This is a genomic window from Thioalkalivibrio sp. ALJ21 (genome assembly GCF_000378605.1).
In the GTDB taxonomy this organism is placed as follows: domain Bacteria; phylum Pseudomonadota; class Gammaproteobacteria; order Ectothiorhodospirales; family Ectothiorhodospiraceae; genus Thioalkalivibrio.
In genome coordinates this window covers 1,194,631-1,249,580 of the sequence record NZ_KB905155.1, presented here as the reverse complement: position 1 = coordinate 1,249,580, position 54,950 = coordinate 1,194,631, and the positions used below count along the sequence as shown (strand labels likewise).

The following is a 54,950-nucleotide window of genomic DNA, read 5'->3' as shown; positions in this document are numbered from 1 at the left end:
GTCGCGGTAATCCTGCAGGCGCAGTTCGACACGGTCGGAGAGACCGGCCCGTTCGATCCGCTCGCGGGCGTAGTCGAGCTGCTCTTGCGACAGGGTAATGGCCGTGACCTGATGGCCGCGTCGCGCAGCGAGTTCGGCAAAGCCGCCCCAGCCGCACCCGATCTCGAGGATGTGGGACCCGGGGGCGGCGTCGAGTTGATCCAGCAGGCGCTCGTACTTGCGCTGCTGGGCACTCTCCAGGGCCTCGTCTCCGCGGCTGAACAGGGCTGCGGAGTAGCTCATGCTCGGATCAAGCCACAGGCGATAAAAGTCGTTGCCTAGATCGTAGTGGAAGCGGATGTTGGCACGACTGCCGCGGCGGCTGTTGCGGTGCCACCAGTGGCGCAGGGCGTCGAATTGGCGCTGGACCACGGGGCGGGCCGCGAGATCGGCCAGCGCCGCCTCGTTGTCCGTGGCGAGGTGCAGCAGGCCCTTCAGGTCCGGCGTATTCCAGTCCCCCGCGATATAGCCCTCGGCAAAACCGAGATCGCCGTGGCGCAGGATGCGCAGCAGCGTCCGCCAGGGCCGCTTCAGGTGCCAGATGGCCTCGCGGCCAGACTGTGCACCCCGTACGACCTCCCGTTCCCCGCGTGGGCCGACCAGCGTCAACTGTCCATGTTCAAGACCGCTTAGGGTCCGGGCGATCAGTCGCAGGGCCCAGTGCCGGCGGGTCGCGAACTCGGCGGTCGCGCTTCCTTGTTCGACGGACATCAGTGCATCTCCTTTTGCGGTGGCGCGGGGCGCGGGTGGTAGCGTCCGCCGCGCAGCCAGATCTTGAGTGCCTGCCAGTGAATCAGTGGCAGGACCTTGAGGGTCATCCAGGGCTGGTGGAACAGCGCGGCCCGCAGGGTCTGGTCGCTGAAGTCCCTCAGGCGGCCGTGCTGGGTCGCGATCAGGAACGGCGAACCCGCCTGGGTCTCGCGGATTGCGAGGCGCACGGTGGCACCGCGTTCCATGCGTGCGGGCGATATGGCGAAGGCGTAGCGCGCATCCATGTCGATGAACGGGGATACGTGAAAGGCCTTGTCCTTCTCCTGGCGTACCGGTGTGGTCATAGCGCGGCCGCCTTCGTGCAGCAGGTAGTGGTGGTGCTCGCCGAAGGTGTTGCGGACTTCCAGCAACACACCACGCAACCCGCCATCCGCGTGATAGGCGAACCAGGCGCTGAGTGGGTTGAACGCGTGACCGAATACGCGCGGCATCGCGAGCAGGTGGATTGCGCCGCCCGCGAGCTCAATGCCGTGCTCCGCGAGACGGGACTCGATCCAGGGCCGCCAGGGGCGACCATCGCGCGGGCCGTGGTCGCGGGTATGCAGGCTGAACAGGTTAAAACGGTCCAGCGAGAACAGCCGGCAACGTTCCGCGGTGGCCTCCAGGTGATCGATGTCAAACAGCGCGGCGATTACCGGATAGCGAAAGCGGTACGCCGGCGCGGCAATGCGCTGGTGCACTACCGATGTGTAGACCAGGGCCGCGTCCATGCCAGCGCCTCAGACGTCCTCGGGGCGCGCAGCCGGTGCCGCCGACGGCGTCGCGCCGCCGCCGTTGACCGGCTTCGGATCCACGGCCACCGGCGCGGGTGAGGCACTCGGCGTGGAGTTCCACGGGGGTACGATGCCCATTCCCTCGCCGATTGCCACGGCGGAGCGCAGCCCGTCCTCGTGGAAGCCGTCGCCCATCCAGGCCCCGGCGAAGTAGAGCCCATCCTCGCCCTGGCGATCCTTCAGCCGCTGGCGTGCGCGCTCGGCGAGGGCATCCATTACCGGGTGTTCCCAAAGATGCTCGCCGAGCACCGTCGTCGGGTGGGGTTCGCGCCAGGGGTTCAGGCTGATCACGTAGTCACGACGTCGTTTCAGGTTATGCAGGCGGTTCATCCAGTAGGAGACCGAGACCCGCTCACCCGGCTGCGTGGTACGCCCGCTCAGGTAGTTCCAGGAGGACCAGACGCGACGCGAGCGGGGCATCAGGGTGGGGTCGGTATGCACGATCGCGCGATTTTCCTGGAAGCGGCAGTCCGCGAGAAGGCCGTCGAGTACAGGCACGGCCCGCCCCAGGAGACGGCGCGCGTCGTTCGCATGACAGGCAAACACGACCTGATCAAACCCCTCGGAACGCTCCGCGGTCAGCACGCGCCATTGGCCGTCTTCCGGGATCACGGCGCGCACGGCCTCGTGGATTACGCTGCGTGGCTCGAGCCGCGCGGCGAGGCGCTGCACGTATTCGCGGCTGCCACCGCGCACGGTTCGCCACTGCGGGCGGTCGCGCAGGTCCAGCAGCCCGTGGTTGCGAAAGAATCGCAGGAAACTTGCAGACGGGAACTCGCGGATGGACTCCGGCGGGGCGGACCAGATCGCGGCGGCCATTGGCAACAGGTAGTCCTCGATGAATCCACGGCCAAAGCGGTGCCGTGAGAAAAAATCGTCCAGGGTGCCCTGAGGGGTCTCGCCCCTTTCGAACAGTCGATGCCCCAGACGGTTGAAGCGCAGGATGTCGGTACTCATGCGCAAAAAGCGCGGGCTGAGCAGGTTGCGCCGTTGCGCGAACAGGGTGTTCAGGTTGCTGCCGGCGTATTCCACCCCGTGGGGATGCCGGGAACAGGAGAACGACATTTCAGTCGGCTGGGTCGGCACGCTCAGGTCGCGAAACAGGCGCGTCAGCAGCGGGTAGTTGCGCTCGTTGTACACCACGAAACCGGTATCGAGGTGAGTGGGGCCCTCCGGGTCGGATACCTCGATGGTGTGGGCGTGACCGCCCAGTTCGGGCGCCGCCTCGAACAGGCGCACCTGGTGGCGCGACTGCAGGATCCAGCCGCTGGCCAGCCCGGCGATGCCGCTGCCGATGACGGCGATGCGAGAGGTGCTCATGATGACGGTTTCGATTCCATCTAAGGGGTGATGTACATCTTATACAGGACCTGTACAATGCCTGTAAATGGCCGCCGTCCAGAATACGGCGCAGAGTGGGCCCGGCATGGCCAGGGGCACGGAGGTTGCAGCGATGGGTAAGGGTGTTCGGTTCCTTGTGGTGGTATGGCTGTTGTGGGCAGGCTCGGGGTCTAGCGTGCTGGCCGGCGAGGCGGGGGCAATGTGCCCCGCGAGTCTCGACTTCGAGATGCGTCCGCTGACCGCATCCGAACCCGTGCGACTGTGTGATCGCCATGCCGGTCAAGTGCTGCTGGTGGTCAATACGGCAAGCCAGTGCGGTTTCACCCCGCAATACGAGGGCCTGGAGGCGTTGAACGCGGAACTTCAAGAGCAAGGGTTCAGTGTGCTGGGGTTCCCCTCGGGCGACTTCGCCGGGCAGGAATACGAGGACGAGGCGGATATCGCCGAGTTCTGCCGGTCCAATTACGGCATCCAGTTCCCGATGTACGAAAAGGTGCACGCCTCGCGGCTCCACGCGACCCCCGGGACGCTTTACCACTACCTGGGGACCGCGGCGGGCGAGTTTCCGTCCTGGAATTTCCACAAGTATCTAATCGGGCGCGACGGCGAAGTGCTGGCCTCGTTCGGCACGCGGCTGACTCCCGAGGACCGGCGCCTGCGCGCCGCGATCGAGGCCGCGTTATGAACGACACCGCCCAGACCATGACCGCCTGGCCTGCCGAGGTGCGCGAGGCACTGGTCGAGCACGAGGTCGTCGCGATCACCTCCGGGCTGTCCGATGTGCGAGATGCCGTAGCCTTGCTGGATGCGATGCTGCCCGGTCGCTGGGTGTGTCTGGAGTGGGGTATGGGGTCTGCTCACAACCGCGAGCAGTTTCATGCCCTGCAGCATGCGACCGGAGCCGATGTGTTGCCCTATTTCGTTGCGCGGGACGGTGCAATCGGGGGGCTCCCCGAGTTGCGGGAATACCTCGGCGCTCGAGCTGTCGCGGCCGGGTCCAGCCGAGGTCCGCGTGATGCCGCGGAACGGGCAGGGCAAACGCAACAGTCCCAGGAAGCTTCGGCACCGATGCTGCAGGTGCTGGGATACGGAGGGCTGATCCCCTTTGTGGCCCTGGGCTTCGGCGCCTGGATGGCCCAGCCGGAATGGCAGGTTTTCGCACTGGAGGCACTGGCGTTTTATGGTGCCGTCATCCTGTCGTTTCTCGGGGCGATCCACTGGGGGCTTTACCTGGCGGATCGCGAACACCGGGTGGGCCCGCTGTCGGCGCCTGTGTGGGCGGTGGTCCCGGCGATCCTCGCCTGGCTTGCGTTGCTGCAACCGTTGCCCGAGGCACTGATGACCCTGGCCGCGCTGTTTCTGGGGGCGCTGTGGGTGGACCGCCTGAGCCTGCGTGGGCGGCCGTTGCCGCGTGGGTACCTGGGTATGCGCCTGGTGCTGACCGCGGGGGCCATCGTATCGCTGGCCTCCGGTCTGGCCGTTATCATGGGGCGCTGACGCGCCCGCACGCCCCAAGGAATGCCGAAGATGGCACAGAACAAGGACCTATCGATGCAAGCAGATGCCCGTACCGCGGACGAACCCGTGACCAGCGCCGCCGATGGGCGGCCGCTGCCGGCCCCCGAGGCGCTGGCCCGTCATTACCGCGAGATCCTCGCCGGCCTGAATGAAGACCCGAACCGCGAGGGTTTGCTGGATACGCCGATGCGGGCGGCCAAGGCGATGCAGTACCTGACCCGCGGCTATCACCAGGATCTCGACACGATCGTCAACGGGGCGTTGTTCAGCTCTGATAACGACGAGATGGTGCTACTGCGCGATATCGAGCTGTACTCGCTGTGCGAGCACCACCTGTTGCCGATCATCGGCAAGGTGCATGTCGCCTACCTGCCGAATGGCAAGGTAATCGGCCTCTCCAAGATCGCGCGGATTGTCGATATGTTCGCCGCGCGCCTGCAGATCCAGGAAAACATGACCCGGCAGATCGCCGAGGCCTTGATGCAGGTGACCGATGCCAAGGGCGTGGGTGTGGTCGTGGACGCCAAGCACATGTGCATGACCATGCGCGGGGTGGAGAAGCAGCACTCCTCGATGGCGACGTCGGTGATGCTGGGCGCCTTCCGCAAGGATGCGCGCACCCGTCGCGAGTTCCTGAACCTGATCCACGGCTCCCGCGACTGATCCCCGAAACGCCGGCGCGCAGCGCGGCTCAGCGCAGCGGGATACTGAAAGAGATGTAGTTGACCCCGGCCATGCGCATGTGGCGAACGTCCTGCGCGAGGCTGTTCAGCAGGTACAGACCCAGCTCGCGCAATGACTGCTCGTCGCTTGCCGTCCACTGTTGCGCCTGGCGCAACGCGGCCTCGTCGACCTCGGCCGCCGCGGTCCGGTCGATCATCTCCACTGCCAGTGTCTCGCCCTCGCGTTCCAGGCGCACGTCCACCGGACGATTGCGCCCGGGTTCGCGTGCGGCCTGTTCGGACAGGTGCATGAAGACCTCTTCCAGTGCGATCTGCAGCTTGACCGACTGTTTTTCCGGCAGGCTCAGGCTTTCGCCGAACTCCCGCGCCATTGCATGAACCTGCGGCAGGGAGTCGCTCTCGGGCGCGAAGGTGGCCCGGCGGCGCGGACGTGGGCGCAGATTGAAGATCATGCTGAGCGCGACCGCGACCGTGCCGCCGGTGGAGACGCCATTGTTGAGGAAGGGGCCGAGCGCCTCGGGAATCAGATGGTGGAAAAACAGCTGGTTCTGGAAGATGAAACCGGTGGAGAAGGCCACGCCGATAATCAGCCCGCTTTGGTAGTTCAGCCCATCCTGCGCGCACAGTCGGATGCCGGCGACGAACAGCAGTGCCAGCAGAATCAGCAGAAACGCCCCAAAGACCGGCCCGGGAAGCGAGATCATCAGCATGTTCAGCTTGGGGATCAGTGCGATCAGGGCAAGGAAGCCGGCAAAGTAGTAGCCCACTCGGCGTGCCGCCATTCCAGTCAGTTCAATCGACGAGACACCGATACCGTAGGTCGTGTTGGGCAGGGTGCCCAGGCTGCCGGCGATCATGTTGCCCAGCCCGTCCGCATACAGGCCGCCGCGTACGCGGTCGTAGTCGGTCTTGCGAGGGGTCCGATAGGAATTGCGCTGTGCCACCATGGTGTCGCCAATCGACTCTACGGCGCCGACCAGGGTCACGATCGCGAAGGTCAAAAGCAGCGTGAACCAGGTGGGCGAGAATTCGAAGTGAAAGCCCGGCCATTCCAGCGGCGGCAGGCCGAACCAGCGGGCGTCCGCTACATCGGAAAAATCGGTGATGCCGAACAGGATGGCTACCACGATCCCGGTGCCCAGGCCGATGATCGGGGCCCACAGCCGCAGCAGGCGTCCGCCGAAGACTGCCACAATAATCGTGAGCCCGAGCGTGAACAGTGCAACCACCAGCGCCTGCCAGGTGCCCTCGTAGTCTCCCTCGCCCTGCATCATGTCCGCCGTGGAGGGGATCACCCCGAGCACCACCAGCATGATCACGACGCCACTTACGGTGGGCGTGATGATGCGTCGGAACAGCCCGAGATAACGCGCAAACAGAAACTGGGCCGGCGCGGACAGCACCGCTAGGGTGGCGACCAGCGCCATGCCGCCGACCATGGCGGCTTCGATCCCCACGGCCAGATAGGCGGTCGAGGTGCCCATGAAGATCAGATAACCGGAGCCGATCGGGCCGACACGGCGGACCTGGATCAGGGTGGCAAGGGCGCTGCCGATCAGTGCGGCAAACACCGTCCACTGGGTCGCGGCCAGGTCCAGTCCGGTCGCGCGGGCGAGGATGAGGGGGGCGACGATGATCGTCGGCGCGATCAGAAGCAGACTTTGCAGTGCGCTGATGGTGCATTTGACCGGAGGCGGATGATCATCCACCTCGTAGAGAATCTTCGATTGGGAAGGTTGGCTCACGGTGCCTCTGCGCCCTGATCGCAAAAGCGAACGATCGTAACAGCCGAGCAGTGATGGGGCTCATGTAGCGTTAGCTCGGCGTTTTCTGGTGTTGCGGTGATGCCCGGGCAAAAAAATGGCCCGGTGGGAGTCCGGGCCGAACGTTCAGACAACCGTGTGATGGAGTCTTCGAGTCTGAACGGCGGAACTGCGGCAGCCGTTGCCAGGCGCCGATTTATCCGCTCTTGCCTCGGTGGACAGGGGTGTTGCCCACAGGTTCCTTTCGGATCCGGGTATCACGCCAACGCGTTCACATTTTGCGGCGCGTACAATGGTTTCCATGCGCGGAGTGGAACAGATTCCCTGGCTTTATGACGCCCTGATGGGGCTGGCGGACGCGCTTGGTTTCCGTGGCTGGCGCCGCCGTCTGGTTATGGGGGCACGGGGCCGAGTCCTCGAACTGGGCTGTGGCACGGGCCGCAATCTTCCCCTGTATTCCTCGCCGACGCAGGTCGTCGCGCTCGATCCAGACCTGGCGGCCCTGCGTCGGGCGCGCGATCGCGCACCCGGGACGCTTTTTGTGGTCGCCCGGGCCGAGGCATTGCCATTTGCCGATGCACGGTTCGACACGGTTGTGTCGGGACTGGTGTTCTGTTCGGTTCAGGATCCGGAGCGGGGGCTGGCGGAGATCCGCCGTGTCCTGGGCGCCGAGGGTCAGTTGCGCATGCTCGAGCATGTGCGGCACCCGCGCCCGAGCCTGGCCTGGTTGCAGGATCGCGTGCAGCCGACCTGGACCTGTGTGACCGGGGGTTGCCACCCGAACCGTGATACCGAGGCGGCGGTAGAGCGCGCCGGGTTCGCAATCGAGGCCGAGGATCGCGAGTCGCGCGGGGTTATGCGGCGCTTCGCCGCCCAGCCGAAAAAAATCGAGGCGAACTCTCAAGTCTGAGCATTCGTGGTCGTCACCCCGGGAGAGCCAGGTCCGAATTGACGCAGAATGCGCCCGGCGGGCTGGTTCTACATTCGAATCAGGAGTGAACGATGGATGCCAGTGCGATTGCCAGCCAGGCCACGCAGATGAGCCAGCAGAACATTGCCATGCAAAAGGATGTGGCAGTGCAGAAGAAGGCCATGGAATCGGAAGAGATGGCGGCACAGGGCTTGTTGCAGGCCATGCCGAACATCAGCGAGATGCAGGCGACCTCCCAGGGCCTGCCCGACCATGTGGGCAATAACGTCGACACGACCGCCTGATTGCCCATACGGTCACCCCGACGCCCCGCCGGAGCGCCCCGGTGGGGCGTTTTTCGTTATGGGTGCTGCGTGCTACGCGGGGTCAGGTGGTTTCGGAGGCCTCGGCGCGGGATTCGTCGGCAGCGGGTTCCGGCTCGGTCGCCGTGTGCTGGTCGATCCAGTTCTTGGCGGCAATCAGCAGCCCCATGGCCATGAACGCGCCCGGCGGCAGCAGGGCCAGCAGGAACCCGTGTTCGGACGGATAGATCTGGATGGTCATCGCGTGCCCCCACTCGCCGAACAGCAGGTGGGCGTTGTCCATCAGCGTGCCCTGGCCGAGGACCTCGCGCAGCGCGCCCAGCGCAATCAGTACCCCGGTAAAGCCCAGCCCCATCATCAGCCCGTCCAGCGCGGCGCGCGGGACGGAGTTGCGCGAGGCAAAGGCCTCCGCGCGACCGATGATCGCGCAGTTGGTCACGATCAGCGGGATGAAAATGCCGAGAATCAGGAACAGGCCGTGGAACCAGGCGTTCATCGCCAGCTCGATCGCGGTCACGATCGAGGCGATGATCAGCACGTACACCGGGATACGGATCTCCGGGCGGGCGTGGCGGCGGATCAACGAGACCAGGACGTTCGACAGCAGCAGCGTCAGGGTGGTCGCGATGCCCAGGCCGATGGCGTTGACCATCGTCCCGGAGATCGCCAGCAGCGGGCACAGACCCAGCAGCTGGACCAGGCCCGGGTTGTTGTTCCACAAGCCGTCGCGAATGATGTCGGTCAGGGTCGGGTTCATCGGTCGTCCTGTTCCGAGTACATGGATCAGTCGTTCCCTATCGGTTCGACCACCGCGCCTTCCTCTTCCTCCGGCGAGGTCGAGAGCAGGTCGTCGCGGTAGTCGTCGAAGTATTCCAGTGTGCGGCGGACGGCGCGAACCACCGCACGCGGGGTAATGGTGGCTCCGGTGAACTGGTCGAACACGCCGCCATCGCGGCGCACCGCCCAGTCGCCGGGCGAGGGGTCGCCCAGGGAACGGCCCTCGAAGCCGTGGATCCAGTCGGAGCGTTCGGCCTCGATCGCATCGCCCAGCCCCGGCGTCTCGCGGTGGCTGGAGACGCGTACGCCCAGCAGTTCGCCGTCGCGGTCCACGCCGATCAGCAGATGGATGTTGCCGCTGTAGCCGTCCCGTGCGACCGCCGAGAACACGATGCCCATGACATTGTCGTCTGCGTCGCGTGCGAACCACGCGGGCAGGTTGTCGCCGCCCAGACGCTCGTCGCTCAGGGCCACCGTGTCGTGCACCGGGTCATTGGCGTAATCGAGGTCGCCGGTAAGTTCCGCGATGCGGTTGCGGTTGACCTCCATGCGGTTGTCCGCGATGCGCGCCTCGGTGCCTTCCTGCACCAGCGCGACCAGCCCCGCGCCGGCCGCCGCAAATCCGGCCAGCAGGACGGTGGCAATCAGGATGTCGCGCGGCTTCAGGTCAAGCACGATCGTCCCCTGGCGGCGGCCCGCCGCGGGTGCGCCCGAAGATTCGAGGTCGCGTCAGGTGGTCGAGCGTCGGGGCGACCATATTCATCAACAGCACGGCGAAGGCCACCGCGTCTGGATAGCCGCCCCAGGTCCGGATTACAAAGATCAGCACGCCGATCCCGGCCCCGTAGAGGATGCGGCCAAGTGGGGTGGTGGACGCGGAGACCGGATCGGTGGCGATAAAGAAGGCCCCGATGATCACCGCCCCGGAGAACACGTGGAAGGCGGGCGAGGCGAACGAATCTGGATCCAGCAGCCAGAAGAAGCCGGCCGGGATGGCCACACCCAGGATGACCGCCACGGGGATGTGCCAGTGGATGATGCGGCGGAACAGCAGGTACAGCCCGCCGAGCAGGAAGAAGTTGCCGACCCATTCCCAGCCGGTCTCGGTGAAGCTGCCGAACAGCGGGCTGGCCGTGATCTCGCCGACCGTGCGTCCGGAGACCAGCCCCTCGCGCATCGCGTCGAGCGGGGTGGCGCGGGTCACCGCGTCCCACGCCTGGGCGCCGGGGAGGCTGCCGGTCAGGACGGTCTGCAGGGTCTGCAGCAGGGTCAGCGGGGATTCCGGCAGCGTGCTGGGGGCCGGCCAGAGCGCCATTTCGCGCGGGAACGAGACCAGCACGACGACATAGCCGACCATCGCGGGGTTGAACGGGTTGTAGCCCAGCCCGCCGTACAGGTGCTTGGCGACAATGATCGCGAATGCAATGCCGATCAGCGTGACCCAGAACGGCGCCAGTGGCGGGATCGCCAGCGCGAACAGCCAGCCGGTGACGATCGCGGAGTTGTCCGCCAGTGTTGCCATGACGGGCCGCTTGCGCGCGGCGACCATCGCCGCCTCGAAGGCCACCGCGAACAGCACGCCCAGCAGCACGTTGACCAGCACGCCCCAGCCGAAGAACCAGGTCATCGCCAGGGTGCCGGGCACCAGTGCCATCAGCACCTGCTGCATGACGCCGCCTACGGAGTGCGCGGGGATCACATGGGGGGAGGATTGCGTGCGAAAACGCATCAGCGGCCGTCCCCGTCCCGGGTGTTGTCTGTCGTGGAGGTTTCCTCGCCGGTCGTCTCCGAGCCGGACGCCTGATCGCTGTCCTTCGCGGACTCCTCCGCACGGGCGGCCTTTTTCTTCTGCGCGCGTTCCAGTGCCGCCTGGATCGCGGCCTGCTTGTCGCCGTCGGCTTCCTTGTTCTTTAGCGCGGCCTTCTTCTTCGCCAGGCGCTCGGCCTTCTCGCGCTCCTCGCGCTCGATGCGCTCCTGGCGGAACTCGTAACGCTCGCGCGCGATGTCCGACTTGTGGCGTTCCTTCTCGCGCGCCCAGATCTCGTTCTTGGCATAGCGGTAGTACTGCACCAGCGGGATATTGCTGGGGCAGACATAGGCGCAGCAGCCGCATTCGATGCAGTCGAACAGCCCGTAGTCCTGGATCGCGTCAAAGTCCTTCGCCTTTGCCTGCCAGTACAGCTGTTGCGGCAGCAACTGGGCCGGGCAGACGGCCGCGCACTCGGCGCAGCGGATGCAGGGCATGACCGGGCCGGGTGCGGGCGTGTCCTGGGGACGTGTGGCGAGCAGGCAGTTGGTGGCCTTGATCACCGGGATGGAGTCGTCATGGACCGCGAAGCCCATCATCGGGCCGCCCATCACCAGCCGGTCGACGCCTTCGGCATAGCCGCCGGCCGCCTCGATCACGTCGGCGAACGGGGTGCCAAGCAGAGCCTCCACGTTGCGCGGGTGTTTCACGCCGGGGCCGGTGACCGTGACGATGCGCGACAGCAGCGGGCGGCCCTGGATCACCGTGTCGCAGATCGCCTTGAAGGTGCCCGGGTTGTGGCAAACCATCCCGAGATCTGCGGGCAGGCCGCCGCTCGGGACCTCCTGGCCGGTCAGTACCTTGATCAGCTGGCGTTCGCCCCCGGTGGGATAGATCGAGGGGACCGATACCAGCTCGATCAGGTCGCGCAGCTCGGTCGGCAGGGTCTCGGTCAGCGAGCGCATCGCCTCCGGCATGTTGTCCTCGACCGCGAACAGCACGCGTTCCACGCCCAGCAGGCGGGCGGTGATGCGAATCCCTTCGAATACCGCCTCGGGGGCGGTGCGCAGCAGCATGTCGTCGGCGCTGATGTAGGGCTCGCATTCCGCCCCGTTGACGATCAGTGTGTGGATGCGCTGACCGGCGCGCGGGTTAAGCTTGACCGCGGTGGGGAAGGCCGCGCCACCCAGCCCGACGATGCCCCCGGCGCGCAGGCGCTGGCGCAGCGCGCGCAGATCGCGGGTATCCCAGTCCAGCCAGGGTTCCATGCGGGCATCGCCCCATTCGTCGTGCCCATCGGGCTCGATTACCACGCAGGGGGCATTGAGGCCCGAGGGGTGGGGGACCGGGTACAGGTCGATATCGACCACCTTCCCGGAGGTGGGCGCGTGCACGTGCGCCGCGATGTAGCCCTTGGACTGGCCAATGCGCTGGCCCTTGGTGACGTGATCGCCGACCTGGACACAGGCCTCGGTCGCCTCGCCGATATGCTGGCCGAGCGGCACCGTCAGTTTTGCAGGCACGCCCATCACCAGCACCGGATCGGCGGTACTGGCCTCGGTCTCGTCGGCCAGTTTCAGGCCTCCATGGAAGCGGTGCAGCTGCATCGGCGTATTCTAACGTTTCGCGGGTGCGGGGCTTAGTGCCCGCCGCGCGAGACGTCCGCAATCGCGTGTATGGGCCGCTCGATGGGCGAGGGCTCGGGCTCCGCCCAGCGCCATTCGGTGATGTCGGTCTGGATCGGCACCATGTCGATGCAGTCGACCGGGCAGGGCTCGATGCACAGTTCGCAGCCGGTGCACTCTTCCTCGATCACGGTGTGCATCTGCTTGGCCGCGCCCAGGATCGCGTCCACCGGGCAGGCCTGGATGCACAGGGTGCAGCCGATGCAGATGTTCTCGTCGATCACCGCGACGGCCTTTTCCTGTTCCTCTTCCTCCAGCGGAGTCGGCTCGCGGTCCAGCAGGTCCGCCAGCGCCTGAACCGTGGCCTGGCCACCGGGGGGGCAGCGGTTGATGTCGGCCTCGCCCGCGGCGATCGCCTCGGCATAGGGGCGGCAGCCGGGGTAGGAGCATTGTCCGCACTGGGTTTGCGGCAGCAGGGCGTCGATCTGGTCCACGACCGGGTCCTGTTCGACGCGAAAGCGCTGGGCGGCAAAGCCGAGGATCAGTCCGAACGCGGCGGCCAGACCGCCGATCGCGAGGATGGCGTAGACGACACTCACAGCCGCACCAGCCCGGAGAAGCCCATGAACGCCAGCGACATCAGACCCGCGGTGACCATGGCCACCGCGCTGCCGCGAAAGACCACGGGCACATCGGCCACCGCGATGCGTTCGCGAATGGCGGAGAACAGGATCAGCACCAGGGAGAAGCCGACCGCGGCGCCAAAGCCGTAGAGCGCGGATTCGACGAAGTTGTGCGCCTCCTGGACGTTGAGCAGGGCCACGCCCAGCACCGCGCAGTTGGTGGTGATCAGAGGCAGGAAGATGCCCAGCACGTTGTACAGCAGCGGGCTGGTCTTGCGCACGACCAGCTCGGTGAACTGAACCACCGCGGCGATCACCAGGATGAACGCGATCGTGCGCAGGTATTCGAGTCCCAACGGGGTCAGCAGGTATTCGTTGATCACATAGGAACTGACCGCGGACAACGTCAGCACGAAAGTCGTGGCCAGGCCCATGCCGGTGGCCGTCTCGACCTTGCGCGAGACCCCCATGAACGGGCACAGGCCCAGAAACTTCACCAGTACGAAGTTGTTCACGAGGATCGTACTGATGAGGATCAGGACGTATTCCACGTTAATTCCGAGTCGTCAGGTCAACAAAATAGTATCAGGGACTGCTTATCCCGACTCAACCCTTCCGGGGCGCTGGTTTTGCGTGGGAGCGGGCTTGCCCGCGAAGCCCCTGCGGTTGTCGGACCTTGGCGGGCGGCATTCGCGGACAGGCTTGCCCCAGCAGGATAGAGTCTAGTCGCCTGCCGGGACGAGCGAGTCCAGACTGCGCAGCGCGTGTTGGTCGGCAGCGGCCGAGTCGTCGAAGGGGCGAGCGGTCTGCAGCCAGGCCTGGTGTGCTGCATCCAGCTCCTCGCCGCGTACCGACAGCAGCATGATTGCCTCCGGGGCGATGCCGATTTCGTCCGCCAGACGGCGGTAGCTGCCGGCATCGCGCCGCCCGCCGATGCGGGTGTCGAACAGCCCGGTCAGACGCTGCTCCACCTCCGGATACGGGCCGTGACGCAGCCAGTCGCGCTGGACCGGGGCCGGGCTCGCACCAAAGCTGTACAGGGCCACGCCGGCATCGTCCAGCGCCATCAGGGCGCGGGCCGTGTCGTCCGACAGCTCCGGGCGCAGCATCGAGGCCTCCAGGGCGTCGGCCCAGATCAGGCCCTGCAGCTGACGCAGGGGTGTGATGTCCTGTCCGCCACGAATCCAGGCGCGGATCTGCGCGAGCAGTCCGTCGACATCCAGCTCGCGCCCGGAATAGGCGAGGATATCCGCGAGCACTCGCTGCACCGCCGTGCTCTCCGCGTGGCGCTCGAGAAAGCCCGGCAAGGCCTCCAGCGAATAGGGCTCAAGTGTGTCGCGCAGCACGCCGGGTGGTGCCAGGACCCCTTCAAACGCGAGGATCAGGGCCTGGGGCGCGGGATTCGGTGACATGTTCATCGGCTCATCTGGTGTGCAAGCGTCTCGCACTGGAACATGAATTCGAAGGCCTCGACCCGGTGCAGCGCCAGTTCCACGCTCGCGCCCCAGGTATAGAGGCCATGGCCGCCGATCAGGAACCCGGCGAGGTTCGGCTCGCGGCTCATGGCGGCGTCGACCCGCGCGGCCAGCTGTTGCACGTCGGGTTCGTTCGCGAACACGGGAAGGTCCAGGCCCCGCGCGGGATTGTCCACGCCGGGCAGTTCCCGCAGGACCTCGTAGTCGCGCAGGCGCAGGGCACCGGGAAACTGGCGCGACAGGACGGTCGCATGTACCGAGTGCGTATGCAGCACCGCGCCCAGCTGGGCATCGTGGCGGTACATGATGATGTGGAGGAAGGTCTCTGGCGCCGGCTCTTCGCTGCCGGCGACCACGTGGCCGTCGAGATCGACCACCAGAAAGTCGTGGCGGTCGAGGAAGCTCTTCTCGCGATTGGGTGCCGTGACGGCGATATGCCGGTCGTCCAGGCGCGCGGAGAAGTGGCCGGTGCGCGCGGGCAGCCAGCCGCGCGCCGAGAGATCACGGCCTGCTTCGGCCAGCAGGCGTACCTGCGCCAGGAATTCGGGGCTTTGGTCCATGCGTCCGGGTATCGGCAAAAGAGCGGCAGCTTACGCGAGCCGTGGGTGCAAATCCATGACGCAGGCGGCCTATTTGACCCGCATCCCGGGCCGGGCGCCGTCGTCCGGGTTCAGGATGTACAGTTCCGAGCCGCCGGGGCCGGCCGCCAGGACCATGCCTTCGGATACGCCAAAGCGCATCTTGCGCGGCGCGAGGTTGGCCACCATTACGGTGTGCCGGCCCACCAGGTCCTCCGGGGCGTAGGCCGACTTGATGCCGGCAAACACCTGGCGCGTCCCCGAGCCGATATCCAGCGTCAGCTTCAGCAGCTTGTCCGCGCCTTCCACGTGCTCGGCACTGGTGATGCGCGCGATGCGCAGGTCGACCTTCGCGAAGGTGTCGAAGTCGATGGTCTCGGCGATGGGGTCCACGTCGGGCTCCGAGTCGGTGTTGGGAGTGGTCGCGGGTTCGGTCGCGGCCAGGGTCGCCTTCGAGGCCTCCAGCAGCTTGTCGGCGGTCTCGCCTTCGATGCGGGTCATCAGCGGCTTGAACTTCTCGATCGAGCGCCCGACCAGCGGCTCACGCGTGTCCCAGGCCAGGCTGTCCAGCCGGAGGAAGGCCGCGGCGTCGGCCGCCAGTCGCGGCAGCACCGGGGCGAGGTAGACAATCAGGATGCGGAACAGGTCCAGGCCCTGGGTGGAGATGGCCTGGACCTCGGCCTCGCGGCCTTCCTGCTTCGCCAGCACCCAGGGCTGGGCCTCGTCGATGTACTGATTGGCCTGGTCGGCCAGCGCCATGATGCGGCGGATGGCCTGGGCGTATTCGCGGTTCTCGAACGCGGCCGCGATGGCGTCGCCCTCGGCGACGAAGGCCTCGTGCAGGTCCGGACGTGGCAGCTCGGCCGCCAGCTCGCCGTTCGAGCGCTTGGTAATGAAGCCGGCGCAGCGGCTGGCGATGTTGACCAGCTTGCCGACCAGATCGGAGTTCACACGCTGGACGAAGTCGTCCAGGTTGAGGTCGAGGTCGTCGACCCCGGCACCCAGCTTGGCGGCGAGGTAGTAGCGCAGGGATTCGGGGTTCAGGTGGTCCAGGTAGTCGCGCGCGCGGATGAAGGTCCCGCGCGATTTGGACATCTTCTGCCCGTTGACGGTCAGGAAGCCGTGGCAGAACACCGCGCTGGGCGTGCGAAAGCCCGCGCCGTGCAGCATCGCCGGCCAGAACAGCGTATGGAAGTACGCGATGTCCTTGCCGATGAAGTGATACAGCTCGGCATCGGAATCCGCGCCCCACCAGGCATCAAAGTTCAGGCCCTGCTTCTCGGCGTAGGCGCGAAAGCTCGCCATGTAGCCGATCGGCGCGTCCAGCCAGACGTAGAAGTACTTGCCCGGGGCGTCGGGGATCTCGAAGCCGAAGTAGGGGGCATCGCGCGAGATGTCCCAGTCGGTCAGGCCCGCATCGAACCACTCGTCGAGCTTGTTGCGGATCGCGTCCTGCAGGCGGCCGGAGCCGGTCCATTCGCGCAGGAAGGCCTCGAAGTCGCCGAGTTTGAAGAAGTAGTGCTCGGACTGGCGCGACTCGGGACGGGCGCCGGTGATCGCGGAAACCGGGTCTTTCAGGTCCAGCGGGCTGTAGGTGGCTCCGCAGGCCTCGCAGGAATCGCCGTACTGCTCCTCGGCGCCGCAGTTGGGGCAGGTGCCCTTGATGAAGCGGTCGGGCAGGAACATCCCGGCCTCGGGGTCGTAGGCCTGGTCGATGGTGCGCGTCTCGATGTGCCCGGCGTCGCGCAGCGCGGTGTAGATGTGGGCGGCCAGTTCGCGGTTTTCGTCCGAGTGGGTCGAGTGGTAGTGGTCGAAATCCACCAGGAACTCGCTGAAGTCGGCCTCGTGCTCCTGGCGTACGCGCGTGATCAACTCTTCGGGTTCGATGCCCTCGGCGCGGGCCTTCAGCATGATCGGCGTGCCGTGGGCGTCATCCGCGCAGACGTAGATCACCTCGTGGCCGCGCGCACGCTGGAAGCGCACCCAGATATCGGTCTGGATGTACTCGACCAGGTGCCCCAGATGGATCGGCCCGTTGGCGTAGGGCAGGGCGCTGGTGACCAGGATCTTGCGCGGCGTGTCAGTCATCGTCGGACTCGTGCGTCGGTAGCGGCGGGCGGTGGCATGCAGGGGCGCTATTGTCGGGGCTGCCAGCCGGGTTGTCGAGGCGTGGAAAAGTCCGTCACGGGCTTTTCCACAGAAGCTGTGGATAACTCTGTGGGCAACCCAGTGGAATTCATCGTCAGGCCTTGTCACGCAAGGGCCTTGTACAGATTGGTCAAAAAACGTTCAATTTGTTTTTATTAATAAAAAACAAAAAGATAAGGGTTCTTTGTGTAGTGCTTTCGGTGTTTTGGCTGCTATCTGGGGCGTTTTCAGGGGCAGTGGAAACTCATGTGTATAAAACTCCCTGATAGGGGTTGACAGATCATTCAGGACCCCACTTGTGGCATGGGGCAAAGGACTGGCGAGTGGTGGTGCCATTGGCGTGCTGATGACGGCCCAGTAGAATCGCGCGATTACTCCCAACTGCCGGATGGAACGAACGCCATGGCCGAACTCTCACGCGAGCAGATCGAAAACGCCCTGAAGACCGTTCAGGACAAGTACCTGGAGCAGGACTTGGTGGCCGCCGGTGCGGTCAAGGACATCCGTGTGGAGGGCGCACGGGCGGCCATCACTCTTGAGATGGGGTACTCCGCGAGCGGCTATCACGACGAGCTGCGCGCCGCGATTCAGGGGGCGCTGGCCGGCGTGGCCGGGCTGGAGTCCTCCGAGGTGACGATCACCACCAAGGTGACCGCCCACGCGGTGCAGAAAAGCCTGAAGCCGATGCCCGGCATCAAGAACATCATCGCCGTGGCCTCTGGCAAGGGCGGGGTGGGCAAGTCCACCACCGCGGTCAACCTGGCGCTGGGCCTGGCGGCCGAAGGCGCGCAGGTCGGCATTCTGGATGCGGACATCTATGGCCCCAGCCAGCCGCGCATGCTGGGCATCAAGGACCGCCCGGAGTCAAAAGACGGCAAGTCCATGGAACCGCTGGAGCGCCACGGCGTGCAGGCGATGTCCATCGGGTTCCTGATCGATGAGGACACGCCGATGATCTGGCGTGGCCCGATGGTTACCCAGGCGCTGGAGCAGCTGCTGAACGAGACCAACTGGAAGGACCTTGACTACCTGGTGATCGACCTGCCGCCGGGTACCGGCGACATCCAGCTGACCCTGTCGCAGAAGATCCCGGTCTCGGGCGCGGTGATCGTCACCACCCCGCAGGACATCGCACTTCTGGATGCGCGCAAGGGCCTGCGCATGTTCGAGAAGGTCGAGGTGCCGGTACTGGGCATCATCGAGAACATGAGCATTCATATCTGCTCGAACTGTGGCCACGAGGAGCACATCTTCGGCCAGGGCGGTGCCGAGAGCATGGCCGAGGAATATGGAGTGGACATGCTGGGCGCGCTGCCGCTGGATATCCGCATTCGCGAGCAGGCCGATGGCGGTGAACCGACGGTGATCGCCGATCCGGACGGCCGCATCGCCGAGATCTACCGCGAGATCGCCCGCCGCACCGGTGCCAAGCTCGCGGAACAGGCGAAGGACTACAGCAGCAAATTCCCCAACATCGTCATCCAGAACAATTGATCCGTTGATCAACCAGGGACAGGGCAGATGAGCATCAAGTCGGACCGCTGGATCCGGGAGATGGCCGAGACGAAGGGCATGATCGAGCCCTTCGAACCCGGTCAGGTCCGCTACCGCGACGAGCAGCGCATCGTCTCCTACGGCACGTCCAGCTACGGCTACGACGTGCGCTGCTCGGACCATTTCAAGATCTTCACCAATATCAACTCGAGCATCGTCGACCCCAAGGGCTTCGACGAGGGCAGCTTTGTGGATGTGCACTCCGACGTCTGCATCATCCCGCCCAACTCGTTTGCGCTGGCGCATACGGTCGAGTACTTCCGCATCCCGCGGGACGTGCTGACCATCTGCCTCGGCAAGTCAACCTACGCACGCTGCGGCATCATCGTGAACGTGACCCCGCTGGAACCCGAGTGGGAAGGCCATGTGACGCTGGAGTTCTCCAACACCACGCCGCTGCCAGCCAAGATCTACGCCAACGAGGGCGTGGCGCAGATGCTGTTCCTGCAATCCGACGAGGTCTGCGAGACCTCCTACAAGGACCGCGGCGGCAAGTACCAGGGCCAGCGCGGCGTCACCCTGCCCCGGACCTGACCCCCACCGACCCGCGAAGGAGGCCGCCATGCGCATCGTGATCGCGCTGGGCGGAAACGCCCTGCTGCAACGCGGCGAGACGCCGTCGGCCGAGGCCCAGCGGCGCAACGCCCGTGCCGCGGCGCGCGCCATTGCCGATGTCGCAAACGAGCACGAGGTCGTCGTGACCCACGGCAATGGCCCGCAGGTGGGGCTGCTGGCCAGTCAGGCGGAGGCCGATTCCATCCACTGGCCGCTGGATGTAGTCGGCGCCGAGAGCCACGGGATGATCGGCTACATTCTCGCGCAGGAGTTGCACAACGCCCTGGGCCATGACCGGATCGCCAGCCTCCTGACGCAGACCGAGGTCGACCCGGGCGATCCGGCATTTGCCCGCCCCGAGAAGTTCATCGGCCCGGTCTGGGATGAGTCCCGAGCGCATGCCCTGGCCGAGGAACGCGGCTGGGATGTCGCCCCGGACGGTGACGGCTGGCGTCGAGTGGTCGCCTCGCCGGAGCCGCGGAAGGTGCTGGGCGTGGAGGCCGTGCGGACCCTGGTCGAGGGTGGGTCCATTGCGATCTGCGCGGGGGGCGGCGGTGTGCCGGTCGCGCGTGACGACGAAGGCCGGCTGTACGGCATCGAGGCGGTGGTGGACAAGGACCTGACCGCCGCACGCCTGGCGGTGGAACTGGACGCGGACTGGCTGTTGATGCTGACGGACGTCGACGGCGTCTACTGGAACTGGGGCGAGCCCGATGCCACGCGTCTGAAGGCACTGCTGGTCAGCGCGGTCGAACCCGCGTCGTTCCCGGCCGGTTCGATGGGCCCGAAAATGGAGGCCGCGCGGCGCGTGGCCGATCAGGGTGCCCGGGCCGGGATCGGGGCCCTCGAGGACGCCACCACGATTATTGCGGGGCAGGCCGGGACGCGGATCCTGCCGGTGGGGGCGTCGTAGGAGGCGCGGTGGCGCGCGTCGCGCGGGAATCAGCGTCTCGCCGTGGTGGATTGTTGCCAAGCCATTGGCGCCACGGCAAGCTCGCCAGTTCACGCCCCTGTCTCGCAAGGATGAACACTATGTACCGCCATGCCCGCATCACTGGATTTTTCGTTCTGTCGGTTGCCGCCACGCTTGTGCTGGTCGGCTGCGGGGGCGAGGAAGAAGAGATGAACCCGCCGCAAGGGCTGGAACAGCAGATGGCGCCGCAGGACATGTCCAGCGACGATGCCCGCCGCCCGACCAATCCCGGTCTGCCCGCGGCGGACGTGAAGAAGTCGGACGACTGAAGGCTGTCTGCACGGCGCTGGGTCGCCTCCCGGGGTGGCTTTTCCGCACCCCGGTGCTGGGAAAAATCGTCATTTCATATTAGGATGTTGGGCTATTTTGATTCCTGCTGGGTCATCCCGCCACGATCACGCACGAGCCCTTAGGTAAGGAAGTCGACCACCATGTCCGAGACCTCAAGTTCCTCCACCGCCATCACCGGCGCCGAAATCTTCTGCCGCAGCCTGCAGGCCGAGGGTGTCGATGTCGTATTCGGGTATCCCGGCGGGGCGGTACTGCACATCTATGATGCGCTGTATCGCCAGGACAAGGTCTCGCACGTACTGGTACGCCACGAGCAGGGCGCGGTGCACGCGGCCGAGGGCTATGCCAAGTCCTCTGACAAGCCGGGTGTCGCGCTGGTGACCTCCGGTCCCGGCGCGACCAATGCGATTACCGGGATCGCCGATGCCTACATGGATTCGGTGCCGCTGGTGGTGTTCACCGGCCAGGTGCCGACCAGCCTGATCGGCAACGACGCCTTCCAGGAAGTGGATACCGTGGGGATTACCCGCCCCTGCGTGAAGCACAACTTCCTGGTCAAGGACGTGAAGGATCTGGCGACCACGATCAAGAAGGCCTTCTACGTGGCGACCACCGGCCGCCCCGGCCCCGTGGTCGTGGATATCCCGAAGGATGTGACCGCGGCGAGCTGCGAGTTCGAATATCCCGAGTCCATCCACATGCGCTCGTACAACCCGACCTTTGGCGGCTATACCGGCCAGATCGACAAGGCGGTGGACCTGATCCTGTCGGCGAAGCAGCCGATGATCTACACCGGTGGGGGCGTGATCCTGGGCAGGGGTTCCGAGGCGCTGACCGAGTTCACCCGCAAGCTGGGCTACCCGATCACCAACACCCTGATGGGGCTGGGCGGCTATCCGGCGTCGGACAAGCAGTTCCTCGGCATGCTCGGCATGCACGGGACCTACGAAGCCAACATGGCCATGCACCACGCCGACGTGCTGATTGCGATCGGCGCGCGCTTTGACGACCGCGTGACCGGCAACATCGAGAAGTTCTGCCCGCACGCGAAGATCGTGCATGTCGATGTCGACCCGTCCTCGATCTCCAAGAACGTGAAGGTCGACGTGCCCATCGTCGGCGAGGTGGAGCCGGTGCTGCGCGCGCTGATCAAGGCGCTGGACGCCGCCAACGCGAAGCCGGATCCGGAGGCGCTGGACGCCTGGTGGAAGCAGATCCGCGAGTGGCAGTCGCAGGACTGCCTGAAATACGACCGCGAGTCCGAACTGATCAAGCCGCAGTACGTGGTGCAGAAGTTCTGGGAGCTGACGCAAGGCGATGCCTTCGTGACCTCGGACGTCGGCCAGCACCAGATGTGGGCCGCGCAGTTCTACGGCTTCGACAAGCCCAACCGCTGGATCAACTCGGGTGGCCTGGGGACGATGGGCGTGGGCCTGCCGTTCGCGATGGGCGTGCAGTTCGCGCACCCGGACGCGACGGTCGGCTGTATCACCGGCGAGGCCAGCATCCAGATGTGCATCCAGGAGCTGTCGACCTGCTACCAGTACCAGCTCCCGATCAAGATCCTGAACCTGAACAACCGCTACCTGGGCATGGTCCGGCAGTGGCAGGAGTTCTTCTATCAGGGCCGCTACGCGATGTCCTACATGGACGCGCTGCCGGACTTCGTGAAGCTGGCCGAGGCGTATGGCCACGTCGGCATGCGCATCGACAAGCCGGGCGACGTCGAGGGCGCGATCAAGGAGGCCCTCGCGCAGAAGGAGCGCCTGGTGTTCCTGGACTTCCTTACCGACCAGTCCGAGAACGTCTATCCGATGATCCCGGCCGGCGCCGGCCAGAACGAAATGATCCTGGTCTGAACCGGGTACAGGGAAGAGCCGTATGCGTCATATCATCAGTGTCCTGCTGGAAAACGAATCCGGTGCCCTCTCAAGGGTGGCCGGTCTGTTCTCCGCCCGTGGCTACAACATCGAATCGCTGACTGTCGCGCCGACCGACGACCCGTCGCTGTCGCGCATGACCATCGTCACCAGTGGCTCCGACGAGATCGTCGAGCAGATCACCAAGCAGCTGAACAAGCTGGTCGACGTGATCAAGCTGCTGGACATGACCGCTCACCCGCACATCGAGCGCGAGATGGCACTGGTCAAGGTACGCGTTGGCGAGGCGGCCGACCGGGAAGAGGTCAAGCGCCTGACTGATATCTTCCGCGGTCGCATCATCGATGTGACCCAGCAGACCTACGTGATCGAGATCACCGGTGAGGGCTCCAAGCTGGATGCCTTCCTTGAGGCGGTCTCGCCGTTCCCGGTGCTGGAGGTCGTGCGTTCGGGTGTGATGGGCATCGCCCGCGGCGACGTCGCGCTGCAGCTGTAATCGTCTTCGCTTTCGTCCGTGCCGGCCGGGCACGGGCTTTTAATTCGTCATCGGCCCCCTGGCGGGGCCTGTTGCCAAGGAAATGACTGCCATGAATCTGTATTACGACAAAGACGCCGACCTCTCCATCATCCAGGGCATGAAGGTCGCGATCATCGGCTACGGCTCGCAGGGCCACGCCCATGCGAACAACCTGAAGGATTCCGGTGTGGACGTGACCGTGGGCCTGCGCGACGGCTCCGCCTCGCGCGCCAAGGCCGAAGAAGCCGGCCTTAAGGTCGCCGATGTCGATGCCGCGACCGCCGGCGCCGACCTGATCATGGTGCTGGCCCCGGACGAATACCAGGCCGCCCTGTACCGCGACGTCCTGGAACCCAACCTGAAGCAGGGCGCGACCCTGGCCTTCGCCCACGGCTTCGCGATCCACTACAACCAGATCGTTCCGCGCAAGGATCTGGACGTGATCATGATCGCGCCCAAGGCCCCGGGCCACACCGTGCGCTCCGAGTTCGTGCGCGGCGGCGGCATCCCCGACCTGATCGCGATCCAGCAGGACGCCTCCGGCAAGGCCCGTGACATCGCGATGTCCTACGCCTCCGCGATCGGCGGCGGCCGCACCGGAATCATCGAGACCACCTTCAAGGACGAGACCGAGACCGATCTGTTCGGTGAGCAGGCCGTGCTGTGCGGCGGTGCAGTGGAGCTGGTCAAGGCCGGTTTCGAGACCCTGACCGAGGCTGGTTACGCCCCGGAGATGGCCTATTTCGAGTGCCTGCACGAGCTGAAGCTGATTGTTGATCTCATGTACGAGGGCGGCATCGCCAACATGAACTACTCGATCTCCAACAATGCCGAGTACGGCGAGTACGTGACCGGCCCGCAGGTGATCAACGAGGAGTCGCGCTGGGCGATGCGCGAGGCGCTGAAGAACATCCAGAACGGCGAGTATGCCAAGCAGTTCATCCTGGAAGGCGCGATGAACTACCCGTCTATGACCGCCAACCGCCGCCTGAACGCCGCCCACGAGATCGAGCAGGTGGGCGAACGCCTGCGTGCGATGATGCCGTGGATCAAGGCCAACCAGCTGGTCGACAAGTCCCGCAACTGATCCGTTGGGGCGACCCGGGGCGCAGGCCCCGGGTCGCGCACCCGCGTCCCCTCCGAGAACCCCATGCTGTTTCCGCTTGCCCCCGAAGGCCGTGTGTTCGTGATCATCTCCGCCTGGATGGCGGTGATCTCGCTGCTGGTCGGGGAGGCGGAGCTGGGCCTGTTCATGGTGCTGCTGACCGTGGCGCTGATGGGGCTTTTCCGCGATCTGCGGCGCAAGGCGGCGGCCCCCGCGCTGGGCGTAATTGCTCCGGCCGATGGCACGGTGGAGGCGATCGACGAGACGACCGACCCGTTTACCGGCGAGCCCGCCCGGCGCATCCGCATTCGCCAGCGGCGGCTGGGGGAATACAACGTCCATGCCCCGCAGGAATCGAAGGTGGGGGAGCGGATCTGGCCGGGCAAGGAGACGGATAGCCCGCCGGACGGGCAGCTCGACCACCGCCTGGCATTTGCGCTGGTAACCGACGAGGGTACGCGCCTGACGCTCGCCCTGTCGGTCAATCACTGGCCGCGCATGATCCGTCTGCAGAATGTGGTGCCCGGCAATCGACTCGGACGCGGCAAGCGCATGGGTTTTGCCGGATTCGGTGCTACCTTCGAGGTCTGGCTACCGGCCGGGTCGCAGGTCATGGCCCAGGTCGGCCAGAAGGTGCTGGCGGGCTCCACCGTGATCGGGGGTCTGCCGGAGGCCAGTGGCGACGTGGAAGCGACCGTGGAGGTGCTGGAGTGACGCCGGATGACGAGGGATCAAGCAACATCGACGAGATGAACGGGGCGGGCGATCGGCACGAGGGGCGTGCCCGGCGTCGCCGCGGGATTTTTCTGCTGCCCAACCTGTTCACGACCGGGGTGCTCTTCTCCGGCTTCTTCGCGATTGTCTCCGCGATCAATGGCGAATTCACGACCGCCGCGATTGCAGTGTTCGTGGCCATGGTCCTGGATACCCTGGATGGGCGCGTGGCGCGCATGACGGACACGCAAAGCGAGTTCGGGGCGCAGTACGACTCGCTTTCTGATCTGGTCTCCTTCGGCGTAGCCCCGGCCCTGGTCGTGTACCTGTGGCAGCTGCAGGACCTGGGCAATCTCGGCTGGGTGGCGGCCTTCTTCTTTGCCACGGCCGCGGCGTTGCGTCTGGCGCGCTTCAACAGCCGTCTGGCCGTGGTCGACAAGCGATTCTTTCAGGGCCTGCCGAGCCCCGCCGCCGCCGCGCTGGTGGTGGGGATGGTCTGGGTGCTGGAGGATCTCGGCATTCCGGCGGACCTGGCCGATCCCTACGTGGTCGCGATTCTGATCGTGACGGTTCTGGCGGGTGCGGCCATGGTCAGCAATCTGACCTACTTCAGCTTCAAGGACATGGACTTCAAGCATCGGGTGCCCTTCCTGGCGATTGTCGGGGTGGTAGGTGCACTGATGCTGCTGGCGCTGGATCCGCCCAAGGTCCTTTGGGCGGGTTTCGTGGTTTATGCCCTCTCCGGGCCCTTGCTGACGCTGGAACGCTGGCGCCGCCATCGGCGTCGTACACCTTCGGGGGACTGAGGCGTGGAGCTGTCGGCGCGCAAACGCCGTATCCTGGCCGACATGGGGATCCCCATCTGGCGTGCCCGGGACGGCGCCTTTCCGGGGCTGCCGGCCGCGGTACCGGCCGCCGACCCTCCAGCTGCGCCGCTAATGCCCGAGGTCGAGTCGGCCCAGGCACCCGGCGCACCCTCCGAGACATCCGGGCCGCTCGTGTCTCCCGCAGACGTGCCGGTGGAAGGCGGGGTCGCGGCATTGGACTGGCCAGAGCTCGAAGCCCGCGTGCGCGACTGCACGGCCTGCGCCGAACTCGCGGCCCAGCGTACGCAGACCGTGTTCGGTGTGGGCGATCGCCGCGCCCGGTGGCTGTTCGTGGGCGAGGCCCCGGGGGCCGAGGAAGACCGCCGGGGCGAGCCGTTTGTCGGGCGTGCCGGCCAGTTGCTGGACAGTATGCTCGCCGCACTGGGGCTCGATCGCCGGCAGGATGTCTTTATCGCGAATGTCCTCAAGTGTCGCCCGCCGAACAACCGTGACCCCAGTCCAGACGAGTCCCGGGCCTGCCGCGGCTTCCTCGACCGGCAGATCGAGCTGGTGCAGCCGGAGGTAATCGTGGCGCTCGGGCGTATCGCCGCCCAGCATCTGCTGGGGACCGACCAGCCGCTGGGCCGGATGCGTGGCAGCCTGCATCGGTATCGTGAGGTCCCGCTGGTCGTGACCTATCATCCGGCCTATCTTCTGCGGAAGCCGCAGGACAAGGCCAAGGCCTGGCAGGACCTGCAGCGCGCTCGGGCCTGCCTGACGAGTGCGCCCGGGGGCTAACCCTGCAGACTGTAGGTGTTAGGGAACGCAGCGAGCGCCTACACGCCTATATGTTCAGCCCAGGTAATGAACTCAGGAGACCCAGCCCGACGCCATGAGTGCCGAGCCGCAAGTACAACCCCGGATGCGCCGCATGCTGGCCGAGGATGTCGAGCGTGTGATGGGTATCGAGCGCGAGGCCTACCACTATCCGTGGACCGCGCGCATCTTCGAGGACTGCATCCGGGTTGGCTACGACTGCTGGGTGCTGGAGGTGGACGAGCGCCAGGTGGGGCACGCTGTGCTGACCGTCGCGGCCGGCGAGGCGCACCTGCTGAACCTGACCGTCGATCGACGCTGGCAGGGTTACGGGCTGGGTCGCTTCATGCTGCGCCGCCTGCTCGACTATGCCTGCGAACAGAAGGCCGAGGCCCTGTTTCTGGAGGTTCGTCCCTCCAATGTCGCGGCGGTGCAGCTCTACCGCTCGGAGGGGTTCGAGCACATCGGGACCCGGCCGCGCTACTACCCCTTGCACAGCGGCCGCGAGGATGCCTGGGTGCTGAGTTGCCGATGTGACACCCCGGCCGGGACGTGACTCGAAACAGTGTGACGTCTGCCACGTTCTTCGGCGTTCGGAGAGCGTTTTGCGGCCAGGGGTTCTCGTACCCGCGGACGAGTTTTGCGCGCGGATGGGGGGCGGTCTATGATCGTAACCGGCATTGATGCCGGAATTCCCTGTGAGGCTGCCCCATGTCCCGAACCCTGCGTGCGTTGTTTTTCTCCCTTCCCCTGACTCTGCCCCTGGCCTTCGGGGTCGGTGTGGCCCAGGCCCAGGACTTCGGTTACGACGAGGCCGAACGGCAGCAGGAGCTGCTCGGGGTCTGGTACGAGATTCGTGAAGGCAACGCCCAGCGCGGTGACACCCGCGCCATGTTCGACGTGGGCATGGCCAACTATGTCGGCCGTGGTACCGACGTGGATTACGATGCGGCGCTGCACTGGTTCGCGCGTGCGGCGGATGACGACCATGCGGGCGCCCACTACTATCTTGGTTTCATGTTCGCCGCCGGTCGTGGCACGGCCACCGATGAAGACAAGGCGCTCGAGCACTACACCCGCTCGGCTGAACTCGGCTACGCCAATGCGCAGTACTGGCTGGGCAGTCACTATGCCCGTAACGAGCAGTCGAATGGCGAGGCCCTGGAGTGGCTGGGCAAGGCGGCCGAGCAGGGGCAGGTTTCGGCCAAGTATTACTACGGTTTCCTGCACGAAACAGGTCGTGGCACGAACCGGGATCCGGCCGAGGCGGCCCGCTGGTACACCAAGGCCGCGGAGCGAGGCGATCGCAATGCACAGATCGGTCTCGGGCGCCTGCACCAGAACGGACAGGGCGTCGAGCGTGACCTGGTCGAGGCCTATGTCTGGTATTCCCTGGCCGAGGACCGTGAACGCATGGAAACCGTGAAGACGCGCATGAGCCAGCGTGATCTGGACCTGGCTCAGAACCGGCTGGACGAACAGTCCTCCGCGATCCAGCGAGCCTCTGCACGCTGATAGGTGCTTTTCAGTACCATTGGTCAGGGCGTAGCAGCAACGGCCCCGGACAAAAGTCCGGGGCCGTTTGCATTCCGGGCACCGGGAAACGCAACGCCTGCCCCGTTTTCGCGTTAAACTCCCGCGCTTCACTCAGGCGACCCAAGACCATGTCCTTTCTCGAGGAAACCGCCCGGCGCCGGACGTTTGCGATCATCTCGCACCCGGACGCGGGCAAGACCACCATGACCGAAAAGCTCCTGCTGTACGGTGGCGCGATCCAGCTCGCCGGTACGGTCAAGGGGCGCAAGGCGTCGCGCCATGCCACCTCCGACTGGATGGAGATGGAAAAGCAGCGCGGGATTTCGGTGACCTCCTCGGTGATGCAGTATCCCTACAAGGGCCGCATCGTGAACCTGCTGGACACCCCGGGGCACGCGGACTTCTCCGAGGACACCTACCGCACGCTGACCGCGGTGGACTCCGCGCTGATGGTGATCGACGCGGCCAAGGGCGTGGAGGAACGCACCATCAAGCTGATGGAGGTCTGTCGGCTGCGCGACACCCCGATCATGACCTTCGTCAACAAGATGGACCGCGAGGGCCGCGACCCGATCGAACTGCTCGACGAGGTCGAAGAGGTGCTTAAGATCCAGTGCGCCCCGATCACCTGGCCGATCGGTTCCGGCAAGCGCTTTCGCGGTGTCTACCATATCCGCCGCGATGCGGTGCACCTGTACGACCCGGAAGAGGGTGGCAAGAAGTCCACTGGCGAGATCATCGAAGGGCTGGACAATCCGCGCCTGGACGAGGTGCTCGGCGATCAGGCACAGGAGCTGCGTGACGAGATGGAGCTCGTGCGGGGCGCCTCCCATGAGTTCGATTCCGACGGCTACCTGCGTGGCGAGCAGACCCCGGTCTTCTTCGGCTCCGCGATCAACAATTTCGGCATTGAGGAGCTGCTGGACGACTTCGTCGAGTACGCCCCGGGCCCGCTGCCGCGGCCGACCCATTCGCGCCGGGTCGATCCCACCGAAGAGAAGTTCACCGGCTTCGTGTTCAAGATCCAGGCGAACATGGACCCGAAGCACCGCGACCGCATCGCGTTCATGCGCATCTGCTCCGGTACCTTCGACAAGGGCGCGAAGCTGCGCCATGTACGCATCGGGCGCGACGTGAAGATCCCGGATGCGCTGACCTTTATGGCCTCGGACCGCGAGCATGTGGAGACCGCCTATCCGGGTGACATCATCGGTATCCACAACCACGGCACGATCCGCATCGGGGATACCTTCACCGAGGGCGAGGAACTGACCTTTACCGGCGTGCCCAACTTCGCGCCGGAGCTTTTCCGTCGCGCGCAGCTGAAGGACCCGCTGAAGATGAAGCAGCTCGCCAAGGGCCTGCAGGAGCTGTGCGAGGAGGGCGCGACCCAACTCTACCGCCCGTTGACCAACAACGACCTGATCCTGGGCGCGGTCGGCGTGCTGCAGTTCGACGTGGTCGCCGAGCGCCTGCGCACCGAGTACAAGGTCGAGGCGCAGTTCGAGAACGTGAACGTACAGACGGCGCGCTGGGTCGAATGTGACGATCCGAAGAAACTCGAGGAGTTCAAGGAGAAGGCCGCGGCCAACCTGGCGATCGACCACGGTGGCGATCTGGTCTATATCGCCCCGACACGGGTGAACCTGCAGATGGCCCAGGAGAAATGGCCGGAGATCCGCTTCGAGGCCACCCGCGAGCACGGTCAGCCAACGGAGTAGGGGCGACCCCGGAGCCCTGCGTTGGCACCGTCATCGCGAGGAGCGTAGCGACGCGGCGACCTCTATCCGAAACCAGTGGTTTGTGGCTTGATGCCAGCTTGCGATGATTGCCACGGCGCCTGCGACGCCTCGCAATAAAGGCGCATACGACCGACGCCGGAGGGATGCATGGCACGAATACTTCGATGGATGTCCGTAGTGGCAGTGATGCTGGCGCTCGGGGCTAGCGGCTGCGCGGTCCACAAGACCGAGACGCGTGCCGACGGGCCTGAGCCGCGCCCGGGGACGGTCAAGCAGATGAACCCGTTTCTGCACTTCCTGGAAACCCGCCCAAGCCCCGAGGAGTTCGAACGCGTCTACCCGGACGTGACCTTGGTACTGCCGGGCGAGATCGCGACTCACGAATACCGCGAGGACAACTCGCGCTTCTTCGCCGAGCTGGACGACGAGGGCCGGATCCGGGACGGCGACTTTCGCTGAATGGTTCTTCGCATCTCCAACAGCGTCGCGGTGCCCGAAGACGAGATCGAGCTGACCGCCATTCGGGCACAGGGTGCGGGCGGACAGAACGTAAACAAGGTCGCCTCGGCCATTCATCTGCGTTTTGACATCCGCGCCTCCAGCCTCCCGGAGGTCTACAAGCAGCGCCTGCTGCGCCGCCGCGACCGGCGCATCAGCAAGGACGGCGTGGTGGTGATCAAGGCGCAGCAGTACCGCACCCAGGAGGCCAACCGCGAGGATGCGCTGGAGCGCCTGGCCGAACTCCTCCGCGAGGCCGGCCGGCCGATCAAGACGCGCAAGCCGACCCGCCCCACGCGCGCCTCCAAGCTGCGTCGGCTTGAGGGCAAGACCCACCGCGGCCGCAAGAAGGCCCTGCGTGGCCGCGTCGACCCCGACTGAGGGGACGCGGCGATAGGCGCGCCTAGTCGATCCCGAGGTGTCGCGGCAGCTGGCCCAGACGGCCCAGCGTCAGCACGGGGCGGGGTCGCCCGTGTTCCCAGGGCAGCGCGTCGGGGTTGAACCAGGCCGCCTGGAACCCCGCGTTCAGGGCCCCGAGGACGTCGCTGGTACTGTCATCCCCCACATGCAGGATCCGTTCGGGCTCGACGCCGGCCTGCTCGCGGGCCTGCGCGAAGATCGCCGGGTCGGGTTTGGCCGCGCCGGCCTCGCCGGCGGCGATCGCGAAGTCGAAGTGGCGGCCCAGCCGCGTGCGAAAAACATCGGCGTTGCCGTTGCTGATCGCGCCCAGCCGGAAGTGATGCGACAGCGTGGCGAGCACGCCGTCGGCCTCGGGGAAGGGTGTCACCTCGTTGCGCGCATGCCAGAACACCTCGAATCCCTCGCCCGACAAGAGATCGGGACAGCAGCCGCAGTCCGTGGCCAGCTCGCGCAGCCAGCGCTTGCGCAGGCCGGTCAGGTCGTGGCGCTCGCTCTGCGGGGCGGCGCGCATGAAGGCGGTCCGTTCAGCAATCAGGGCCTGTGGATCAAAGCGTTCGCAGACCACTGGCGCATGCTCGCGCAGCCAGGCGTAGAAGCGCGCCTCGGCATGATGGATCACCGGCATGACCGGCCACAGGGTGTCATCAAGGTCGAACGTCAGGCAGCGTACGCCGGTCAGCGATGGGGCAGTGGGTTCGGGTGAGCGCATGTTCAAAGCATACTGGCCCTGCACGGTGACGGGCGTATCTCGCCAGGCGAGGTGGGGGAACGACGGGTTGCAGGTATCGTGTGCGGGCGGCATGTTGGGGACATACACGAACGGGAGTGCGGGATGGAGACGGACAATACCGGAGTGTGGCCGCGTTATGCCCTGAGCCAGCGGATCGTGCACTGGGCGGTCGCCGTGCTGGTGCTGGGTGCGCTGGCGCTGGGCGGGACCATCGGCTGGTATGGCTTCGAGGGTCTCCAGGAGCGCTTTGGCGAAGGCACGACCGACACCATCTACACCTGGCACAAGAGCTTCGGCGTGCTGATTTTGCTGCTGATGCTGGTGCGTGTGGGTCTGCGGCTGCGTCACGGCAAGCCGCCCTACGCGGTCGCGTTGCCTCCGGCCCAGCGCATCGCCGCCGAGTCGGTCCACGGCCTGCTGTATCTGCTGCTGATCGTGATGCCGGTGATTGGCTGGTGGGCCACGGCCGCCGGCGGCTACCCGGTGCAGCTGGGTCCGCTGATCCTGCCGGGCCTGTTCCCGGAAAACGAGGCGCTGTCGGAGACCCTGTTTGCCTGGCACCAGATACTGGGGATCACCATCCTGGTACTGGCGCTGGGTCATATCTCGGCGGCCCTGTACCACTGGCGTGTCCGTCGGGATGGGGTATTGCAGCGGATGACGTTCGGTTCCCCGCGGCGCGAGCGTGTACATTGATCAGTGTTTCCCTAATGTCCGTCTGCCCGTGATTCGACTGCTGCTGACCCTCGCGGCACTCAACGTCGTGCTGCTGGGGCTGGACGTGCCCCGTCACGCGGGGATCGGGCCACACTGGCTGGCCTGGGAGGCGGTCCTGCTGGTCGGGCTGTTCGCGCTGTTGCCCGCCCGGCGGCTGGCGCGTGCGCTGGCCTGGCTGGCCGGATTCGTTCTGCTGGCGCTGGTGGTGCTGGCCCTGTTCGATGCCCTGACCCGCGTCAGCCTGGTACGCCCCCTGAACGTAATGCAGGACTGGATTCTGCTGGACGCGGTCTACCGGCTGGTGACCGGCAACCTGGATGTCTGGGCCACCGTGGCGCTGGCCGGTGTCCTGATCGTGGGGCTGGTCGCGGTGATCGCGGGCGCGGGCCGCGGGTTGTTCGCGCTGACCGCGCATCCGGAGCGTCTGCGCCGAGTACCCCTGTCCGTTTCGGTCGGTCTGCTCACGCTTGGATTGGTGGGGGCGGTCGTCTCCGCACGGGGTGCGGCACCGCCGGGTACGGCCGCGCCCGGGCTCGTTTCGGTTCAGGAGCAGATCGTGGCCGGGCAGGAGGCGTTGGCGGAGAACCACGCATTTCGCGAGCGCCTGGAACAGACCCGCGAGCAGGCCGAGGGGCGCCCTCTGCCAGGTCTTGGTGACGTGGACGTGATCCTGGGGCTGGTGGAGTCCTACGGGATCTCGGCCGTGTTCGACGAGCGCTATGCGCCCGTACTTGTGCCGAGCCTCGAGTCCATCGGCGAGCAATTGGACGCCGCGGACCTGCATGTGGTGACCGGCGTACTGGACGCCCCGATCGCCGGGGGGCAGTCCTGGCTGGCGCAGGCCTCGCTGCTCACGGGCCTGCAGGTGCGCTACGCCGGGCATTACGACGCCCTGCAGGCGCAGACCCGCGACACCCTGGTGCAGGACTTTCAGGCGACCGGGCACGAGACGGCCATGCTGGCACCGGCGATCCAGCTCGACTGGCCGGAGGGGCAGTGGTTTCGCTGGGACCGGATCGTCGACAAGCACGCGTTCGACTACGCCGGGCCGCCGTTTTTCTGGGTGACCATGCCGGACCAGTACACCTGGTCGTTCTTCGAGCGCGAGATCCGCGAGCCCTCGGAACGCCCGATATTCGCAATGCTGGCCCTGATCAGCTCGCATGCGCCGTGGACCCCGATCCTGCCGGTGCTGAAGGACTGGGAGGCGATCGGAGACGGCGCGGTCTTCGAAGAGTGGGCCGGAAAGGGACCGACCCCGGAGTCGCTGTGGCGGGACTTCGATCGTGTGCGCGAGTACTACGCGGAGTCGGTGCGCTATTCGCTGGAGGTGACCGGGGGCTATGCGGCGCGGTATGCGGACGAGGACACGCTGTTTTTCATGCTGGGCGATCACCAGCCGGCCGCCCTGGTGACTGGTCAGGACGCCAGCTGGGCCGTGCCCGTGCACATCATCAGCGGCGATCCGGCCTTGCTGGAGCCATTTCGCGCGTACGGGTTCGTCCCGGGCATGCAGCCGCCCTCGAAGCGGGCGGAGCATGGCTTTGACGCCCTGCGCGAGTGGCTGCGCGAGGCGTTCGGGACGCCCCCGGGTTCGGACTAGTCGTCGCCTTCCGGGGCTTCGTAGTTTTCCTCGAGCAGCTCGCGCATCTGGTCGACGACCCCGGGCTCGGTCCACTCGATCGCGCCGAACAGGTAGTAGCGCAGGTTGCCCTCGCGGTCGACGACATAGCTGGTGGGATAGGCCATCGCGCGCCAGTCGTTCAGGGACTCCTGGTCCGGATCAAGCAGGATGGTGAACTCCGTTTGCACCTCGTTCTCGATGAAGTCGCGGATGGTCTCTTCGTCCTCGCCAAGATTGACCGCGAGGATGCGAAAGCCCTCTTCGCGCAGCTCGTCTTCCAGCAGCTGCATGGACGGCATTTCGTGCACGCAGGGCGGGCACCAGCTGGCCCAGAAGTTGATCAGCACGACCTCGCCACGATAGTCCTCCAGACGGTGCTCTTTGCCGGCCAGGTCCGGGCGGACCAGCTCCGGGGCCGCGATCGGTTCGTCCAGTGCATCCAGCTGGACGTCGCCGCCGGTGGGCGTGCTCACGCTCAGATCCCGGTCGTCGGATGCGGCGGCGGTGCGCGCGGCCGGCAGGCGGCGCAGCAGGTCCATGCCGTAGACGAGCTCCTGGTGAAAGATCTCGCGTGCCAGGAGTTCAGCCTCCATCGCATCGGGACGGAAGAAGAACCGGTCGCGCAGCTCGGGCAGCAGGCGTGCCCCGACGGGGCTGCCCCCGTCGCTCAGGGTCGAACGGATCAGCCCCAGGTGCTGGAACTGTGGAGAGAGCATGGGCTGGATGATGTAGATCGGGAGGTTGGTAACGCCGACGATGGGCTGCATCTCGGCCTCGTCGGTGTCCACGCCGGTGTGCAGGTACGGGCTCATCATGATCAGCCCCGCGAGGTGTTCGGCCTCCGGATGCGCCTCCTGCCAGTGGTACAGACCCGTAAGCAGCCAGGGCAGGGCGCGGTCATTACCGAACACGAACACCGCGCGTTCGTCCTCCGCGTGTGCGGCCTCGATCAGGTCGCCTACCGTCTCGGTCGGCATCTCGTCGAAGCTGGAGGCCGCCTCCGGGAGGAAATGCCCGGCAAACGGATCCGCCAGCCAGACCTCGACGCCGACGGCCTGCAGCGCCAGGGCCTGCTGCCGGTGGCCGTCTAGTAGCCCGTGCTCGGACGGGAACCACAGCAGCACGGCCTCGCCATCAGTGGGATAGCGCTCGACCGGGATCTCGGCCCCGCCCGCGTCGATGCTGGTGGCGGCCGAGACCGCGCCGGTCTGGGCATCGTCCGGGGTCTCTTCGGCAATCTCTTGGGCAAGGGCGGGGCTGGCGCACAGGGCGCCAGTCAGGAGCAGGGCATGGAGCCACGGGGGCAGACGGGTCATGGACAGGGTTTCTGGTTGAATGAGTTCAAGCCGTAGACGTGATGGCAGCGGGTTTTGATCCCCTCAGAGCGTGAACGTCAGGGCGTTTCCGGGCGCGGGGTGTCGGCGTAGGGGTAGTCGCTGGCCTCGAGGTTTTCCTGGAAGGTTTCCAGGCGCTCCACCGCCAGGTCGGTCCGGTTGAACTGGGCGATATGGAACAGGGCATCGCCCTCGTTGATCAGGGGCAGGTTGAGCTGGCCGATGATGATCCCCGAGGCCGGGGCGAGGACTTCGGTCTCGGTCTCGCCAAAGGGGTCGGAGACAATCGCCAGGCGTGTCTGGTCGCGGACCACACGGTCGCCCTGACGGACGAAGCTGCGCAGGATGCCGCTTTGCGGGGCGCGTACCCAGCCGCTGGTGCGGGCCATGATCGGTTCGCGCGGGGTGCGGCGCCGGCTCGCCGGCAGCATGCCGAGATGCCGCATGACCTCGATGATCCCGTGCACACCGCCACGGATGGACAGCTCGTCGAAGCGCAGCGCCTCGCCGGCCTCGTACAGCAGGATCGGGGTATCCCGCTCCGCCGCGGCCTCGCGCAGGGACCCGTCACGGAGCGCGGAATTCAGGATCACCGGCGCGCCGAATGCGCGCGCTAGCGTCTGTGTCTCCGGATGGTCGAGGTTGGCCCGGATCTGCGGCAGGTTGGAACGATGGATCGCCCCGGTATGCAGGTCGATCCCGTGGGTGCTGCGGTGAACGATCTCGCGCATGAACAGCCGTGCGATCCGGGCCCCCAGCGAGCCCTTGGGCGAGCCGGGGAAACAGCGATTCAGGTCGCGGCGGTCGGGCAGGTAGCGGCTCTGGTTGATGAAGCCGTGCATGTTGACCACGGGAATGGCCAGCAGCGTGCCGCGCATGCGCCGCAGTGCCGGGATCTTCAGCAGGCGGCGGATGATCTCCACGCCGTTGATCTCGTCGCCATGGATGGCGGCGCTGACGAACAGCACCGGCCCCTTGCGTCGGCCGCACAGGACCTGCACGGGCATGTTGGTCGGGGTATGGGTATACAGGGCGCCGAGCTGCAGCTCCACCGTGCGCCGCTCACCCGGGCGGACGGTCGTCCCGCCGATCGTGATCGGGTCGTTACGGTCGGCCCGGGGCGTGGCCATCAGCCACGGCCCTTGGTCTTGGTGCGATTCGGCTTGGCGTTCTTCTCGATGAAGTCGATGATCATGCCGGCCACGTCCTTTCCGGAGGCGTTTTCGATCCCCTCCAGGCCCGGCGAGGAGTTGACCTCCATCACTACCGCGCCGTGGTTGGAGCGCAGGAGGTCGACACCGCAGACGTTCAGGCCCATCACCTTGGCCGCGCGCACCGCCGTAGCCCGTTCCTCGGGGGTGATGCGGCACAGGCTTGCGCTACCCCCGCGATGCAGATTGGAGCGAAACTCGCCTTCCTTCGCCTGGCGCTTCATCGAGGCGACGACCTTGTCGCCGATCACCAGACAGCGAATGTCCGAGCCCTTGGCCTCCTTGATGTACTCCTGTACCAGGATGTGCTGCTTCAGACCCATGAAGGCCTGGATTACGCTCTCCGCTGCCTGCTTGGTCTCGGCGAGCACGACTCCCAGTCCCTGGGTGCCCTCCAGCAGCTTGATCACGGCGGGTGCGCCGCCGACGGTCGCCAGCAGGTCGTCGATGTCATCGGGGGAGTGGGCAAACCCGGTCACCGGAAGCCCGATGCCGCGGCGCGAGAGCAGTTGCAGGCTGCGCAGCTTGTCACGCGAGCGCGAAATGGCCACCGACTCGTTCAGCGGATAGACGCTCATCATCTCGAACTGGCGCAGCACCGCGGTACCGTAGAAGGTGATGGAGGCGCCAATACGCGGGATGACCGCATTGAACTGGTCGAGCACATCGCCCTTGTAGTGGATCTGGGGCTTGTGTGCGGTGATGTTCATGTAGCAGCGCAGCGGGTCCACCACGCGGATCTCGTGGCCGCGTTCCTGGGCGGCCTCGACCAGGCGCCGGGTGGAGTAGAGCTTGCTGTTGCGCGAGAGGATTCCGAGCTTCATTCGGGCGTGGGTTCCGGTGTTGCAAGATGTGGAGCGGGGCGCCCGAGCAGGAACGAGGCCTGGGGGTCGACCAGAAAGCGACCCCGCATGGCCTCGCGCCCGAGCAGCATACGAAAGCGCATGGTATCGCGGCTGGTCAGAGAGAGTTCCAGAGGGACCACTCGATCACCGATTTTTGCGCGGGTGGCAATGAAATAACGCTCGCCGGTATGGCCGCCGGAGTCGGTGACGTTGCGAACATCCAGTACCGGGGCCTCGCACCAGGCCTCGGTCTGGTCATCCTGCTGATAGGGATGGATGCCAAAACGCACCCATTCACGCCCGCCACGGGTGAAACTCTCGATATAGAAGGCATGCAGCGCGGAGCTGCGCGCGCCGGTATCCACCTTGCACTTGATGGCCCCGAGGCCGAGATCCGGCAGGCCAACCCACTCGCGCCAGCCGAGCACATCTTCGGCACGCGCCGACGGATTGAAATGAGGCGGGCGATCCATGAGTCCCCCGGTGAATTGGGTCCGGCCCCCACTATAACGAATCGCCTGCCGGGTGCTGGTGCTCAGTCGTCGGCGACCGCCGCGTCGGAAAGGTTGTCGAGCGCGTTGCTCATCTGCTCGACGATCTCCTCGCGATCGTTGATCCCGTGGCGCTCGGCCAGCCATTCGGGGTCGTTATAGGCCAGCCAGGTCTGCCCGTCCGCATCGGTCCAGGCCAGTGCCTTCATCGGCAGGTCGATGCCCGCGTGCTGGCGGCTGGTGAACATGTGGCTGCCCAGGGCCGGATTGCCGAACAGCAGCAGCTCGGTCGGGCCAAGATCAATGTCCTCGCCCGCGGCCTTGTCCGCGTGATCCCAGCGCAGGGCGACGTCTACATCGTTCGCCTCCAGGGCGGACTCGAGGCGGTCCAGCGTTTCCGCGGCCGAGTGCGGGCTGGCCTTGGTGATCATGCCGTCCACATCGAACGCCTGCGCGGACGTGGCGGCGAGGGCCAGTGAAAGGGTAGTGGCCAGAAGAGTCTTTTTCATGACGAACTCCTTTTCATCGTGGTTGAGGATTTGAATGGTAGCGGGGGAATCAAAGCGCCCCGCCGCAGCTGGAACCCTGGCCGGCCGTACAGCCGAAGCAGTGGTCGGCCACCGCGATGGGTGCCTGCGCCAGGTACTCGGGTGTGAGCTCGGCGATGTGCACGCGGCTGCCCCGACCGGCCCCGAGGGGCAACTCCAGCATCTGGTTGAAATCACAGTCGTGCACGTACCCCTGCCAGTCGACCGAGACGAGTGTCCGACACATGACGCCTGCGAGATTAGACGACTGATGGGCGTTTCGCAGCGTCTGCATGTACGTGTTGTAACGGCCTTCACGCGCAAGCGTCTTGGCGAAGCGGTGGATGGGCATGTTGGTGATCGTGAACAGCGCGTTGAAGCGGATGCCGTACTCGCGCTCGAGGTGCTCGTGGTAGGCGGCCTCCAGCTCGGCCTGCGGGGGAGGCAGGCTGGGCCCTTGCGGGTTGTAGACCAGATTGAGGCGGAGCCCGCTGCCGGGGTCGCCGTAGCCCAGGGCATTGAGCTGCTTCAGGCCGGCAAGGCTGCGCTCGAACACGCCGTCACCACGCTGGGCATCGACATTTGCTTCCAGGTAGCAGGGCAGCGAGGCCACGATCTCGACATCCTGTTCGGCCAGGAACGCCGCCAGGTCCTCCTGACCGGGTTCACCGAGGATGGTCAGGTTGCAGCGATCCATCACGTGTATCCCGCGCTGGCGTGCGGCGCGGACCAGGTCGCGGAAACCGGGATTCAGTTCCGGCGCACCACCGGTCAGGTCGAGGGTCTCGATATCGCAGCGATCGCAGCAGGCGAGCAGTTCGCCGATCACCTCCGGCGGCATGACCTCGCGGCGGTTCGGGCCAGCGTTTACGTGGCAGTGGAAGCAGGTCTGGTTGCAGACATAGCCGAGATTGGCCTGCAGGGTCTCCAGCCGGTCACGCGTGACGGGAGGGAAATCGTGGTAGGCAATCAGAGGCTCTTGTTGAGACATGACATCGGCTGCCGGCTAGAGGAGATGTATCGATACATCAAGTATTTCCAAGCCTGAACTCTCCCGGTGCCGAGGGCAACGAAGCCCGGAGGCAGGGTGGGGTTCTGGTACCGTGTCTTGATGCTGGAACGCCTTCAGGTCTGGATCTATCTTGCCGCCATTGTGATGGGTCTGGTGCTGGCTGGCCTCTGGCCGGGGCTTGGCGAGGGGCTGATCGCCTGGGTATGGATCGCGCTCGGGCTGTTGTTGTTTGTCACCTTTGCGCAGATCCCCTGGGAGGCGATCCGGCTCGCGTTTAACGACCGACGCTTCCTGATCGCCGCGCTGGTGGGGAATTTTGTGCTGGTACCCCTGTTGCTGGTCGCCCTGTTGCCGCTGGCCCCCGACGATCCGGCGATACGGCTGGGCATCCTGCTCGTACTGCTGATGCCCTGCACCGACTGGTTCATTACCTTTGCCCGCCAGGGCGGGGGTGATGGTGCGCGTGCCGCAGCTTTTGCACCGGTGAGCCTGGCGGCCCAGTTTCTGATGCTGCCCGTTTATCTGGCCATCATCCTGGGGCCAGGGGAGGCCATGAGCCTGATATCGCCGGCCGTGTTCGCCGCGGCGGCGCTGCTGATCGGCCTGCCGCTGCTGGCGGCCATCCTGCTGGAACAGGCGCTCAGGCTGCGGGGGCGTGTAAAGGTCTGGCAGAACCGCTTCGCGGTCGCTACCGTTCCGTTACTGGCGCTGGTGGTGGGGCTGATCGCGCTGGTGGAGGCCCCGGGGGTGTTCGAAGGCGGACGCGAGCTGCTGGGGGTGATCCCGGTGTACCTGCTGTTCCTGTTCGGGGCGGCCGCGCTGGCATGGGGTCTTGCACGGGCCTTCGCCCTGCCCGGCGAGCAGGGGCGCACGCTGGCGTTCAGCCTGGGTACGCGCAACTCGTTTGTCGTACTGCCGGTGGCCCTTGCGCTGCCGGAGGCCCTGCACGCGGCCGTCATGGTCATCGTACTGCAGTCGCTGGTCGAGCTGTTCGGGATGCTCGGCTACCTGCGCTGGATGCCGCGCCTGTTCCCTGCCCCGCAGGCACCCTCGGAACCATCCGGGTCGAGCTGACGATCAGTCCTGGGGAGACATTGGTCCCCCTAGTTCTCCAGCTGACGCAGTTCGTGCTCGATGATCAGGTCCGCCAGTCCCTCCGGATCATGGGCGTCAAGCATGCCCAGGTCGCCGTCGCGCACGAGCGGGCCGCCGGCCCCGTGCGTGTCGCCGTGCAGGTCCTGGTAGGTCATCTGCCCAGGGTAGAACACCGGGATTTCGGTCCATTCCAGATCAACGTCGTCCAGATGCCCATCCGCGTACTGGGCCTCGATGTCGGCCTCGCCATTGTCCAGGCCCAGCGTCATGGGCAGCGAGACCAGATGCCAGCGGGCCCCGGTACCGTTATGCACAGCGAAGGCGACGTTGTAGGTATTGCCCTGCTCAAGCGCCTTGCTGTCGCGCGAGTCCGGGGCCTCGAGCGAGCGCGTCAACGCGATGCGCCAGGCCCCGTCCCGGTAGCCGCCGGAGGCCTCGATCGCGCCGCGGCTGCCACTGGGCTCGCGCAGGAAGCGCTGGGGCAGGGTGTCGCCCTCCTGCCAGTCATAGTCGGGGTCAAACGCGACCGAGTTATTTTCCGACAGGAAGTAGGGGTCGTTCTGGCCGTATTCGCCCGCGACCAGGCGCTCCCAGTCGAGGGCCGGGGCGCCCACCTGGTCGGGATCGAACATATAGGCGGGCTGGTCGGCGTCGTCGTCCCAGTTGGTGGTGAACATGCTGTCGCCCTCGGAGGCGAGGCGGTAGTGCAGCACATAGCCGTTGTCGGCGTATCCGACCGGGTGGCTGCGATGGGCGCGCCACTGCCAGAGGTCGAGGAACTCGCCGTCGTCGCGCATCGCCTCGAGTTCGTCATCGTCACGGATCGCGTCCCAGGAGACGTCTTCCGGGTCATCGGTCTCGCGGGTCTGCGGCAGGTACTTGCGCACATCGCTGCGGTCCATCTCTTCGCCCAGCTTGGGGTGATCGCGCACGTCGTCGCGATCCACCTCGGAGCTCAGGCTGCGCATGCCCTCGTGCGCCGTCATCCAGCCACCAAGGCGCATGAAGTCCTCGACCGAACCGTCGTCCAGCATCATCGAGATGCGATCTTCGTACAGGCCGTGCTCGTCGGGTTCTGGACCGCCGGAGCCATATCGCACCCATTCGCCATCCTCGTAGCGCCAGTACTGGTGATACCAGCTGGGACTGTTGGTCTCGTACTCGTAGTGAATCCGGATGCGGTCCCCGTTGTAGACCGCTGCCACGCGCAACACGCCCTGGCTGTTCTCGGCCCCGGGGATGTAGACATTCCGGTCAGGGTCGCTCTTTCGCGGTTCGTCGGCCAGGACCAGGGTGGGGCCAGTGGCCGCGATCAGGAGGGCAAGCAGACGTCGTTTCATGAGCGGGGATTCCTTGCGGTGCTATCGATGGGGCGTAGGGAGGCTCGTTCGGGGCAGCCATTGAAGGGGCGTTAACAGGCAGACGCCAGGGTTCTGGCGTCTGCCTCCAGGCGGGGCCTCACTGCATTAGCAGATAGCCCTCGTGCTGCAGCTCGATGATCTCGGCGTCAGCCATGGGCACCAGGTTCACGAAGCCGTGGACGTCTTCGTGGTCGATGCCGCGCAGCCGGGCGGAGGCCTCACACATGCGGAATTCGATGACGCCGCTTTCGCTGAGGGACTTGGCGCGACGCATGGTTTCCTCGCGTTCCTCGAACTGGTCGCGCGTGAAGAACGGGACCTCGCGGCCATGCAGAACCAGCACGATGTGGGCCTCGAACGGATCGGACTCGTAGACGTTGTTCAGCATGCTGACGCGATCGAGCACCATGTTCAGCTCGTCTTCGGTATCTACATAGACGTCGTAGACCACCTTTCGTGGTTCGTATTCGCGGTCCATCATCTCGGCCGAGCCCCAGGGCATCTGGTCGTCCGCGGCCGCCTTCAGTGGCAGGGCGAGCAAGGCCAGGCTGGCGAGCAGACACAACAGCAACGCGGGGGTGTGGGAACGGTATTGCATGGTCATATCCTCCGAATGGGTCCTTTGCATGGTCGACGGGCAGGGATGGGTTCTTCTTCCCTTCATGCCGAGATGGCTCAAAGCCGCGCCTCGGGTCCCTGGCTGCGCAGCACACGCTCGACAATGGATTCCATCGCCAGCGTGATGCGCCGGCTCAGGCGCTGCGGGCGGGTATAGGTAATCTCGAAAAGGTCAGCCTCGCGGCTGGTCTCCAGCAGCAGATCATCGCTGGTTCGCAGCTCGTCGGCCAGGCCCAGTTCGTGCGCCTGTTCGCCGTACCAGTGCTCTCCGGTCGCCACTTTCTCCAGATCCAGGGATGGACGGTAGCGGGAAAGAAACGTCTTGAACTGGTCGTGGGCCTCGTCCAGCTGCTCGCGAAACTTGCGCCGGCCCTCGTCGGTGTTCTCCCCGAGTACGGTCAGGGTGCGCTTGTATTCGCCGGCGGTCAGCAGTTCGACATCGATGTCATGACGTTCCAGCCAGCGGTGCAGATTCGGAATCTGGGCCACGACCCCGATCGACCCCAGCACCGCGAAGGGCGCAGCCACGATCCGGTGCGCCACGGCGGCCATCATGTACCCGCCGCTGGCGGCAACCCGGTCCACCGCGACGGTCAGGTCCAGCCCCTGGTCGCGCAGGCGGGCCAGTTGCGAGGCCGCCAGGCCGTACGACGGGACAAACCCCCCGGGGCTTTCCAGGCATACGATCACCCGGTCCTGTTCGGGGCGGGCGAGGGTCAGGATCGCGGTCACCTCCTCGCGCAGGCTGTCGACGCTGGAGGCGCGGATATCGCCGGTGAAGTGCAGCACATACACCCTGGGCCGTTCCTGGTCGCCGGAATCCGGGCCGGGGTGTTCGCTCGGGGTATCCGGTTTTGGGGCCTCGGTGGATTCACCTTCGCCGGACGAGGAATCGCCGCGGCGCCACCCCAGCTTCTTGCGCAGCCGCGCTCGCCAGGTCGCGCTTCCCTCGACCGCGTGGCGGATGGTCTTCTCCATGCGGCGATAGCGATCGTTCAGCTTGCGCACCGTCAGGCGGTCCGGACGCCTCTCGCGGCTCTTGGCGACCACCCCCGCCACGGCACTCACGAAGATCAGCACCACCACGAGGGCGGTTACGAGTTTGGCGAAGAACAGCCCGTATTCCTGTAGCAATTCCATCCGTGTCGTCCTGTTCCGTCGGGCGGCTGTCGGCATGCCATAATGCCAGCATGAGGATCGAAAGCGACGAAGACCCCCGTAGTGCAGGACTGTTTCCGGGGCGCGAGGGTTCCGCCAGCGACACCCCGCCGGACCCGGTCATCCATAAGGGATACGCCACCCTGAGCCTGCGTCAGATCGACGAATGGAACGGTGTGCCCAAGGGCACGGCCTTTCGTCTGTTCAAGGCGCAAAAGGATCAGCTGCGCGAGGGGCAGGACTTTTTCTACATCCCCGAGGGCAAGGACCCGGAGCTGACCGAGACCCTGCGCATGGACGGCCGAATCTACCCCTCCACGGTCCATCTGCTGCTGATGACCACGACCGCCTACGCGCGGATGCGCGAGGAGTGGCACCGGCGTATCCACAAGACCGGCTGCGGGTGCCCGGAGGAACACTAGGATGAATCCGGAGGCGTGCCGTTCGAGGCTGGGTGAGGGCAAGCCACAGCAGTGGCGGTGCAGCCTCTCGCCAGAACGGGAACGCCGCGTCGGGGCGCGATGGCCGGAATCTCGGCGCGGGCGGGTCTGTTGATCCGCGTCTCCCTGGAACAGTGGCGCATGCTGCAGGCGGTGGTGGCCGCCGGCGGCTTTGCCCGTGCGGCGGAACAGGTCCACAAGAGCCCCTCCAGCGTGAACCATGCGGTGCAGAAGCTGGAAGAGCGCCTGGGCGTCGAGGTCTTCGAAGTCCAGGGCCGCAAGGCGGTCCTGACCCCGGCGGGCGAGGCGCTACTGCGCCGTGCCGAGCACCTGTTGGAGGAGGCCGCCGAGATCGAGGCCCTGGCCGGTGCGCTCGCCGCCGGTGTGGAGTCCGAGGTACGGCTGGCGGTGGACCAGATCCTGCCACGGGGCCCGGTGATCCAGGCGCTGGAGCATTTTTCCCGAGCCTATCCGGCCACGCGTGTCCAGTTGGAGGAGGTCGTCCTGAGTGGCGGTCCGGAAGTCCTGCGCGAAGGCCGGGTGGATATCCTGATCGCGCCGGAGTTGCCGGGCGGCTATCTGGGCGCCTGGCTGGCGGATCAGGTCATGGTCTGCGTGACGCACCCGGGACATCCGCTGGCTGATGGCCGGCGGCTGACGCGGCGGGACCTGCAGGCGCAGCGGCAGATCGTGGTACGCGACTCCGGCGAACAGCAGGCCGGGGAGGGTGGCTGGCTCGAGGCCGACCAGCGCTGGACGGTCTCGCACATGAGTACCGCGCGCGAGATCCTGTGCTCCGGGATCGGCTTCGCCTGGCTGCCGCTGGATCGTATCGCCGAGGATCTCGAGCAGGGGCGCCTGGTCGAATTGAACCTGGAGGCGGGCACGCGCCACGAGGTGCCGTTCTACATGGCGCACGCGGATCGCGACCGCGCCGGGGCCGCCAGCCAGGCCCTGATGGAGGCCCTGGAGGCCGCCTTCGGCGGAAGTCCGTCAGAGCCCCCTGAACGGTAGGAGCCTGCTTGCAGGCGAAGCCCCTGCCCGCGTCGGGCAGCAACAAGCCGGGGCCCAAGCCACCCAACCAGCAAGGAAACAATCGATGTGCGGGATCGCGGGAGAATTCGTCTGGGGTGAGCGGCGCGCCAGCGGCGAGGCCGTGGCGCGCATGCTGCCCTGCCTGGAACGGCGCGGGCCGGATGCCGATGGGCTCTGGGCCTCCGGGCGGGTCGCGCTGGGGCACCGGCGCCTGTCGATCCTGGATCTGTCGCAGCGCGCGCACCAGCCGATGTTCGACCCGGAGACGGGGCTTGCGCTGGTTTTCAACGGTGCGATCTACAACTTCCGCGCCCTGCGCAGCGAGCTGGAGGGCCGCGGCCATCGTTTCTTCTCCACCGGCGATACCGAGGTCATCCTGCGCGGCTACGCCGAGTGGGGCGAGGGCATCGTGGCCCGGCTGCACGGCATGTTCGCATTCGCGCTGTATGACGGCCATGCCCAGCGCCTGCTGCTGGCGCGCGACCGCATGGGCATCAAGCCGCTGTACCTGGCGCGCACCGGCGACGGCATCCGCTTCGCCTCCAACACCCAGGCCCTGCTGGCGGCCGGCGACGTGGACACCGAACTGGATGCCGAGGCACTGCACATGCTGTTCTCACTGCACGCGGTGGTGCCCGCGCCGCGCACCGTGCTGCGCGGCATCCGCAAGCTGGAGCCGGGGCATTACCTGAGCATCGATGCACGCGGCCAGGAACGGCTGCAGCGCTACTGGACGCTGCATGCCCACCGCCCGGACGCGGCCGTATCCGACGCCGAGTGGCAGGAACGTATCGAACACAGCCTGCGCAGTGCCGTGCGCAAGCGCCTGGAAGTGGCCGACGTGCCGGTCGGCGTGCTGCTCTCCGGCGGCCTGGATTCCTCGCTGCTGGTCGCCCTGGCGATGGAGGAGGGTGCGCAGGACCTGCGCACCTTTACCGTCGGCTTCGAGGACCAGCCGGAGGAGAAGGGCTCGGAGTTCGAGTACTCCGATCCGGTCGCCGAGCGCTACGCCACCGACCACCAGGCGACCCTGATCCCTAACGACCAGGTCTTGGCCCGATTGCCGGAGGCGGTGGGGGCGATGGCCGAGCCGATGTTCGGCCAGGACGCGGTGGCCTTCTACCTGCTGTCCGAACAGGTCTCGCAGCATGTGAAGGTGGTGCAGTCCGGCCAGGGCGCGGACGAGGTCTTCGGCGGCTACTTCTGGTACCCGCAGATGGCCGAGGACCGCCACGGCGACTGGGTGGAACGTTTCCGCCGCCACTACTTCGACCGCGACCACCCGGAGATGGCCGAGATGCTGCGTCATCCTCCGGCGAACGACGTGACCGGCGACTGGCTGCACGAGCAGTTCGCCGAACTCGAGACCGACCGTGCGGATTCCTTCATCGACGCGGTGCTGGCGCTGGATGTGACCACGCTGATCGTGGACGACCCGGTCAAGCGCGTAGACAACATGACCATGGCCTTCGGCCTCGAGGCACGGGTCCCGTTCCTGGATCACGAGCTGGTGGAGACGGCCGCCGCGATGCCGCCGCACCTGAAGCTCGGCGACGGCGGCAAGGACGTGCTGCGCCGCATCGCCCGCGGGCGCCTGCCGGACGCGGTGCTGGACCGGCCCAAGGGCTACTTCCCGGTGCCGGCGCTGAAATACGTGCGCGGGGACTTCCTCGAGTTCATGCGCGACATCCTGACCTCGCGCGCCTCGCGCGAGCGCGGCCTCTATCAGCCGGCCTACATCGACAAGCTTCTGGATGCCCCGGACCAGTACTTCACCCGCATCCAGGGGTCCAAGCTCTGGCACGCGGCCCTGCTCGAATACTGGCTGCAGACCCACGTGGATCGGTAAGCGCTGCATGGACCGGGTGCGGATTCGGCGCGTCTACGATCCGGTCGGGCCCGACGACGGGTTCCGCGTGCTGGTCGATCGGCTCTGGCCGCGCGGGGTGAAGAAATCCACACTCGCACCGGATGCCTGGGAAAAATCCATCGCGCCGTCCCCGGAACTGCGCCGCTGGTTCGGTCATGACCCGGGGCGCTGGCGCGATTTCTGCCGCCGTTACCAAGCGGAACTGGGGGCGGCCCCCGAGGCCTGGGGCCGGCTACTGGGGTACGCCCGCCGTGGCCGCCTGACCCTGCTGACGGCCACGCGGGATGTGGAGCACAGCCACGCGGCGGTGTTGCGCGATCTCCTCAATGCCGAGAGGGCCGAGGAGGAGCACACCGGCGAACGTGCTTCGCCTGTGTGCTTCGCCCCCGACGAGCCCGGGGGCGATCCGGATTGATCGCTCAGGATTCCTTCAGGCGCGGCATCAGCATGGTCAGGTTGCAGGGCATGGTGCGGTCGTCCAGCTGAGCCTGGATGATGCGGTCCCAGGCGGTGCGGCAGGCGCCGGTGGAGCCGGGCAGCACGAAGACATAAGTGCCGTTGGCCACGCCCGACAGCGCGCGGGATTGCAGGCTGGAGGTGCCGATCTCCTCAAAGGAGAGCATGCGGAACAATTCGCCGAAGCCCTCGATGGTCTTGTCCAGCAGCACCGAGGCGGCCTCCGGCGTGCCGTCGCGGCCGGTGATGCCGGTGCCGCCAGTGGTCAGCACCGCGTCGATCTCCGGATCGGCAATCCAGCGCGAGAGTTCGGCGCGGATCGCGTAGATGTCGTCCCGGACCACGCGGCGCTCGGCCAGGCGGTGCCCTGCGCCCTCCAGTCGCTCCACCAGGGCATCGCCGGAGCGGTCCTCGGCCAGCGTTCGGCTGTCGGATACCGTGAGGATGGCAATGTTCAGCGGGGTCTGGACGGGGGTGGTTTCCGGGCTCTTCGCGCTCATGGGCAACGTCCTGTTGGTGTATCGTGAGCGCCCATCATAATGAATGCGGGTCCGGTCGCGGCAATGCGGCCGGATCGAGACGTCTGGAGTCAGCAGGAATGTCGGAGCGGGTACAGAAGGTCCTGGCGGCGCGCGGTCTCGGTTCGCGGCGCGAGATCGAGGGCTGGATCGAGCGCGGCGAGGTGAAGGTCAACCAGCGCACGGCCAAGCTGGGTGACCAGGTAGGGCCGAATGACGTAATCCGCGTGCGCGGGCGCGTGATTCACATGGCGGAGCATGCCCATCGCTGGCTCGTGTATCACAAGCCGGTCGGCGAGATCTGCAGTCGCAGCGACCCCGAGGGCCGCAAGCCGGTGTTCGCCAGCCTGCCGCGCCTGAAGGGGCAGCGCTGGGTCGCGGTCGGGCGCCTCGACCTGAACACCTCGGGGCTTTTGCTGTTCACTACCGATGGCGAACTGGCGAATCGCCTGATGCACCCCAGTCATTCGCTGGAGCGCGAGTATGCGGTGCGGGTGCTGGGCGAGGTCCCCGACGATACGCGGCGCATGCTGCTGGAAGGGGTCGAGCTGGAGGATGGTCCCGCGCGTTTCGATGTCCTGGAAGAGCGCGGCGGCGACGGTGCCAATCACTGGTTCCATGTCGTGGTCAGTGAAGGCCGCAACCGCCTGGTGCGCCGCCTGTGGGATGCGGTCGGCGTGACCGTGAGCCGGCTGATCCGGGTGCGCTACGGACCGGTGGTCCTCGGGCGCGGCCTGAAGACGGGCGCCTCCCGCGATCTGGAGGTGCGCGAGGTCGAGGCGCTGTACGAGGCGGTCGAGCTGCCCGTGCCGGAGTCCATTCGCGAGCGGGGGCGGCGCCGCGGGCCGGGGCGCAACACTCGCCCGGCGCGCGGCAAGCGGGCCAAATCGGGCGGGCGCGTACGCGAAGCGGATCGCTGGACCTCCACCAAGCCGGGCAGTGGCCCCGGCAAGGGCGGCAAGACCGGGCGTTCGGGGCCGGGAGGTTCCGGGCGCAAGGGCGGGCCACGCAAGCCGGGTAGTCGGGCGCGTTCCTGATGCCATTGCGGGTGGCCGAGGTCGGGCAGCGCCTGCAGGGCGCCTACGGCGATCTGCAGTGGTGGCCGGCGGAGTCGGCGTTCGAGGTCATGGTGGGTGCGGTGCTCACGCAGAACACCAGCTGGACCAATGTCGAACGCGCGATCGCCAATCTGCGCGCGGCGGATGTGCTGGATCCGGAGTCTCTGCTGGCACTTCCGCACGAGACCCTCGCCGAGCACATTCGCCCGAGCGGGTACTTCAACGTGAAGGCCGACCGGCTGCGACACCTGCTGCGCTTTCTGGAACAGCAGGGCGGGGTAGAAACCCTGGCCCGCATGGAGACCGAGGCCCTGCGATCGGCCCTTCTGGGCGTCAAGGGCGTGGGGCCGGAGACCGCGGACGACATCGTGCTGTACGCCTTCGAGCGGCCCGTGTTCGTGGTCGATGCCTACACCCGGCGGCTGTTCGAACGGCTGGGCCTGCCGCATGCCCGTGGTGCCTACGACGACCTGCGGGCCTATGTGGAGTCGGAGCTGGGGCCGGATGCGCAGGCCTTCAATGATCTGCATGCCCTGATCGTGGAGCACGGCAAGCAGCGCTGCCGTCCCAAGCCGGCGTGTAAGGGATGCCCCCTGAGCGACGTCTGTCCCGGACGCGTGGTGGTTTAGAACTCGTGCAGGCAGGCCATTACGCTGGACTGCTGCACCGCCATCCCCTGGCGGTGATCGTGACCGCTCAGCTCTTTGCGACCTCGCTGTGGTTCAGCGTGAACGGGGTCGGGCTGTCCCTGCAGCAGGCACTGGGCTGGACGGCGACCGAGATCGGCTGGCTGACGATGGCGACCCAGCTGGGGTTTATCACCGGCACCCTGGTGGCGGCCGCGACCGGCCTGGCAGACCGGGTGTGTGCCAGTCGCCTGTTCATGGTGTCCGCGCTATTGGGCGCGCTGGTCAATGCCGGGTTCATCCTGCTGGCCGGCGTCTGGGAGCTGGCGCTGGCGGTGCGCTTTGTCGTCGGGCTGTGTCTGGCCGGGGTGTATCCGCTGGGCATGAAGCTGGTGATCAGCTGGACGCCGCAGCACAAGGGCTGGGCCCTGTCCTGGCTGCTGGGGATGCTCACGCTGGGAACGGCGCTTCCTCATCTCCTGCGGGGCGTGACCCTCGACCTGGTCTGGCCGGTGCCGATGATGCTGGCCTCGGTGCTGGCCGTGGCGGCCGCCTGGATGATCGCGCGCCTGGGCGACGGGCCGCATCTGCCGCCGTCGGGGCGCACACCGGGGTTGGGCAAGGGCTTTCGTGCATTGGGCGGGCGTGACTTTCGTGCGGTGGCTGGCGGTTACTTCGGCCATTGCTGGGAGCTGTATGCCTTCTGGACGCTGGTTCCGCTGCTGGTTGCGCATGAACTGGCCCGTCTGGATGCCCCCGCCGGGCTGGTGCCCTGGCTGGCCTTCGCGGTGATCGGGCTGGGTGCCGTGGGCTGTGTCTGGGGTGGCCGGCTGAGTCGCCGTTTGGGAAGCCTGCGTGTCGCGCGGGTGGCGCTGGCGACATCCGGGCTGGTGTGCCTGCTGTATCCGTTGTTGGCGGGCCTGGCCCCGTGGCTGCTCCTGGGACTGCTGGTCCTTTGGGGCCTGACGGTGATCGCGGATTCGCCCCAGTTCTCGGCGCTGGCTGCGGAGAGTGCGCCACCGGATGCGGTGGGCTCTGCCCTGAGCGTGATGAATGCCATCGGCTTTGCGCTCACCCTGCCTTCGATCCTGGTGACCGCCTGGCTGTGGGATGACCTGGGGCTGTGGGTGTTGTGGCTATTGCTGCCCGGGCCCGCGCTCGGGTTGTGGGCGCTCAGCCGACTGTCGGGTCCACGGGGCGCCGGGAGGCACTGACGCATTCAACGTGTCCCGGATGGGTTACGTGTCTCCGGCTACAAGCCGGTCGCGCCCCTGGGCCTTCGCGCGATACAGACGCCCATCGGCCCGATCGATCAGGGCTTCGGGCGTGAGGTGCTCCGGGTCGCACTCGTCGGACCAGGCCAGGCCGGCGCTGACCGTGAAGGCCAGTGATTCGCCCTCGAACCGTGTGTCGAGTTCGCGGGTGGCCTGCAGCAGGCGCTCGATCGCGGTGGTGGCGGCCTCGTGATCGACATGGCTCAGCACCACGATGAATTCCTCGCCGCCAAAACGAGCGACAATGTCGAAGACCCGGTGCTGGCGTCGCAGCAGATCACCGAAGTTGCGCAGCACCTCGTCGCCGGCCAGGTGCCCATGGGTGTCATTGAGGGCCTTGAAGTGGTCCAGATCCAGAATCGCCACGGCAAAGTGTTCGCCGTGGCGGCGCCAGGCCTCGATCTGTTCGCGCAGGCGCTCCATCAGGTAGCGGCGGTTGTACAGGCCGGTCAATGGATCGGTGATCCCCAGATCGCGTAGCTGGATCTCCAGGTGGTTACGCTGCAGTGCCTCCGAGATCAGGTTGCCGAGCACCAGCAGCAGTTCATCCTGATCCTTGCGCCAGGTGCGCGGGCGCAGCATGTCCATCCCGACAAAGCCGGTGACCTGCTGTCCAGTCAGGATGGGTACGCAGATCAGGGTCTTGACGCCTTGTCGCCGGAACAGCTCGCGTTCGGTGGCCGCCTCCTCAGGGAGGTCGTCCACCACGGGGATCACCACCGGTATGCGCTGCTCGATCATTTCCAGCATGCGGGTGCGCCACCAGGGCAGTTCATTGAGGTCTACATCCCGCAGCTGATCCATTACGGAGAACACACCGGGGGCACACCATTCGTGGGTGTTGTCCATATGGTCGCCATCCGCTGACAACTCGAACAGGTAGCAGCGGTCGCTCTCGAAAAAGCGCCCGATATCGGCCAGCGCGGCGTCCAGACGTTCGTCCATCAAGTCGGCGCTGGCGGTTACAAAATCCGAGGACAGGTGCGCCAGCATGGCATTGAAACGCGCCTGGTACTGAAGCTCGTCGTGCATGCGGCGGCGATCGGTGATGTCTCGGGCTACACCCACATAGCCCGTGATCTCGCCCGTCGCGCTGCGGATCGGGGCGCCGCTCGAGACGTGCCAGCGCCATTCCCCTTTTTGATGCCGGATGCGGTACTCGATTTCCTGGTCGTTTTTCTCGGAGCGGATGGTGCGCTGGAGGAAGCGGCCCAATTCCTCGCGGTCCTCCCGATGGACGTAATCGGTGATGGGGGTTCCGGTCGTTTCCTCGGCGGTATAAGCCAGTACTCGTGTCCATTGCGGCGAGACATAGGTGATGGCGCCGTCCGGCGTAAGGGTGTAGATGATGTCGCCGATATTCTCGACCAGCTGGCGGTACTGGGCCTCGCTGGTGCGCAGTTGATCCTCCAGCAGTCGCCGTTCGGTGATGTCGTATATCGTGCCAATACTGGCCGAGCCGCTTTGCAGCTCTACGCGGCCGGCGGTCAGGTCGACCCAGCGGGTCTCGCCCTCGCCGGTGATGACCTTCATCTCGTAGTGATCCGGCACCTTTTTGCCCGCGATCCGGTCGCGGGCCCGCTGGGTCACGGCCTCGCGCTGTTCCGGGTGGATGATCTCGTAGAAGGGCTGGTTCAGCAGCCAGGATTCGGGGCGCTGAAGGATACGGGAAAGGGCCGGATTGACGGTCTGGAAATGGTCGTTCTGGAGGATGAATACCCCGGCTGCGGCGTGTTCGGTCAGGGTACGGAACAGCTCGCGCTCATCCTCGAGCTCCGCGGTGCGCTGGCGAACGCGTGTTTCGAGCGCGCGCCGCTGGCGAAGCAGCAATGCGGCATACAGCAATACCGCCAGCAGGCCCAGGCCAATGACGGTTGGGAGCAGCCAGGTGGGGATCACCTCGACCGTATCCGAGTGGATCCAGCGCTGCGTGATCTGGCGCAGCAGTTCGTCATCCAGCTGGGCGATGGCCGTGTTGATTTCGTCCAGCAGTTCCTCGTTACCGTGCGTTACCGCTGCGCGCAGGGGCTGCTCGTAGAGCAGCTCCAGGGGGTGAAACATGCCCGGCTCGCCATGACGGTCCAGCAGGTACATGGCGACCGGGTAGTCGCCGACGAAGACATCGATCATGCCTTCCACCGCGGCGCGCACCATTTGCTCGTTGTTGTCGAAGACCTGCAGCGGGTGCTCGGGTCGTTCGCGCCGCATGAACTCGAGTTCGAAGCTGCCCGCCACAACGCCTGCCGGCTTGTGTGCGAGTTCGCCCAGTTGGGCCACGGGCGCGCCGGTACGCACAAAGGCAAAGGTGCGCAGGGGGAACAGCACGTCGCTGAAGACCAGCGTTTGTTCGCGTTCGGGAGACTGGATTAGCCCGCCGTGGACATTGGCCTCGCCGTCGCGCACGAGATCCAGGGTGCGCGGCCAGTCGACCAGCCGGAACTCCACCGGGCGGTCGAGTTCGTTTGCGAGTTCCTGCCACAAATCGACCAGCAAGCCGCGTGGCTTGCCGCCATTGTCGGCGAAGGCAAAGGGTGGCCAGGCATGGTCCTGGGAGACGATCAGGGGTTGCGCCGACTCGTCGGCCTGAGCGCTGGCGCTGCAAGGCAGCAGGACCGCCAGGGTCAGGGCGACGACTGCCCATACCGCGTGCCACTCGCGAAGCCGCTGGAAAGGGCGGGGGAAGCCGGTATCGGGGTGGAGTGGTGTCACGTCGTTTCGGGCCGTGGCGATGAACTATCGTGACACAGTCCTTGCGTATTGCCGACCCCTATCGATCGGGCGTCCCGAGGCCATCCCCCAGATGCTGATGGGCCTTCTCCAGGAGTTCGGCCGCCAGGTCGGGTTCGTGGCGCAGGCGGCGTCCCCAGTTCGGGAAGACGTTTTGCTCCTCGCGGCTTTCGTGTTTGGCGAGGGCCCCGGAGATCAGGGCGAAGAACGGGGCCACCATCCACGCCTCGTCGACACCTTCCTGGAACTCGTGTTCCAGCAGCGCGGTTTGTTCCAGGATCTCGTCATGCTCGCGCAGCATGATCGTGACCGGGTCCTGGCTGCCGACTCCGCGCGCAACCTCAAGCGTCGGGACGATGAGTTCGTTCTCCACATGAACGTGCCGGCGCAGGCCTTCCACGTAGGCCCGAAAGTCCGGTGCCGCGCCCTCGAGATCGCCAGCATTGACCTTGTGCAGGGCACTGGCGAACAGCCGGTCGATGCGCAGGTGGTCGCGCTGAAGCAGATCGACAAGATCCACGGGCGCGACGTCCTCGCGGCGCTGGACGCGCAGTTTCCACAGCGGCGGGCCACTTTCCTGCACCTGCCAGTGGATGGCGTGGCGCAACTGCAGGCTGACCGCATCCATCAGCAGCTGCGGCTCCTGATCCAGCCAGACGTCGAAGACCTGACCCGGTTGCAGTTCACGCAACGTGTAGTAGGCGCGGGTGTGCGCGTGATCGGCGAGTCCCCGCAGGTCCAGCAGGAAGTCACTCATTGGCGGGCTCCGTGTACGCATCCGGTATGCCGCGCCGGTGCGCCATGGAGCGTCCGATACGGGCGCGTTCCTCGGCGCTGAGCAGGTGTTCGGCCAGCGGCAGTACGGCTTGTTCCTCCAGCTCGAGGTGGGCCCGGTAGCGCTGTATCCAGTCAGCCGCGCCTACCAGCGGATCGGCGTGCCCTGCCGCAATGCGTTGCAGGGCCGGCTCCAGGGCGTCCCAGCCAGCCTCAAGACGGGGGTGCTCCGCGCTCAGGCGGTCCATCCACTCACTCAGTTGTGGGTGGGCCTCGGGGTGGTCGCGGTACGCATGCAGGATCGGGAACAGATCCTGGTCCTCGTCGGCGTGATGTTGCGGGGCGGCCTGCTCGAAATAGGCCAGCACACGGCGAGCCGCGGATTGGGCCTCCGCGTCGGCCCCGTGCTGCTCCAGGTGTTCCGACAGCCGCTCCATTGTGTCGAGGCAGTTGGTGATCCGCCGATGACAGGCCCGCAGGAGGTCGAGCGGGCGGTGGAAGCCGGGCGCGGGTTCATGGAGGTGCAGTTTCATCAATAGGCTCGGATGGCGGGGCAATCGGCGTGTGTTCAGAGCACATGTGGGGCGTACTGTCTCTGAAGGCGCAAGCGTCCGTGTTGATCTCGATCAATGTATTTACGATGGATCTTATCGTAGTCTAGCCTCGCTGCAGAACAAACAAAAAGGGAGCAAACGAGACATGCATCCACGCAACCGGATGTTCATCCTGGCCGCGCTGGCCTATGCACTCCTGGGTGGACTCATCGGCATCCTCTGGCTGGCCCATCCGGGGCTGATCCCCGGCAATGTGCCGCGCATCCATGGTCATCTGATGCTGCTGGGCTTTGTGACCATGATGATCTACGGCGTGGGGCTCCACGTATTGCCGCGCTTTTCCGGGCGCTCGCTGTTCTCGGAACGGCTGGGGCATGTGCAGTTCGTGCTGGCC

General features: G+C 66.2%; 58 protein-coding genes (2 of these 58 only partly in view). 31 read left to right on the top strand and 27 right to left on the bottom strand.

The window, feature by feature from the left end:
* The 3 genes in view from F579_RS0105875 to F579_RS0105865 are tightly spaced (at most 9 nt apart) and all read right to left on the bottom strand, a layout consistent with a single transcriptional unit that may run on beyond the window.
* A protein-coding gene (locus F579_RS0105875) for a cyclopropane-fatty-acyl-phospholipid synthase family protein (protein WP_019025222.1) crosses the window boundary here: on the bottom strand, nt 1-750 show its 5' portion. Its footprint begins 504 nt before the window's first position; the window shows 750 of its 1,254 coding nt (coding positions 1-750); its start codon is at nt 748-750; the stop codon falls past the left edge of the window.
* The gene (locus F579_RS0105870) at nt 750-1,520 is read right to left on the bottom strand and encodes a DUF1365 domain-containing protein (protein ID WP_019025221.1); all 771 of its coding nucleotides are present in this window, start codon (nt 1,518-1,520) and stop codon (nt 750-752) included. Before F579_RS0105870 ends, F579_RS0105875 begins: the two co-directional genes overlap by 1 nt.
* Before the next feature lie 9 nt (nt 1,521-1,529).
* A complete protein-coding gene (locus F579_RS0105865; RefSeq protein WP_019025220.1) occupies nt 1,530-2,903 on the bottom strand; it encodes an NAD(P)/FAD-dependent oxidoreductase in 1,374 nt (457 codons plus the stop codon).
* A 67-nt stretch (nt 2,904-2,970) separates the two neighbouring features.
* Here F579_RS0105865 and F579_RS14605 point away from each other — a divergent pair, with 67 nt between their 5' ends.
* Genes F579_RS14605 through folE form a run of 3 tightly spaced genes read left to right on the top strand, consistent with a single transcriptional unit; the run spans nt 2,971 to nt 5,105 of the window.
* On the top strand, nt 2,971-3,609 hold the full coding sequence (locus F579_RS14605) for a glutathione peroxidase (RefSeq protein WP_019025219.1): 639 nt from the start codon (nt 2,971-2,973) through the stop codon (nt 3,607-3,609).
* Nucleotides 3,606-4,421, top strand: coding sequence for a DUF3429 domain-containing protein (locus F579_RS0105855; protein ID WP_019025218.1), 816 nt, complete (start codon nt 3,606-3,608; stop codon nt 4,419-4,421). Before F579_RS14605 ends, F579_RS0105855 begins: the two co-directional genes overlap by 4 nt.
* Nucleotides 4,422-4,451: 30 nt before the next feature.
* Nucleotides 4,452-5,105: a GTP cyclohydrolase I FolE gene (gene folE / locus F579_RS0105850; protein WP_019025217.1), complete on the top strand. Its 654-nt coding sequence runs from the start codon at nt 4,452-4,454 to the stop codon at nt 5,103-5,105.
* A 28-nt stretch (nt 5,106-5,133) separates the two neighbouring features.
* Here the strand turns inward: folE and F579_RS0105845 are convergent, their stop codons facing one another.
* Nucleotides 5,134-6,870 (bottom strand): uracil-xanthine permease family protein, encoded by a 1,737-nt coding sequence (locus F579_RS0105845; RefSeq protein WP_026301121.1) that lies wholly within the window; start codon nt 6,868-6,870, stop codon nt 5,134-5,136.
* Nucleotides 6,871-7,189: 319 nt separating this feature from the next.
* Here F579_RS0105845 and F579_RS0105840 point away from each other — a divergent pair, with 319 nt between their 5' ends.
* Together F579_RS0105840 and F579_RS0105835 are read left to right on the top strand one after the other, a co-directional pair.
* Nucleotides 7,190-7,798: a class I SAM-dependent methyltransferase gene (locus F579_RS0105840; RefSeq protein WP_019025215.1), complete on the top strand. Its 609-nt coding sequence runs from the start codon at nt 7,190-7,192 to the stop codon at nt 7,796-7,798.
* 92 nt (nt 7,799-7,890) lie between these two features.
* A complete protein-coding gene (locus F579_RS0105835; protein WP_018994821.1) occupies nt 7,891-8,103 on the top strand; it encodes a YjfB family protein in 213 nt (70 codons plus the stop codon).
* 82 nt (nt 8,104-8,185) lie between these two features.
* Here F579_RS0105835 and F579_RS0105830 read toward each other — a convergent pair whose 3' ends face one another.
* The 9 genes from F579_RS0105830 to metG all read right to left on the bottom strand — a co-directional run bounded on the left by F579_RS0105830 (nt 8,186) and on the right by metG (nt 17,034).
* A complete protein-coding gene (locus tag F579_RS0105830; protein WP_019025214.1) occupies nt 8,186-8,878 on the bottom strand; it encodes an electron transport complex subunit E in 693 nt (230 codons plus the stop codon).
* Between the two features lie 26 nt (nt 8,879-8,904).
* A complete protein-coding gene (gene rsxG, locus F579_RS0105825) occupies nt 8,905-9,573 on the bottom strand; it encodes an electron transport complex subunit RsxG (protein ID WP_019025213.1) in 669 nt (222 codons plus the stop codon).
* Nucleotides 9,566-10,627, bottom strand: coding sequence for an electron transport complex subunit RsxD (rsxD, locus tag F579_RS0105820; protein ID WP_019025212.1), 1,062 nt, complete (start codon nt 10,625-10,627; stop codon nt 9,566-9,568). The genes rsxG and rsxD overlap by 8 nt, the downstream gene beginning before the upstream one ends.
* Nucleotides 10,627-12,252 (bottom strand): electron transport complex subunit RsxC, encoded by a 1,626-nt coding sequence (gene rsxC / locus F579_RS0105815; protein ID WP_019025211.1) that lies wholly within the window; start codon nt 12,250-12,252, stop codon nt 10,627-10,629. Before rsxC ends, rsxD begins: the two co-directional genes overlap by 1 nt.
* Nucleotides 12,253-12,284: 32 nt before the next feature.
* Complete coding sequence (gene rsxB / locus F579_RS0105810; RefSeq protein WP_019025210.1) at nt 12,285-12,869, bottom strand: electron transport complex subunit RsxB; 585 nt, start codon at nt 12,867-12,869, stop codon at nt 12,285-12,287.
* The gene (gene rsxA / locus F579_RS0105805) at nt 12,866-13,444 is read right to left on the bottom strand and encodes an electron transport complex subunit RsxA (RefSeq protein WP_017925285.1); all 579 of its coding nucleotides are present in this window, start codon (nt 13,442-13,444) and stop codon (nt 12,866-12,868) included. Before rsxA ends, rsxB begins: the two co-directional genes overlap by 4 nt.
* A gap of 171 nt (nt 13,445-13,615) precedes the next feature.
* Nucleotides 13,616-14,311, bottom strand: a complete 696-nt coding sequence (locus F579_RS0105800) for a hypothetical protein (protein ID WP_019025209.1) — start codon at nt 14,309-14,311, stop codon at nt 13,616-13,618.
* Complete coding sequence (gene mtnB, locus F579_RS0105795; protein WP_019025208.1) at nt 14,308-14,928, bottom strand: methylthioribulose 1-phosphate dehydratase; 621 nt, start codon at nt 14,926-14,928, stop codon at nt 14,308-14,310. Before mtnB ends, F579_RS0105800 begins: the two co-directional genes overlap by 4 nt.
* 69 nt (nt 14,929-14,997) lie before the next feature.
* Nucleotides 14,998-17,034 (bottom strand): methionine--tRNA ligase, encoded by a 2,037-nt coding sequence (gene metG, locus F579_RS0105790; protein ID WP_019025207.1) that lies wholly within the window; start codon nt 17,032-17,034, stop codon nt 14,998-15,000.
* Between the two features lie 462 nt (nt 17,035-17,496).
* On the opposite strand from metG, the gene apbC reads away from it, so the two are divergent.
* The 15 genes from apbC (at nt 17,497) to arfB (ending at nt 30,462) form a co-directional block, all read left to right on the top strand.
* Nucleotides 17,497-18,588, top strand: a complete 1,092-nt coding sequence (apbC, locus tag F579_RS0105785; protein WP_019025206.1) for an iron-sulfur cluster carrier protein ApbC — start codon at nt 17,497-17,499, stop codon at nt 18,586-18,588.
* Nucleotides 18,589-18,615: 27 nt separating this feature from the next.
* A complete protein-coding gene (gene dcd / locus F579_RS0105780; protein WP_019025205.1) occupies nt 18,616-19,182 on the top strand; it encodes a dCTP deaminase in 567 nt (188 codons plus the stop codon).
* Between the two features lie 28 nt (nt 19,183-19,210).
* The gene (locus F579_RS0105775) at nt 19,211-20,116 is read left to right on the top strand and encodes a carbamate kinase (protein WP_019025204.1); all 906 of its coding nucleotides are present in this window, start codon (nt 19,211-19,213) and stop codon (nt 20,114-20,116) included.
* A 119-nt stretch (nt 20,117-20,235) separates the two neighbouring features.
* Nucleotides 20,236-20,445, top strand: coding sequence for a hypothetical protein (locus tag F579_RS0105770; protein WP_012983150.1), 210 nt, complete (start codon nt 20,236-20,238; stop codon nt 20,443-20,445).
* Between the two features lie 162 nt (nt 20,446-20,607).
* Nucleotides 20,608-22,326 (top strand): biosynthetic-type acetolactate synthase large subunit, encoded by a 1,719-nt coding sequence (gene ilvB, locus F579_RS0105765; protein WP_019025203.1) that lies wholly within the window; start codon nt 20,608-20,610, stop codon nt 22,324-22,326.
* A 22-nt stretch (nt 22,327-22,348) separates the two neighbouring features.
* On the top strand, nt 22,349-22,843 hold the full coding sequence (gene ilvN, locus F579_RS0105760) for an acetolactate synthase small subunit (RefSeq protein WP_018138394.1): 495 nt from the start codon (nt 22,349-22,351) through the stop codon (nt 22,841-22,843).
* Nucleotides 22,844-22,934: 91 nt separating this feature from the next.
* On the top strand, nt 22,935-23,951 hold the full coding sequence (gene ilvC / locus F579_RS0105755; protein ID WP_012983147.1) for a ketol-acid reductoisomerase: 1,017 nt from the start codon (nt 22,935-22,937) through the stop codon (nt 23,949-23,951).
* A 63-nt stretch (nt 23,952-24,014) separates the two neighbouring features.
* Nucleotides 24,015-24,683 carry a phosphatidylserine decarboxylase gene (locus F579_RS0105750; protein WP_019025202.1) on the top strand — a complete coding sequence of 223 codons (669 nt, stop codon included), beginning with the start codon at nt 24,015-24,017 and terminating at the stop codon, nt 24,681-24,683.
* A complete protein-coding gene (gene pssA / locus F579_RS0105745; protein ID WP_019025201.1) occupies nt 24,680-25,489 on the top strand; it encodes a CDP-diacylglycerol--serine O-phosphatidyltransferase in 810 nt (269 codons plus the stop codon). Before F579_RS0105750 ends, pssA begins: the two co-directional genes overlap by 4 nt.
* Before the next feature lie 3 nt (nt 25,490-25,492).
* A complete protein-coding gene (locus tag F579_RS0105740; protein ID WP_019025200.1) occupies nt 25,493-26,287 on the top strand; it encodes a uracil-DNA glycosylase family protein in 795 nt (264 codons plus the stop codon).
* 94 nt (nt 26,288-26,381) lie between these two features.
* Nucleotides 26,382-26,861 carry a ribosomal protein S18-alanine N-acetyltransferase gene (gene rimI / locus F579_RS0105735; protein WP_012983143.1) on the top strand — a complete coding sequence of 160 codons (480 nt, stop codon included), beginning with the start codon at nt 26,382-26,384 and terminating at the stop codon, nt 26,859-26,861.
* Between the two features lie 155 nt (nt 26,862-27,016).
* Nucleotides 27,017-27,820, top strand: a complete 804-nt coding sequence (locus F579_RS0105730; protein ID WP_019025198.1) for a tetratricopeptide repeat protein — start codon at nt 27,017-27,019, stop codon at nt 27,818-27,820.
* A 149-nt stretch (nt 27,821-27,969) separates the two neighbouring features.
* A complete protein-coding gene (locus F579_RS0105725) occupies nt 27,970-29,562 on the top strand; it encodes a peptide chain release factor 3 (RefSeq protein ID WP_019025197.1) in 1,593 nt (530 codons plus the stop codon).
* Nucleotides 29,563-29,769: 207 nt separating this feature from the next.
* On the top strand, nt 29,770-30,042 hold the full coding sequence (locus tag F579_RS0105720) for a hypothetical protein (RefSeq protein ID WP_019025196.1): 273 nt from the start codon (nt 29,770-29,772) through the stop codon (nt 30,040-30,042).
* The gene (gene arfB, locus F579_RS0105715) at nt 30,043-30,462 is read left to right on the top strand and encodes an alternative ribosome rescue aminoacyl-tRNA hydrolase ArfB (protein WP_019025195.1); all 420 of its coding nucleotides are present in this window, start codon (nt 30,043-30,045) and stop codon (nt 30,460-30,462) included.
* 22 nt (nt 30,463-30,484) lie between these two features.
* On the opposite strand, the gene F579_RS0105710 is transcribed toward arfB, so the two are convergent.
* Nucleotides 30,485-31,210 (bottom strand): HAD family hydrolase, encoded by a 726-nt coding sequence (locus F579_RS0105710; RefSeq protein ID WP_026301120.1) that lies wholly within the window; start codon nt 31,208-31,210, stop codon nt 30,485-30,487.
* 123 nt (nt 31,211-31,333) lie between these two features.
* Here F579_RS0105710 and F579_RS0105705 point away from each other — a divergent pair, with 123 nt between their 5' ends.
* Together F579_RS0105705 and F579_RS0105700 are read left to right on the top strand one after the other, a co-directional pair.
* Nucleotides 31,334-31,927 (top strand): cytochrome b, encoded by a 594-nt coding sequence (locus tag F579_RS0105705; protein ID WP_019025193.1) that lies wholly within the window; start codon nt 31,334-31,336, stop codon nt 31,925-31,927.
* 28 nt (nt 31,928-31,955) lie between these two features.
* Nucleotides 31,956-33,551 (top strand): sulfatase-like hydrolase/transferase, encoded by a 1,596-nt coding sequence (locus F579_RS0105700; protein WP_019025192.1) that lies wholly within the window; start codon nt 31,956-31,958, stop codon nt 33,549-33,551.
* Here F579_RS0105700 and F579_RS0105695 read toward each other — a convergent pair.
* The 6 genes from F579_RS0105695 to arsS form a co-directional block, all read right to left on the bottom strand.
* Entirely contained in the window at nt 33,548-34,888 is a 1,341-nt protein-coding gene (locus tag F579_RS0105695; protein ID WP_019025191.1) for a redoxin domain-containing protein, read from the bottom strand. The two genes, F579_RS0105700 and F579_RS0105695, sit on opposite strands and share 4 nt — an antisense overlap.
* 77 nt (nt 34,889-34,965) lie before the next feature.
* Nucleotides 34,966-36,036: a succinylglutamate desuccinylase/aspartoacylase family protein gene (locus F579_RS0105690; RefSeq protein ID WP_019025190.1), complete on the bottom strand. Its 1,071-nt coding sequence runs from the start codon at nt 36,034-36,036 to the stop codon at nt 34,966-34,968.
* Nucleotides 36,036-36,941 carry a 30S ribosomal protein S6--L-glutamate ligase gene (gene rimK / locus F579_RS0105685; RefSeq protein WP_019025189.1) on the bottom strand — a complete coding sequence of 302 codons (906 nt, stop codon included), beginning with the start codon at nt 36,939-36,941 and terminating at the stop codon, nt 36,036-36,038. Before rimK ends, F579_RS0105690 begins: the two co-directional genes overlap by 1 nt.
* Nucleotides 36,938-37,435 (bottom strand): ATP-dependent zinc protease, encoded by a 498-nt coding sequence (locus tag F579_RS0105680; RefSeq protein ID WP_019025188.1) that lies wholly within the window; start codon nt 37,433-37,435, stop codon nt 36,938-36,940. The genes rimK and F579_RS0105680 overlap by 4 nt, the downstream gene beginning before the upstream one ends.
* 62 nt (nt 37,436-37,497) lie before the next feature.
* Nucleotides 37,498-37,962 carry a DUF302 domain-containing protein gene (locus tag F579_RS0105675; protein WP_019025187.1) on the bottom strand — a complete coding sequence of 155 codons (465 nt, stop codon included), beginning with the start codon at nt 37,960-37,962 and terminating at the stop codon, nt 37,498-37,500.
* Nucleotides 37,963-38,011: 49 nt separating this feature from the next.
* Nucleotides 38,012-38,971 (bottom strand): arsenosugar biosynthesis radical SAM (seleno)protein ArsS, encoded by a 960-nt coding sequence (gene arsS, locus F579_RS0105670; protein ID WP_019025186.1) that lies wholly within the window; start codon nt 38,969-38,971, stop codon nt 38,012-38,014.
* Nucleotides 38,972-39,091: 120 nt separating this feature from the next.
* On the opposite strand from arsS, the gene F579_RS0105665 reads away from it, so the two are divergent.
* The gene (locus F579_RS0105665; protein ID WP_019025185.1) at nt 39,092-40,066 is read left to right on the top strand and encodes an arsenic resistance protein; all 975 of its coding nucleotides are present in this window, start codon (nt 39,092-39,094) and stop codon (nt 40,064-40,066) included.
* A gap of 29 nt (nt 40,067-40,095) precedes the next feature.
* Here the strand turns inward: F579_RS0105665 and F579_RS0105660 are convergent, their stop codons facing one another.
* The 3 genes from F579_RS0105660 to sohB all read right to left on the bottom strand — a co-directional run bounded on the left by F579_RS0105660 (nt 40,096) and on the right by sohB (nt 43,206).
* Nucleotides 40,096-41,427 (bottom strand): ethylbenzene dehydrogenase-related protein, encoded by a 1,332-nt coding sequence (locus F579_RS0105660; protein ID WP_019025184.1) that lies wholly within the window; start codon nt 41,425-41,427, stop codon nt 40,096-40,098.
* 118 nt (nt 41,428-41,545) lie between these two features.
* On the bottom strand, nt 41,546-42,046 hold the full coding sequence (locus F579_RS0105655; protein WP_026301119.1) for a DsrE family protein: 501 nt from the start codon (nt 42,044-42,046) through the stop codon (nt 41,546-41,548).
* 77 nt (nt 42,047-42,123) lie between these two features.
* A complete protein-coding gene (sohB, locus tag F579_RS0105650) occupies nt 42,124-43,206 on the bottom strand; it encodes a protease SohB (protein WP_019025182.1) in 1,083 nt (360 codons plus the stop codon).
* Between the two features lie 50 nt (nt 43,207-43,256).
* Here sohB and F579_RS0105645 point away from each other — a divergent pair, with 50 nt between their 5' ends.
* The 4 genes from F579_RS0105645 (at nt 43,257) to F579_RS0105630 (ending at nt 46,984) form a co-directional block, all read left to right on the top strand.
* The gene (locus tag F579_RS0105645; protein ID WP_018994001.1) at nt 43,257-43,646 is read left to right on the top strand and encodes a hypothetical protein; all 390 of its coding nucleotides are present in this window, start codon (nt 43,257-43,259) and stop codon (nt 43,644-43,646) included.
* 99 nt (nt 43,647-43,745) lie between these two features.
* Nucleotides 43,746-44,678 carry a LysR family transcriptional regulator gene (locus tag F579_RS0105640; protein ID WP_019025181.1) on the top strand — a complete coding sequence of 311 codons (933 nt, stop codon included), beginning with the start codon at nt 43,746-43,748 and terminating at the stop codon, nt 44,676-44,678.
* Nucleotides 44,679-44,763: 85 nt separating this feature from the next.
* On the top strand, nt 44,764-46,548 hold the full coding sequence (locus tag F579_RS0105635) for an N-acetylglutaminylglutamine amidotransferase (protein WP_019025180.1): 1,785 nt from the start codon (nt 44,764-44,766) through the stop codon (nt 46,546-46,548).
* A 7-nt stretch (nt 46,549-46,555) separates the two neighbouring features.
* Nucleotides 46,556-46,984: a DUF488 domain-containing protein gene (locus F579_RS0105630; RefSeq protein WP_019025179.1), complete on the top strand. Its 429-nt coding sequence runs from the start codon at nt 46,556-46,558 to the stop codon at nt 46,982-46,984.
* 4 nt (nt 46,985-46,988) lie between these two features.
* Here the strand turns inward: F579_RS0105630 and moaB are convergent, their stop codons facing one another.
* A complete protein-coding gene (moaB, locus tag F579_RS0105625; RefSeq protein ID WP_019025178.1) occupies nt 46,989-47,525 on the bottom strand; it encodes a molybdenum cofactor biosynthesis protein B in 537 nt (178 codons plus the stop codon).
* A 98-nt stretch (nt 47,526-47,623) separates the two neighbouring features.
* Between moaB and rluB the strand changes: the two genes are divergently transcribed.
* The 3 genes from rluB to F579_RS0105610 are packed head-to-tail and all read left to right on the top strand — an operon-like array spanning nt 47,624 to nt 50,441.
* Entirely contained in the window at nt 47,624-48,580 is a 957-nt protein-coding gene (rluB, locus tag F579_RS0105620; RefSeq protein ID WP_019025177.1) for a 23S rRNA pseudouridine(2605) synthase RluB, read from the top strand.
* Complete coding sequence (locus tag F579_RS0105615; RefSeq protein WP_019025176.1) at nt 48,580-49,230, top strand: endonuclease III domain-containing protein; 651 nt, start codon at nt 48,580-48,582, stop codon at nt 49,228-49,230. Before rluB ends, F579_RS0105615 begins: the two co-directional genes overlap by 1 nt.
* Before the next feature lie 5 nt (nt 49,231-49,235).
* A complete protein-coding gene (locus F579_RS0105610; protein ID WP_019025175.1) occupies nt 49,236-50,441 on the top strand; it encodes an MFS transporter in 1,206 nt (401 codons plus the stop codon).
* Nucleotides 50,442-50,465: 24 nt separating this feature from the next.
* Here the strand turns inward: F579_RS0105610 and F579_RS0105605 are convergent, their stop codons facing one another.
* From F579_RS0105605 to F579_RS0105595, 3 genes are all read right to left on the bottom strand, one after another.
* Nucleotides 50,466-53,120 carry a diguanylate cyclase gene (locus tag F579_RS0105605; protein WP_026301117.1) on the bottom strand — a complete coding sequence of 885 codons (2,655 nt, stop codon included), beginning with the start codon at nt 53,118-53,120 and terminating at the stop codon, nt 50,466-50,468.
* A 148-nt stretch (nt 53,121-53,268) separates the two neighbouring features.
* Nucleotides 53,269-53,985 carry a hemerythrin domain-containing protein gene (locus F579_RS0105600; RefSeq protein ID WP_019025173.1) on the bottom strand — a complete coding sequence of 239 codons (717 nt, stop codon included), beginning with the start codon at nt 53,983-53,985 and terminating at the stop codon, nt 53,269-53,271.
* A complete protein-coding gene (locus F579_RS0105595) occupies nt 53,978-54,535 on the bottom strand; it encodes a hemerythrin domain-containing protein (protein ID WP_019025172.1) in 558 nt (185 codons plus the stop codon). Before F579_RS0105595 ends, F579_RS0105600 begins: the two co-directional genes overlap by 8 nt.
* Nucleotides 54,536-54,701: 166 nt before the next feature.
* On the opposite strand from F579_RS0105595, the gene F579_RS0105590 reads away from it, so the two are divergent.
* A protein-coding gene (locus F579_RS0105590; RefSeq protein WP_019025171.1) for a hypothetical protein crosses the window boundary here: on the top strand, nt 54,702-54,950 show its 5' portion. It continues 150 nt past the right edge of the window; 249 of the gene's 399 nt are visible here — the first part of the coding sequence; its start codon is at nt 54,702-54,704; the stop codon falls past the right edge of the window.

Excerpts from the sequence above, each read along its gene's own strand:
- F579_RS0105870 (WP_019025221.1), bottom strand. The coding sequence starts at position 1,520 with ATGGACGCGGCCCTGGTCTACACATCGGTAGTGCACCAGCGCATTGCC.
- F579_RS0105865 (WP_019025220.1), bottom strand. The coding sequence starts at position 2,903 with ATGAGCACCTCTCGCATCGCCGTCATCGGCAGCGGCATCGCCGGGCTG.
- F579_RS14605 (WP_019025219.1), top strand. The coding sequence starts at position 2,971 with ATGGCCGCCGTCCAGAATACGGCGCAGAGTGGGCCCGGCATGGCCAGG.
- F579_RS0105855 (WP_019025218.1), top strand. The coding sequence starts at position 3,606 with ATGAACGACACCGCCCAGACCATGACCGCCTGGCCTGCCGAGGTGCGC.
- folE (WP_019025217.1), top strand. The coding sequence starts at position 4,452 with ATGGCACAGAACAAGGACCTATCGATGCAAGCAGATGCCCGTACCGCG.
- F579_RS0105840 (WP_019025215.1), top strand. The coding sequence starts at position 7,190 with ATGCGCGGAGTGGAACAGATTCCCTGGCTTTATGACGCCCTGATGGGG.
- F579_RS0105835 (WP_018994821.1), top strand. The coding sequence starts at position 7,891 with ATGGATGCCAGTGCGATTGCCAGCCAGGCCACGCAGATGAGCCAGCAG.
- F579_RS0105830 (WP_019025214.1), bottom strand. The coding sequence starts at position 8,878 with ATGAACCCGACCCTGACCGACATCATTCGCGACGGCTTGTGGAACAAC.
- rsxD (WP_019025212.1), bottom strand. The coding sequence starts at position 10,627 with ATGCGTTTTCGCACGCAATCCTCCCCCCATGTGATCCCCGCGCACTCC.
- rsxC (WP_019025211.1), bottom strand. The coding sequence starts at position 12,252 with ATGCAGCTGCACCGCTTCCATGGAGGCCTGAAACTGGCCGACGAGACC.
- F579_RS0105800 (WP_019025209.1), bottom strand. The coding sequence starts at position 14,311 with ATGAACATGTCACCGAATCCCGCGCCCCAGGCCCTGATCCTCGCGTTT.
- mtnB (WP_019025208.1), bottom strand. The coding sequence starts at position 14,928 with ATGGACCAAAGCCCCGAATTCCTGGCGCAGGTACGCCTGCTGGCCGAA.
- metG (WP_019025207.1), bottom strand. The coding sequence starts at position 17,034 with ATGACTGACACGCCGCGCAAGATCCTGGTCACCAGCGCCCTGCCCTAC.
- apbC (WP_019025206.1), top strand. The coding sequence starts at position 17,497 with ATGGCCGAACTCTCACGCGAGCAGATCGAAAACGCCCTGAAGACCGTT.
- dcd (WP_019025205.1), top strand. The coding sequence starts at position 18,616 with ATGAGCATCAAGTCGGACCGCTGGATCCGGGAGATGGCCGAGACGAAG.
- F579_RS0105775 (WP_019025204.1), top strand. The coding sequence starts at position 19,211 with ATGCGCATCGTGATCGCGCTGGGCGGAAACGCCCTGCTGCAACGCGGC.
- F579_RS0105770 (WP_012983150.1), top strand. The coding sequence starts at position 20,236 with ATGTACCGCCATGCCCGCATCACTGGATTTTTCGTTCTGTCGGTTGCC.
- ilvB (WP_019025203.1), top strand. The coding sequence starts at position 20,608 with ATGTCCGAGACCTCAAGTTCCTCCACCGCCATCACCGGCGCCGAAATC.
- ilvN (WP_018138394.1), top strand. The coding sequence starts at position 22,349 with ATGCGTCATATCATCAGTGTCCTGCTGGAAAACGAATCCGGTGCCCTC.
- ilvC (WP_012983147.1), top strand. The coding sequence starts at position 22,935 with ATGAATCTGTATTACGACAAAGACGCCGACCTCTCCATCATCCAGGGC.
- F579_RS0105750 (WP_019025202.1), top strand. The coding sequence starts at position 24,015 with ATGCTGTTTCCGCTTGCCCCCGAAGGCCGTGTGTTCGTGATCATCTCC.
- rimI (WP_012983143.1), top strand. The coding sequence starts at position 26,382 with ATGAGTGCCGAGCCGCAAGTACAACCCCGGATGCGCCGCATGCTGGCC.
- F579_RS0105730 (WP_019025198.1), top strand. The coding sequence starts at position 27,017 with ATGTCCCGAACCCTGCGTGCGTTGTTTTTCTCCCTTCCCCTGACTCTG.
- F579_RS0105725 (WP_019025197.1), top strand. The coding sequence starts at position 27,970 with ATGTCCTTTCTCGAGGAAACCGCCCGGCGCCGGACGTTTGCGATCATC.
- F579_RS0105720 (WP_019025196.1), top strand. The coding sequence starts at position 29,770 with ATGCTGGCGCTCGGGGCTAGCGGCTGCGCGGTCCACAAGACCGAGACG.
- arfB (WP_019025195.1), top strand. The coding sequence starts at position 30,043 with ATGGTTCTTCGCATCTCCAACAGCGTCGCGGTGCCCGAAGACGAGATC.
- F579_RS0105710 (WP_026301120.1), bottom strand. The coding sequence starts at position 31,210 with ATGCGCTCACCCGAACCCACTGCCCCATCGCTGACCGGCGTACGCTGC.
- F579_RS0105705 (WP_019025193.1), top strand. The coding sequence starts at position 31,334 with ATGGAGACGGACAATACCGGAGTGTGGCCGCGTTATGCCCTGAGCCAG.
- F579_RS0105695 (WP_019025191.1), bottom strand. The coding sequence starts at position 34,888 with ATGACCCGTCTGCCCCCGTGGCTCCATGCCCTGCTCCTGACTGGCGCC.
- F579_RS0105690 (WP_019025190.1), bottom strand. The coding sequence starts at position 36,036 with ATGGCCACGCCCCGGGCCGACCGTAACGACCCGATCACGATCGGCGGG.
- rimK (WP_019025189.1), bottom strand. The coding sequence starts at position 36,941 with ATGAAGCTCGGAATCCTCTCGCGCAACAGCAAGCTCTACTCCACCCGG.
- F579_RS0105680 (WP_019025188.1), bottom strand. The coding sequence starts at position 37,435 with ATGGATCGCCCGCCTCATTTCAATCCGTCGGCGCGTGCCGAAGATGTG.
- F579_RS0105675 (WP_019025187.1), bottom strand. The coding sequence starts at position 37,962 with ATGAAAAAGACTCTTCTGGCCACTACCCTTTCACTGGCCCTCGCCGCC.
- arsS (WP_019025186.1), bottom strand. The coding sequence starts at position 38,971 with ATGTCTCAACAAGAGCCTCTGATTGCCTACCACGATTTCCCTCCCGTC.
- F579_RS0105665 (WP_019025185.1), top strand. The coding sequence starts at position 39,092 with ATGCTGGAACGCCTTCAGGTCTGGATCTATCTTGCCGCCATTGTGATG.
- F579_RS0105660 (WP_019025184.1), bottom strand. The coding sequence starts at position 41,427 with ATGAAACGACGTCTGCTTGCCCTCCTGATCGCGGCCACTGGCCCCACC.
- F579_RS0105655 (WP_026301119.1), bottom strand. The coding sequence starts at position 42,046 with ATGCAATACCGTTCCCACACCCCCGCGTTGCTGTTGTGTCTGCTCGCC.
- sohB (WP_019025182.1), bottom strand. The coding sequence starts at position 43,206 with ATGGAATTGCTACAGGAATACGGGCTGTTCTTCGCCAAACTCGTAACC.
- F579_RS0105645 (WP_018994001.1), top strand. The coding sequence starts at position 43,257 with ATGAGGATCGAAAGCGACGAAGACCCCCGTAGTGCAGGACTGTTTCCG.
- F579_RS0105640 (WP_019025181.1), top strand. The coding sequence starts at position 43,746 with ATGGCCGGAATCTCGGCGCGGGCGGGTCTGTTGATCCGCGTCTCCCTG.
- F579_RS0105635 (WP_019025180.1), top strand. The coding sequence starts at position 44,764 with ATGTGCGGGATCGCGGGAGAATTCGTCTGGGGTGAGCGGCGCGCCAGC.
- F579_RS0105630 (WP_019025179.1), top strand. The coding sequence starts at position 46,556 with ATGGACCGGGTGCGGATTCGGCGCGTCTACGATCCGGTCGGGCCCGAC.
- moaB (WP_019025178.1), bottom strand. The coding sequence starts at position 47,525 with ATGAGCGCGAAGAGCCCGGAAACCACCCCCGTCCAGACCCCGCTGAAC.
- rluB (WP_019025177.1), top strand. The coding sequence starts at position 47,624 with ATGTCGGAGCGGGTACAGAAGGTCCTGGCGGCGCGCGGTCTCGGTTCG.
- F579_RS0105615 (WP_019025176.1), top strand. The coding sequence starts at position 48,580 with ATGCCATTGCGGGTGGCCGAGGTCGGGCAGCGCCTGCAGGGCGCCTAC.
- F579_RS0105600 (WP_019025173.1), bottom strand. The coding sequence starts at position 53,985 with ATGAGTGACTTCCTGCTGGACCTGCGGGGACTCGCCGATCACGCGCAC.
- F579_RS0105595 (WP_019025172.1), bottom strand. The coding sequence starts at position 54,535 with ATGAAACTGCACCTCCATGAACCCGCGCCCGGCTTCCACCGCCCGCTC.